Annotated in this window: 57 protein-coding genes (2 of these 57 cut by a window edge); 16 read left to right on the top strand and 41 right to left on the bottom strand. The window is 32.1% G+C overall.

The features are described 5' to 3' along the window. Both ABD077_RS19270 and ABD077_RS19275 read left to right on the top strand, forming a co-directional pair. Positions 1-284, top strand: partial view of a SusC/RagA family TonB-linked outer membrane protein gene (locus ABD077_RS19270; protein ID WP_343913875.1) — the final stretch only. The gene continues 2749 nt to the left of window position 1, outside the view; the window shows 284 of its 3033 coding nt (coding positions 2750-3033); the start codon falls outside the window, past its left edge; it ends in the stop codon at positions 282-284. A 26-nt stretch (positions 285-310) separates the two neighbouring features. After that, positions 311-1720, top strand: coding sequence for a RagB/SusD family nutrient uptake outer membrane protein (locus ABD077_RS19275; protein WP_343913876.1), 1410 nt, complete (start codon positions 311-313; stop codon positions 1718-1720). 1100 nt (positions 1721-2820) lie between these two features. On the opposite strand, the gene ABD077_RS19280 is transcribed toward ABD077_RS19275, so the two are convergent. The 12 genes from ABD077_RS19280 to ABD077_RS19335 form a co-directional block, all read right to left on the bottom strand. Next, the gene (locus tag ABD077_RS19280) at positions 2821-6261 is read right to left on the bottom strand and encodes a starch-binding protein (RefSeq protein WP_343913877.1); all 3441 of its coding nucleotides are present in this window, start codon (positions 6259-6261) and stop codon (positions 2821-2823) included. A gap of 268 nt (positions 6262-6529) precedes the next feature. Further along, a complete protein-coding gene (locus tag ABD077_RS19285; protein ID WP_343913878.1) occupies positions 6530-7159 on the bottom strand; it encodes a class I SAM-dependent methyltransferase in 630 nt (209 codons plus the stop codon). Between the two features lie 16 nt (positions 7160-7175). Further along, entirely contained in the window at positions 7176-9227 is a 2052-nt protein-coding gene (locus ABD077_RS19290) for a DUF349 domain-containing protein (RefSeq protein WP_343913879.1), read from the bottom strand. Positions 9228-9366: 139 nt separating this feature from the next. After that, the gene (locus tag ABD077_RS19295; protein ID WP_343913880.1) at positions 9367-10095 is read right to left on the bottom strand and encodes a shikimate dehydrogenase family protein; all 729 of its coding nucleotides are present in this window, start codon (positions 10093-10095) and stop codon (positions 9367-9369) included. Beyond that, complete coding sequence (locus tag ABD077_RS19300; protein WP_343913881.1) at positions 10092-11120, bottom strand: DUF368 domain-containing protein; 1029 nt, start codon at positions 11118-11120, stop codon at positions 10092-10094. Before ABD077_RS19300 ends, ABD077_RS19295 begins: the two co-directional genes overlap by 4 nt. 7 nt (positions 11121-11127) lie before the next feature. Continuing rightward, on the bottom strand, positions 11128-12093 hold the full coding sequence (locus ABD077_RS19305; RefSeq protein ID WP_343913882.1) for a DUF368 domain-containing protein: 966 nt from the start codon (positions 12091-12093) through the stop codon (positions 11128-11130). 120 nt (positions 12094-12213) lie between these two features. Continuing rightward, complete coding sequence (locus tag ABD077_RS19310; RefSeq protein ID WP_343913883.1) at positions 12214-13611, bottom strand: tetratricopeptide repeat protein; 1398 nt, start codon at positions 13609-13611, stop codon at positions 12214-12216. Positions 13612-14020: 409 nt separating this feature from the next. Beyond that, the gene (locus tag ABD077_RS19315; protein ID WP_343913884.1) at positions 14021-15211 is read right to left on the bottom strand and encodes an aspartate aminotransferase family protein; all 1191 of its coding nucleotides are present in this window, start codon (positions 15209-15211) and stop codon (positions 14021-14023) included. A gap of 86 nt (positions 15212-15297) precedes the next feature. After that, the gene (locus tag ABD077_RS19320) at positions 15298-17181 is read right to left on the bottom strand and encodes an OstA-like protein (protein WP_343913885.1); all 1884 of its coding nucleotides are present in this window, start codon (positions 17179-17181) and stop codon (positions 15298-15300) included. A gap of 163 nt (positions 17182-17344) precedes the next feature. Beyond that, complete coding sequence (locus ABD077_RS19325; protein WP_343913886.1) at positions 17345-17869, bottom strand: hypothetical protein; 525 nt, start codon at positions 17867-17869, stop codon at positions 17345-17347. Between the two features lie 104 nt (positions 17870-17973). Then, a complete protein-coding gene (gene fabV, locus ABD077_RS19330; RefSeq protein ID WP_343913887.1) occupies positions 17974-19167 on the bottom strand; it encodes an enoyl-ACP reductase FabV in 1194 nt (397 codons plus the stop codon). A 221-nt stretch (positions 19168-19388) separates the two neighbouring features. Continuing rightward, positions 19389-20006: a trimeric intracellular cation channel family protein gene (locus ABD077_RS19335; RefSeq protein ID WP_343913888.1), complete on the bottom strand. Its 618-nt coding sequence runs from the start codon at positions 20004-20006 to the stop codon at positions 19389-19391. A gap of 272 nt (positions 20007-20278) precedes the next feature. On the opposite strand from ABD077_RS19335, the gene trxB reads away from it, so the two are divergent. Continuing rightward, entirely contained in the window at positions 20279-21247 is a 969-nt protein-coding gene (trxB, locus tag ABD077_RS19340) for a thioredoxin-disulfide reductase (protein ID WP_343913889.1), read from the top strand. 140 nt (positions 21248-21387) lie between these two features. Beyond that, a complete protein-coding gene (locus ABD077_RS19345; RefSeq protein WP_343913890.1) occupies positions 21388-24150 on the top strand; it encodes a CHAT domain-containing protein in 2763 nt (920 codons plus the stop codon). A gap of 85 nt (positions 24151-24235) precedes the next feature. Here ABD077_RS19345 and ABD077_RS19350 read toward each other — a convergent pair whose 3' ends face one another. The 7 genes from ABD077_RS19350 to ABD077_RS19380 all read right to left on the bottom strand — a co-directional run bounded on the left by ABD077_RS19350 (position 24236) and on the right by ABD077_RS19380 (position 30174). Next, entirely contained in the window at positions 24236-25093 is an 858-nt protein-coding gene (locus ABD077_RS19350; RefSeq protein ID WP_343913891.1) for a GIN domain-containing protein, read from the bottom strand. A 216-nt stretch (positions 25094-25309) separates the two neighbouring features. Then, positions 25310-26092 (bottom strand): nuclear transport factor 2 family protein, encoded by a 783-nt coding sequence (locus ABD077_RS19355; RefSeq protein ID WP_343913892.1) that lies wholly within the window; start codon positions 26090-26092, stop codon positions 25310-25312. Between the two features lie 174 nt (positions 26093-26266). Then, on the bottom strand, positions 26267-26986 hold the full coding sequence (locus ABD077_RS19360; protein WP_343913893.1) for a head GIN domain-containing protein: 720 nt from the start codon (positions 26984-26986) through the stop codon (positions 26267-26269). Between the two features lie 48 nt (positions 26987-27034). Continuing rightward, complete coding sequence (locus tag ABD077_RS19365) at positions 27035-28789, bottom strand: PspC domain-containing protein (protein ID WP_343913894.1); 1755 nt, start codon at positions 28787-28789, stop codon at positions 27035-27037. After that, the gene (locus ABD077_RS19370; protein ID WP_027392197.1) at positions 28786-29127 is read right to left on the bottom strand and encodes a PadR family transcriptional regulator; all 342 of its coding nucleotides are present in this window, start codon (positions 29125-29127) and stop codon (positions 28786-28788) included. The genes ABD077_RS19365 and ABD077_RS19370 overlap by 4 nt, the downstream gene beginning before the upstream one ends. Before the next feature lie 54 nt (positions 29128-29181). Beyond that, complete coding sequence (locus tag ABD077_RS19375) at positions 29182-29715, bottom strand: hypothetical protein (protein WP_343913895.1); 534 nt, start codon at positions 29713-29715, stop codon at positions 29182-29184. Between the two features lie 6 nt (positions 29716-29721). Next, positions 29722-30174 (bottom strand): DUF4870 domain-containing protein, encoded by a 453-nt coding sequence (locus ABD077_RS19380; protein ID WP_343913896.1) that lies wholly within the window; start codon positions 30172-30174, stop codon positions 29722-29724. Positions 30175-30328: 154 nt separating this feature from the next. Here ABD077_RS19380 and ABD077_RS19385 point away from each other — a divergent pair, with 154 nt between their 5' ends. The 3 genes from ABD077_RS19385 (at position 30329) to ABD077_RS19395 (ending at position 32028) form a co-directional block, all read left to right on the top strand. Then, positions 30329-30784 (top strand): DUF4442 domain-containing protein, encoded by a 456-nt coding sequence (locus tag ABD077_RS19385; protein WP_343913897.1) that lies wholly within the window; start codon positions 30329-30331, stop codon positions 30782-30784. 114 nt (positions 30785-30898) lie between these two features. Continuing rightward, a complete protein-coding gene (locus ABD077_RS19390) occupies positions 30899-31699 on the top strand; it encodes a TIGR00266 family protein (RefSeq protein WP_343913898.1) in 801 nt (266 codons plus the stop codon). A gap of 131 nt (positions 31700-31830) precedes the next feature. Then, positions 31831-32028 carry a hypothetical protein gene (locus ABD077_RS19395; RefSeq protein WP_246615842.1) on the top strand — a complete coding sequence of 66 codons (198 nt, stop codon included), beginning with the start codon at positions 31831-31833 and terminating at the stop codon, positions 32026-32028. A gap of 16 nt (positions 32029-32044) precedes the next feature. On the opposite strand, the gene ABD077_RS19400 is transcribed toward ABD077_RS19395, so the two are convergent. Then, on the bottom strand, positions 32045-32995 hold the full coding sequence (locus ABD077_RS19400) for a LysR family transcriptional regulator (protein WP_343913899.1): 951 nt from the start codon (positions 32993-32995) through the stop codon (positions 32045-32047). A 165-nt stretch (positions 32996-33160) separates the two neighbouring features. Between ABD077_RS19400 and ABD077_RS19405 the strand changes: the two genes are divergently transcribed. After that, entirely contained in the window at positions 33161-33460 is a 300-nt protein-coding gene (locus tag ABD077_RS19405) for a hypothetical protein (protein WP_343913900.1), read from the top strand. A gap of 82 nt (positions 33461-33542) precedes the next feature. Here the strand turns inward: ABD077_RS19405 and ABD077_RS19410 are convergent, their stop codons facing one another. The 7 genes from ABD077_RS19410 to ABD077_RS19440 form a co-directional block, all read right to left on the bottom strand. Further along, positions 33543-33962, bottom strand: a complete 420-nt coding sequence (locus ABD077_RS19410) for a DUF2141 domain-containing protein (protein WP_343913901.1) — start codon at positions 33960-33962, stop codon at positions 33543-33545. A gap of 200 nt (positions 33963-34162) precedes the next feature. Then, a complete protein-coding gene (locus tag ABD077_RS19415; protein ID WP_343913902.1) occupies positions 34163-35497 on the bottom strand; it encodes a DUF58 domain-containing protein in 1335 nt (444 codons plus the stop codon). Then, positions 35497-36489: an AAA family ATPase gene (locus tag ABD077_RS19420; protein WP_343914176.1), complete on the bottom strand. Its 993-nt coding sequence runs from the start codon at positions 36487-36489 to the stop codon at positions 35497-35499. The genes ABD077_RS19415 and ABD077_RS19420 overlap by 1 nt, the downstream gene beginning before the upstream one ends. 4 nt (positions 36490-36493) lie before the next feature. Further along, positions 36494-37678, bottom strand: a complete 1185-nt coding sequence (locus ABD077_RS19425) for a DUF4350 domain-containing protein (protein ID WP_343913903.1) — start codon at positions 37676-37678, stop codon at positions 36494-36496. Continuing rightward, positions 37671-38393 (bottom strand): hypothetical protein, encoded by a 723-nt coding sequence (locus ABD077_RS19430; protein ID WP_343913904.1) that lies wholly within the window; start codon positions 38391-38393, stop codon positions 37671-37673. The genes ABD077_RS19425 and ABD077_RS19430 overlap by 8 nt, the downstream gene beginning before the upstream one ends. Then, a complete protein-coding gene (locus ABD077_RS19435; protein ID WP_343913905.1) occupies positions 38386-39309 on the bottom strand; it encodes a hypothetical protein in 924 nt (307 codons plus the stop codon). The genes ABD077_RS19430 and ABD077_RS19435 overlap by 8 nt, the downstream gene beginning before the upstream one ends. Beyond that, complete coding sequence (locus tag ABD077_RS19440) at positions 39290-40258, bottom strand: stage II sporulation protein M (protein ID WP_343913906.1); 969 nt, start codon at positions 40256-40258, stop codon at positions 39290-39292. The genes ABD077_RS19435 and ABD077_RS19440 overlap by 20 nt, the downstream gene beginning before the upstream one ends. 39 nt (positions 40259-40297) lie before the next feature. Between ABD077_RS19440 and ABD077_RS19445 the strand changes: the two genes are divergently transcribed. Next, complete coding sequence (locus tag ABD077_RS19445) at positions 40298-41023, top strand: RDD family protein (protein ID WP_343913907.1); 726 nt, start codon at positions 40298-40300, stop codon at positions 41021-41023. 13 nt (positions 41024-41036) lie between these two features. Here ABD077_RS19445 and ABD077_RS19450 read toward each other — a convergent pair whose 3' ends face one another. After that, positions 41037-41801, bottom strand: a complete 765-nt coding sequence (locus ABD077_RS19450) for a peptidylprolyl isomerase (protein ID WP_343913908.1) — start codon at positions 41799-41801, stop codon at positions 41037-41039. 38 nt (positions 41802-41839) lie between these two features. Between ABD077_RS19450 and ABD077_RS19455 the strand changes: the two genes are divergently transcribed. Next, complete coding sequence (locus tag ABD077_RS19455) at positions 41840-42439, top strand: NUDIX hydrolase (RefSeq protein ID WP_343913909.1); 600 nt, start codon at positions 41840-41842, stop codon at positions 42437-42439. Positions 42440-42607: 168 nt separating this feature from the next. Further along, positions 42608-43411: a lysophospholipid acyltransferase family protein gene (locus tag ABD077_RS19460; protein ID WP_299899645.1), complete on the top strand. Its 804-nt coding sequence runs from the start codon at positions 42608-42610 to the stop codon at positions 43409-43411. Between the two features lie 68 nt (positions 43412-43479). Here the strand turns inward: ABD077_RS19460 and ABD077_RS19465 are convergent, their stop codons facing one another. Both ABD077_RS19465 and ABD077_RS19470 read right to left on the bottom strand, forming a co-directional pair. Further along, the gene (locus ABD077_RS19465; RefSeq protein WP_343913910.1) at positions 43480-44244 is read right to left on the bottom strand and encodes a YARHG domain-containing protein; all 765 of its coding nucleotides are present in this window, start codon (positions 44242-44244) and stop codon (positions 43480-43482) included. 196 nt (positions 44245-44440) lie between these two features. After that, entirely contained in the window at positions 44441-44857 is a 417-nt protein-coding gene (locus tag ABD077_RS19470) for a hypothetical protein (RefSeq protein ID WP_343913911.1), read from the bottom strand. A 453-nt stretch (positions 44858-45310) separates the two neighbouring features. On the opposite strand from ABD077_RS19470, the gene ABD077_RS19475 reads away from it, so the two are divergent. Further along, a complete protein-coding gene (locus ABD077_RS19475; RefSeq protein ID WP_343913912.1) occupies positions 45311-46687 on the top strand; it encodes a lactonase family protein in 1377 nt (458 codons plus the stop codon). 100 nt (positions 46688-46787) lie between these two features. On the opposite strand, the gene ABD077_RS19480 is transcribed toward ABD077_RS19475, so the two are convergent. The 3 genes from ABD077_RS19480 to ABD077_RS19490 all read right to left on the bottom strand — a co-directional run bounded on the left by ABD077_RS19480 (position 46788) and on the right by ABD077_RS19490 (position 49097). After that, positions 46788-46973 (bottom strand): hypothetical protein, encoded by a 186-nt coding sequence (locus tag ABD077_RS19480; RefSeq protein WP_343913913.1) that lies wholly within the window; start codon positions 46971-46973, stop codon positions 46788-46790. A gap of 202 nt (positions 46974-47175) precedes the next feature. Beyond that, a complete protein-coding gene (locus ABD077_RS19485) occupies positions 47176-47334 on the bottom strand; it encodes a class I lanthipeptide (RefSeq protein ID WP_343913914.1) in 159 nt (52 codons plus the stop codon). Positions 47335-47480: 146 nt separating this feature from the next. Continuing rightward, complete coding sequence (locus ABD077_RS19490) at positions 47481-49097, bottom strand: helix-turn-helix domain-containing protein (protein WP_343913915.1); 1617 nt, start codon at positions 49095-49097, stop codon at positions 47481-47483. 154 nt (positions 49098-49251) lie between these two features. On the opposite strand from ABD077_RS19490, the gene ABD077_RS19495 reads away from it, so the two are divergent. Then, entirely contained in the window at positions 49252-51126 is a 1875-nt protein-coding gene (locus ABD077_RS19495) for a T9SS type B sorting domain-containing protein (protein ID WP_343913916.1), read from the top strand. 3 nt (positions 51127-51129) lie between these two features. Here the strand turns inward: ABD077_RS19495 and ABD077_RS19500 are convergent, their stop codons facing one another. The 8 genes from ABD077_RS19500 to ABD077_RS19535 form a co-directional block, all read right to left on the bottom strand. Next, positions 51130-51885 carry a LytR/AlgR family response regulator transcription factor gene (locus tag ABD077_RS19500; protein ID WP_343913917.1) on the bottom strand — a complete coding sequence of 252 codons (756 nt, stop codon included), beginning with the start codon at positions 51883-51885 and terminating at the stop codon, positions 51130-51132. Between the two features lie 196 nt (positions 51886-52081). After that, positions 52082-52387, bottom strand: coding sequence for a 2TM domain-containing protein (locus ABD077_RS19505; protein ID WP_219008315.1), 306 nt, complete (start codon positions 52385-52387; stop codon positions 52082-52084). A gap of 44 nt (positions 52388-52431) precedes the next feature. Continuing rightward, positions 52432-52743 carry a 2TM domain-containing protein gene (locus ABD077_RS19510; protein ID WP_343913918.1) on the bottom strand — a complete coding sequence of 104 codons (312 nt, stop codon included), beginning with the start codon at positions 52741-52743 and terminating at the stop codon, positions 52432-52434. Positions 52744-52763: 20 nt separating this feature from the next. Then, positions 52764-53078 carry a 2TM domain-containing protein gene (locus tag ABD077_RS19515; RefSeq protein WP_343913919.1) on the bottom strand — a complete coding sequence of 105 codons (315 nt, stop codon included), beginning with the start codon at positions 53076-53078 and terminating at the stop codon, positions 52764-52766. 10 nt (positions 53079-53088) lie between these two features. Continuing rightward, entirely contained in the window at positions 53089-53433 is a 345-nt protein-coding gene (locus tag ABD077_RS19520; RefSeq protein WP_343913920.1) for a 2TM domain-containing protein, read from the bottom strand. Further along, positions 53423-53767, bottom strand: coding sequence for a 2TM domain-containing protein (locus ABD077_RS19525; RefSeq protein ID WP_343913921.1), 345 nt, complete (start codon positions 53765-53767; stop codon positions 53423-53425). Before ABD077_RS19525 ends, ABD077_RS19520 begins: the two co-directional genes overlap by 11 nt. Beyond that, positions 53760-55112 (bottom strand): 2TM domain-containing protein, encoded by a 1353-nt coding sequence (locus tag ABD077_RS19530; protein ID WP_299607813.1) that lies wholly within the window; start codon positions 55110-55112, stop codon positions 53760-53762. The genes ABD077_RS19525 and ABD077_RS19530 overlap by 8 nt, the downstream gene beginning before the upstream one ends. 48 nt (positions 55113-55160) lie before the next feature. Next, positions 55161-55781 (bottom strand): tetratricopeptide repeat protein, encoded by a 621-nt coding sequence (locus ABD077_RS19535; protein ID WP_343913922.1) that lies wholly within the window; start codon positions 55779-55781, stop codon positions 55161-55163. 362 nt (positions 55782-56143) lie between these two features. Here ABD077_RS19535 and ABD077_RS19540 point away from each other — a divergent pair, with 362 nt between their 5' ends. From ABD077_RS19540 to ABD077_RS19550, 3 genes are all read left to right on the top strand, one after another. Continuing rightward, positions 56144-56380: a hypothetical protein gene (locus ABD077_RS19540; RefSeq protein ID WP_343913923.1), complete on the top strand. Its 237-nt coding sequence runs from the start codon at positions 56144-56146 to the stop codon at positions 56378-56380. A gap of 69 nt (positions 56381-56449) precedes the next feature. Next, positions 56450-57196: a GLPGLI family protein gene (locus ABD077_RS19545; RefSeq protein ID WP_343913924.1), complete on the top strand. Its 747-nt coding sequence runs from the start codon at positions 56450-56452 to the stop codon at positions 57194-57196. 128 nt (positions 57197-57324) lie between these two features. Further along, positions 57325-57671, top strand: partial view of a carboxypeptidase regulatory-like domain-containing protein gene (locus ABD077_RS19550; RefSeq protein ID WP_343913925.1) — the beginning only. 2230 nt of this gene lie beyond the right edge of the window; only the first 347 of its 2577 coding nucleotides appear in the window; its start codon is at positions 57325-57327; the stop codon falls past the right edge of the window.

Genomic DNA, 57671 nt, shown 5'->3' on the forward strand with positions numbered 1-57671 from the left:
TTAACCAAAATTCAACAGCGCAGTTAGAAGACGGATCTTTTGTTAGGTTAAAAAATGTTACTCTATCATATTCACTTTCAGATAGTTTGTTAGATAAGATTTTTGTTAATAAAGTGAGATTTTATGCCACGGCTACTAATTTGTTAACTTTTAAAAGTGATGGATTAGACGGGTATGATCCAGAAGTATCTAATGGTTCCGATGGTTTTGATGCTGCAGGTCAGGATTTCTTCACCTTACCTCAGGCATCAACATATACTTTTGGAATTAATCTGTCCTTTTAAACCGTTTAACGATATAATTTATACGTATGAAAACAAGAATAAATAAAAATAATAAATTTAGTTTACTGTTATTAGCTTTAATAGTAATACTAACTACTTCTTGCGAAGATAGAGTAGAGTTATTACCAGAGGATCTGACAGTTAGTGATGTTGTATTTTCGAATGGTCCATTAGCGTTAGGTGCTGTAACAGGTATTTATAATTTGTCGCAACAAGATGATGTATTAAATGGGACATTACAGTTTAGTACAGAATGGCAATCTGATAATGTAGAATTTATTGGAACATTCACAACATTTGGAGAGATTAGAGATTATGCTACTTTAGCAGCGAATACTTCAATTTTTGCAATGTGGGACGATAATTACGAAGTTATCGGAGCAGCAAACCTAGTAATTGATAATGTTCCTTTAGTTCAGGATGATAATTTCACAGATGCTCAGCGAGCACAAGCGATTGCAGAAGCCAGGTTTATGAGAGCATTGGTATATTTTAATATCTCAACTATTTTTGGACAACCATTGCAAGTAGGAGAAGGGGTAAACAATTTAAGTGTTCCTCTTGTAGTGTCTTCAGAGCTAGGTCAAGAGTTACCAAGAGCTACTTTAGGACAGGTGTACGATTTTGTCGAGACTGAATTGTTAGATATTATTTCAGATTTACCATCAGATACCAGGATATTAGCTAATCAAGGAGCTGTTAATGCATTGTTAGCAAGAAAGGCACTTTATGAAGAGCGTTGGAATGATGCCGCAAATTTTGCAAATGATATTATCAGTAGTTCTTTTTATAGTTTAGCCCCTGATTATACTTTTTACGACTCACCTGATTCACCAGAGCATATATTTACATTGGTTAATGACGCTGTTAATGGACAAGATTCCGGACAAGGTTTCTCTGGATTAAGTAATCCTGTTAATGGTGGTAGAGGTGATGTGCCTTTTTCTCAAAATTTATTGGATGCCTATGCAGAAGAACCAGGAGATTTACGATTTGATAATTTAACACAAACAGGACCTGGAGCAGAAGGTGCTGATAGAATATTTACAAGTAAATTTCCAGAAGATGTTAATAATTCCGATGATGCACCTGTATTAAGAGTGACCGAAATGTATCTTACTAGAGCGGAAGCAAATTTTAGAGGAGGAACAGCTATAGGAGCTACACCGTTAGAAGATATAAATGCTTTAAGAAGCAGAGCTGGATTGCCTGATTTAACAAGTGTTACTTTAGAAATTATCTTAAACGAACGTAGAAAAGAATTGGCATTTGAAGGACAAAGAAGAATGGATCTTTTGAGAAATAACTTGAGTTTAAGAAGACCTGGACAACCTAATGAAGCATTATCTGCTCCGGGAATGGATAGAACAATATATCCAATACCACAAGGAATTAGAGATTTGTCTCCTTTCTTGGATCAGAATCCTGGTTACTAATTTAAAATTGTGATAGGAATTTAATAAGAAGTGTTTTATTAGAATTACTTTTCATTAATTACTCTAAAAGGTCATTGTCGGTATACACCTTCAATGGCCTTTTTTATTCATTTAAATACGCTATCTGTTATATTTTAAAAGATTAAATATCTTAATTTAATTTATTAAGATCTTACTATAGAGGTTTTAGGATATCTTGTATTAGAATATAAAATATTATCGATTCGGTTTTAAAAAATAAGTTTCGTGTATTGTTAGTTTTAAAATGTAACCGTAATCATCGCTTTAAAATCTGTTATAAAAAGAGATGAATTAACATGTCACAATTTTCTGTAATGCTACTTATGTTAAGACTCGTGGATGTGCCTTTTTTGGGTAAGATTTTAACGTACTGGTAAAAGGTAATCTTTGTCGGCAAGGTAAATGTTTATAGGCTTTACCTAATTTTTTTTTCGCTATAACTTCCTTTACCTAGTAATCATATATAGGCAAGAGAATTACCGATAAAGGTCGTGTAGTTTATTCTTATCGGTGATGTATTATTGGGTTAGCCTTCAATATACTCTTGCCTTGCTTTTTAATTTATCATAGTATAAAGTTTTAAAAAAGCGTGTGATAAAAATATCTTCTAGAGATAGAAGATATTTCTTAAAAAATGTAATTAAGTCTCTAGAACGATCAAATACTATAATCTCAGATGCAATCAACTTTACACGCTATGAACTATAATCCTAAAAGATGATTAGTATTTTAAAGATTTACATAGCATTATATAAAAAGATAATAATGGGTGATTGATCCATTAAATTATAATAATTCTTTAGTAATGCTAATTTCAAAAAGAGAAAGGGATGCTAAACCTAATTTGGTGCAAAATCTAGGATATGGAAGTTAATTGTTGAGTTTTTATACTTTTTTAAAACTGCCTAGGAATGAACATTGAAATTATCTTCATCAGTAGAGTGGTACGTAAAAATGATTTTTCAAAATAATTTTCTAGGTAGTTTTTAATGTAGGATTTGCTTAATTTATCATATAAAAACCCTTACTCATAGCTATATAACTTAAGTAAGGGCTTTTGTTTAGTAAATGAACACTTCCTAGCGTTTAATTACCTTTTTAGTTAAAGATTTACCATCCATAGTAATTTTACAAAAGTAAATACCACTGGCTAATGGTGTTTTACCAAGTTCATATTGATGAATTCCTTCATTTATTTTACCATTGATAATGGTTTGTGACGCACCGTATACGTTTATTAATTCAATTTTTACGAGACTGGTTGATTGTCTAACTTGTAGTTGAAGTACAGATGTTTCTTCAAGAGGATTTGGAAATACTTTTACATCTTCTACGGATAGTTTGTCATTAGTATTGTTTAATCTTAAGTTATCCGGATTTTGATCATACCAAGTTCCATTATAGTACCACCCATTCTGACACCTATTAAGATCAGGTGTTTGTGATGCTCCATTATTACTAAATATTAAATTAGAACAAGAAGTATTAGATAAGGTATAGCTATACCAACCATTAGAGTCCAAAGTCATAGCTTCACCAGGCCAAGATGTTGTTATGCCAGATGGCGTAGCATTCCAAAAATAGATTGTTGGTGATGTAAAAGAATCTGATTTAAAATACAAGGTAAGATCTTGATTCTCTTCAGGATTACTATCGTACCAAATGCCGTTATAATACCATCCATCTCCACATCTTTGAAGATCTTCTGTTTGTGATGCGCCATTATTGCTAAATATAATATTAGAACAACTTATATTGTCAAAAGTAAAAGAATACCAGTCGTTACCAATAGGAGTCATTACTACTCCAGGCCAAGGTACATTACTTGCTGTTGGAGTAGTGTTCCAATAGTATATAGAAGGGTTTGTTAAATTACCTTTGTAATATATGGTCATCGAATCAGTAGTTCCGTCTGTAAATGTGAAAGAATTGCTTGCTATTGTAGAAGTTAATCCTTCCGAATCATATGCAATTGCTTTTATGGTAGTATCAGATGTAATGGATATAGGGTTCGTATAACGAGTTGAGGATGATGAAGGATCATTACCATTTAATGTATAATAAATTTCAATTCCTGCAGAAGAATTGTCTGTAGCACTTAATGTAATGTTTACAGTTTCTCCGATGTTAAAAGTTCCACCGTTTGGAGATATAGATACCACTGGAGGGGTATTAACATCAACTCTAGGATCAGTATCATACCATACTCCATCATCGTACCATCCATCTCTATCTCTTGTTAGGTCATCAGTTTTAGCACCGCCATTATCATTAAATAGTAAATTAGTACTCTGAACGCCTTCAAAAATATATTCATACCATTCAGAATTGTCTATTTGATTCATTTGAGGACCTGGCCAATTACTAGTTGGTAATACATCTGGTGATTCATTCCAATAATGAACATTAGCCTGAGACCAAGAAGATGGTTTCTTAAAATATACATGTAATCCTTCAATAGGACCAATTCTATAATTTTTTGTTAGAATATCTGAAGCTACTCCATCTCTATCGTAGGCGATAGCTTTGATAGTGGTAGATTCTATGATCGTAAATGCACTGTTATATAAAGTACTCGAACTATTTGGAGTAGATCCATCCAACGTATAATAAATAGCGTATGGGGCACCAGCTCCTCCAACACCATCCATAGTAATTTGAATAGGATCTTCGGAGTTGGTAGTATTTGGATTCATTATAACTACAGGATTACTTGGTCCATTAACGCAATTCTCGAAGAAACCACCACCGCAGCCTCCAATGAGTCCAGGTCCATTAAGTACGTAGATCCCAGCGGATCCTGAGGTTACGGTAAAATTTAATACTCCGTTTTGTGCAAAAATTTCTCTTCCAGTAACAGCATCTCTATATACACCATTAGTCATTCCGGAGATGTTAAAAGAAGCATTTCCATCTTTTGCTAGTCCTACAGCAACTTCACTATTTTGATGTACTCTGCGATACGATACCGCATTTCCTGGAGCTTCTTTCCAATCCCAACTTCCTTTTTGGAGTGCTGGAACAGCTTTTCTAATAGCATTTAACTTTCTTATATGTTGGTATATTTTATGGCTAGGAGCTTGGTCTATTACATCTCCGTAGTAGGCTCTACCAGTTTTATCAATTGATTGTTCGATACCTGCAGCATTATGAATATCATTAAATTCTCCAGCTTTAAATCTCATTTCAGTTCCATAGTAGACTACCGGAATTCCTCGCCATGTAAACATAAAGTTCATACATGCGGCTAAATTTTCATCAGTACCGCCATATCTTCTATTCCAATCATTATTAGGACCAAAATCATGATTGTCTAACCATGTTATCAAAGTCGAGGGATCACTATATAAATGGTCATAACGTGCTGCTGCTTTCACTGTTGGGAAAGACTGTCCTTCTTCAAAAGTTCCGTGAAATGTCGCTTCACCAAAGAAATCAATTACAGCAAGATCTAAAGGTTCTGAATTGTTTACTGCACCTCTCCAAGTATAATAATGAGGATTGATTTCATCAACAGGATGTAACTCGTGCCTTAGTTGCGCAACTTCTCCAAAAATAAAGAGATCAGGGTTAATAGCCTTAAAAGCATCGTAGAAATAAATGATATCTTCTTTACTCATATGCTTAACTGTATCCCAACGAAATGCATCAACTCCCATATTAATAAATGTAGCATAAGCATTTACAAGATAATCTCTAACTAATTGACTTCCTGTGTTTAAATCCGGTGTATCTCCTGCTAAAGCTCTGTTGTGTAAATTTTCTATATCATCAAAACCTTGTGCAAATCCATTCCCTGAATGATGATACCAATCTGGATCCGAAGTGTCTACATAGCTTTCTTTGCTAGGAAAATTAAAGGCAGAAAGATCTTGATTGTAAGGAGGTGGCATTTCTGCAAGGTTTGCACGACTCCAAATTAATCCATCTTCTGGATTTGGTGTTAAACCATCATACTCCCAATTAGGGTTGTCTGGCGCGTACCACGGTTTGGTGGGATCTGTATTGTACTTTATTTCAGCTACATCTTTAATCCCAAAACGACCTGCATGATTGGTAACAACATCTAATACAATCTTCATATCACGCGCATGAACTTCATTTATCAAATCCTGAAACGTAGCTCCAGGAGATTCTAAACGGGGATCAACCTTTGTAAAATCCCAAGCATGATAACCATGATAATCCAAAGGACTTCTATTATGTACAATAGGAGTAATCCAAATAGCTGTGAAACCAAGATCCTTGATATAGTCTAGTTTTTGAATTAATCCTTTAAAATCACCTTTCCACGTTACATCATTAGGATCTGTAATGGTGGGGTTGATATTCGGGTCTGGATTGTAGGAGGACCATTCTGTAGGTACATTGTTATTAGGGTCACCATCAAAAAAACGAGTGGTTAAGAGGAAGTAAATAGTTTCTTCTCTAAAATCAGTTTGGGCATTTACAAAAAATGAATTGAGTGATAAACTCCATAGACAAATAATGCCTAAGAGTTTAGGTAGTGAGTTTTTCATAAGTTTTAGTGTTTGAATTGTGTCTTGTGTAATAATCTTCTTTTAAAAGAAATAGTGTTTAAATTGTCATATAGTTATAAAGTTTCAAGTATTATTGCGTTAGTAATATTATTTTATCGATAAAAATGATAATTATGCAATTTAGGGAATAAATAAGTACTAATAGAAGTAGTTGATTACTCAAACGTTTTCGTGTTGATAAGATTTGTAATAAGAGTATTGTAGAAGGTATAATATTTGAGTTTTGTTAGATATAAAACAAAATACCTTATCGTCTAAAACAAATCAGCTTGTCAGAAATAATTAGTTTGCTAAAATTAAATTTAGACTTTATGCATTGCAATGTCTTTTCTGTGTAAAAGAAAACGTGAGTAGGGTCGTTTTTATACCACCAAGAATTAAAATTAATGGATGAATTATAAAGATAAGTTTTACAATATAAGGTGCCATTTTCTTTAAGTAAGGAATGTAGTAGAGCAAATTCCTTATTTGGATGATGAAAATGTTCCATTACTTCGCAGCAAGCAATATAATCATAGGTTTGTATTAATGCATTGGGATTGGGATCGAAAAAGGGATCATACGTAGTAACATCATATCCTTGTTTTCGGAGCATTGTAGTTATGACCGGTCCTGTTCCACTACCAAAATCTAAACCTTTTTGTTGTGGTGTATAGTTTCTTGCGATAGCATTAACAATAGGAGATACGAAGTTCTGATATCCAGGATCGGTTACATCATTATTATGAATTTCATAACGTTCTTTTTCTTGCGTATCTGTTAGGTAAAAAGAAAAATCTAATGATATCCCATTACAGTTAATGCATTGATAATATATGCGCTCTTGTATTTCAGTAAATTTCCGGGTTTCTGAACCACAAAGAGCGCAATTGATCATTAAATCTATAACTTAATTAAAGTTCTTTGATTTTTTTGAGTTTATTTTTCCAAACGTTTAGACTTTCCTTATGTTTTTCAATGTTTTTTCTCACATCAATCACAAGGGGGTTGGAGTCATCTGCATTTTTGAAAAACTGTAAATTATTTTCTAGTTGTCGAATTTCATTATGAACCTCCTCTATTTTTTTACGAATAAAGTTTTGTTCATTGCGTAGTGCTCTATCATCTGATTGGTTGGCTAAAGAATTTAATTTATTCTCATATTTAATCATTTCCGTTTCTTGACGACTTAGATTTAATTGCTCAAAAAATCCGTCCAACACTTTATGATAATCCGACTCTATATTTCTTTTTTTATAAGGTACTCTCCCTAAACTTTTCCACATTTTTATATTATCCTTAATGGTATCTAAATCGTTTTTAGGATCACCAGATAACTTTAGTTCTTTGAGAGCTTCAATATGTGCTAGCTTTTTCTCGTAAGAAACTAATTCTTCCTTATTTGCCTCATTTTTCTCTGCATGGATTCTATCAAAATAAAAGTTGCATGCATCCTTAAATCTTTTCCAGATACGGTCACTGTCTTTTCTAGGCACATGACCGATCTTTTTCCAGTCGGCTTGGATTTTTTTCATTAACGGGGTAGTAACAGAAAAGTCATCACTATCCTTATTATCTTCAGCAATTTTGATCAATTCCATCTTTTTGTTTAGATTCTCGAATTGATCTTTTTTAAGACCTTTATAAAAGGCATTTTTATTTCTGTTAAAATCTCGAACCGCACTTTTAAACTGACTCCAGGTTTCTTCGTTAGCACTTAATGGAACTTTTCCTGCTTTAAAGAAATCTTCTCTTAATGCTTCTATTTCCTTAATTTTTTGTTGCCATCCATTGTGATTTTTAGGATGGTCAGAAGAAACTTCGACTATTTTAGTAATGATTCCTTGCTTTACCAATAAATTCTGTTCATAAACCTTATCCTGAACTTTGAAAAATTCTTGTCGGTTTTCATGAATTTGTTTGGTAAGAGCACTAAATTTTTCCCAGATAGGTTCTCTATATTCTTTAGCAACAGGACCTAAATCTTCCTTCCACATTTTATGAAGAATTTGTAATTCTCTAAAAGCTCGATTTACATCTGTTTCTTGTGCAAGTTCTGTGGCACGCTCGATAATTTTTAGTTTCTGTTCTAGATTATGCTTGAAATCAAGATCCCTAAAGTCTCTATTGAGATGAAGGAAATCATAAAAGTTTTCGGTATGGTGATGATACGTATTCCAAACGGTGTTGTATTTATCTCTTGGAATCGGTCCTGCATTGTGCCACCTTTCTTTAATTTCCTTAAAGTGATTATAAGTAGAATTAATATTTTCTTCTACGTTTAATAGTCCTTTAAGCTCTTCAATAATATCTAATCTCTTTTGAAGATTTACCTGAAGGTCTTTTTTTAGATTTTGGTAGTAAGCGTTTCTTTTTTCTTTATAATCAAAATAAACAGAATTGAATTCTTTTTTAAGAGGAGTAGAGTAGTAAAAATCAATAATGTTACCACCCTCAGCTAAGAACTCATCTTTTTTCTGTTCTACTTCTTCATTAAATTTAGCGTTAAATTCAGTTTTAATCTCTTCTACATGCTCTTTTATAGCTTGAATCTTCTCATTTTTTATAAGATGCCTTAATTCTGAGATAAGCTGATCTTTAGTCATGGCATGATAATCTTTCTTTTCAATATCATGACGTTCTAATTTTGCCTCATCTTCGCTATCCTTAGCAACTGCCTCATCCATTTCATTTTGAATAGCGTCATCGGAAGATTCTGCAGGAACCTCTTCCTTAGGAATTTCTGCTACCACTTCTTCTTTTTCTGAAGATGATGGTTCTTCTGTCGTAACTTCGTTATTAGAAGCTTCTTCTACTTCTGCACCATCATTTGGCGCATTTTCTTCTACTACAGGTGTAACAGATTCAGATTCTTTGGTAGTAGGATTCTCTATGCTTTCAATAGGAGATTCAGCCTTTTTTTCTTCATTTCCATCTGCCTGAGGCAGGTTATCGTGTGTGGACATCGTATTAATGTTTTTGTTTATCGGAGATTAACGATTGTCTAAGATACTAACATCTTATATAAACTCAAAGCAAATACTTTGTTTTAGGAATTACATTTGTAGGAAAAGTATATTATTTATTAGGAAGTAATATCAAAAATTATGAATTCCAGATTTCCCAAGATCTTTCTGCTTGTAGTACAAGCATTCGTAGACCATTAATAGTTTTGGCACCTTTTTCCTTACCTTTTCTCATAAAGGTTGTTTCTTCTGGATTATAGATAAGATCGTATAAAATATGATTTTCGCCTAGATGCTCAAACGGGATATCTGGATGATTTTGAACTTTAGGGTGTGTGCCTAAAGGAGTACAGTTGATGATTAATTTAAAATCTCTGATAATATCTTCATCCAAATCGTTATAACTAAGTTCTTTAAAATCTGGATTTCTAGATACAAAAGTATACTTAATATCTAGTTTTTCTAGCGCATAGGCAATTGCTTTTGAGGCGCCGCCGGTTCCAAGAATGAGTGCTTTTTTTACTTTTGGGGTAAGTAGTGGTTTTAGTGATTCAGTAAAACCATAATAATCACTATTGTATCCTGTAAGCTTTCCATTATTTTCAAACTTGATAACATTAACAGCTCCGATTTCTTTTGCTATTGGATCCAAAGTATCTAAATATGGAATCACTTCTTCTTTATAAGGAATAGTGACATTCATGCCATGGATTTCCTTATTTTGGAGTACCTCTTTAAGCTCTTCAATAGATTTAAGATCAAAGTTTATGTAATGATGTGGTAGATTTTCTTTTTCGAATCTAGTGGAAAAATAATTTCTGGAAAAGGAGTAGCCTATATCTCTTCCTAATAATCCATATGTACTCATATTGGTTTGGTTTTTACAGTTTTTTCTCCATACCATTCTAGCCATAGCACAATTCCTATACCCACGAGAATAAAAAAGAAAGCAATGTATGTAGACATGATTGAAAAATCTGGTAGATATCGATCGTAGTTATCAAGTATTGGATTGCCTTGTGCATCTATTAAAATTTGACCTACTTCATCTTTTTTATACATTTTATATTTCCATGGCCAAACTACTCCTAATGAGCCTGTAATAAAACCAATAATCGATGCAAAAGTGGCATTTTTATAATGTTTTAATACGTATCCTAAAAAATGTGATAACGTTACTAATCCGGTAATAGAACCAAGACTAAAAACCACGAGAACTTTTAATAATCGGATTCTATTTTCATTTTCTGTAAAAGATAAATCCCATCGTATAAGATCTGCTATGGTATCGTATAAAGCATTTACAGAATCTACGAGTAGTAGTACATAGTTTCCAAATAAGATAAGAATAAAAGAACCTGACAAACCAGGCAAGGTCATACCAGAAACACCAACAATTCCACAGAAAAACACAAAAAATAAGTTGTCATTCTCTTTTGCAGGCTCTAATAGACTAATGCTAATCCCCACAATTGTACCAATAATGATAAAACAAATATTGCGTCTATTCCAGTCATCAAAGTCTTTTACGATATAATAGATAGATCCGATAATCATCCCAAAAAAGGCGGACCAAACGTATAACTCGTAATGAATGATTAAATAATCCAATATTTTAGATACACTAAAATAGCTAATGAGCATTCCCAAGATCAGCAATGCTAAAAACCTACCATTAATATATCTCCAGAAGCTGGAAAATCTAAAGTTGATAAATAATTTGAATGCTTTGAGATTTATTTTCTGCAAAGAGTATATGAATTCTTCATAAAAACCAGCAACAAAAGCAACTACTCCTCCAGATACACCAGGTACTTTGTTAGCAGCTCCCATAGCCAACCCCTTGATGACTAAAAAAAACTTATCGCTAAACGTTCTGGTGTTTTGGGCCATGAATTATTTACTTTTCCTTTTTTGTTGCAAGTCGCTCTAATATAAGAATTAAAAGAAAACCAATAGTAACAAAAATAAGCACCCACATTACTCTAGGATCTCCTTCATAACTTGCTGGTAGAATACTTTTTTCTATAAAAGGTACTTCTATGCCTTCAGAGTTTGTTCTCCATGAGAGTACTTCTTTCCAAGGCCAAAGTTTATTTAAAGAACCGATCATAAAACCAGTTAGTAATGCTAAAGTGATATTTTTATGATTGTCGAACATCCAATTGAGAACTTTAGAGAATAGTTTTAAACCGGCTACAGCTCCAATTCCAATTATTACGATTTTATAAAAAGATTCCCATAGCAAACTAACATTAAAGGTCGTGAGTCCTTCTCGAAACTGATTCAAGATTCCGATAAAAGTTTCATAAGCTCCTAGAATCAATAAAATAAATGCGCCCGAAACTCCAGGTAAGATCATAGCAATTATAGCAATGAACCCGCAAAACAATAAGTACCAAAGACTTTCTGGAGAAGCCATAGGTTCTGCAATTGTAATAAAATAGGAGATTACAGCAGCTAATACAATACTAATAAGGACTTTTGGGCTCCATGCAGTAATCTGTTTTCCTATGTAAAGGATACTTGCGAGTACTAATCCGAAAAAAAAGGACCACAATAATAAGGGTTCATTATGTAATAGCCATTTAATTATTTTGACAAGAGATAGAATACTAATGGCAATTCCAACAAATAATGCTACTAGAAAAGAAAGATTGTATTTTTTCCAAGTATCTTTTAATCCATCTTTTTTCCAGTCTTTAAAAAATGCAATATTAAGATTGTTTATCGTAGAAATTAATTCTTCATAAATGCCAGATATAAAGGCGATGGTACCTCCAGAAACTCCAGGAACAACATCAGCGGCTCCCATAGCAATTCCTTTTAGTGAAACTAATAGGTAGTCTTTAAGACTTCGTTGCATTTTTTGTGCTTTTACAATGGTTATACAAACAAAAGTATGTATTTTTTGTTGTAAAACATGCGGTTATCTAAGGAAATTGAAAGACTCAATTTTATTGTAAAATAAACAATAAATTAGGTGTTATATTTTGTATTCTGAAATAATATTTTGAACTAAAGAAAGGTTGAAAACCGATTCAAACAGCTCTTCTAAAACAATCGTATATTCCTGATCTAATTCCAAACCTTTTCTAAGATGGAATTCCCCTTTGCTATATTCTTGTTGTTCATAGTATAATCCAGCTAATCGATATTGAATCTCAGCATTTTCAGGATAAAACTCTATAGCTTGATTCATGTTTTGAATCGCAGCATCTGATTCACCAATATATTTTAGTATATCAGATCTATTAAGCCAAGTTTCTAACTCGTAATTACCCAGTTCTAACGCTTTTCTATATCCACGTTCTGCTTCTTCGAAAAATGCCAGACGATTATTAATCTTAGCATAACGTTTCCAATAAAGCACATTTTCTGCATCGATACTAATCGCTTTATTCGTGTAATAAAGTGCTTTTTGATAATTGCGCTTTCTCATGTAAAAATCAGTAATTGCAATCCACCCTTTATCTAATAACGGATCTTCATGTACCGTTTTAGAGAAATGTTGAATTGCTAAATCATCGCTTCCAAGTTTTTCAAAACATTTTCCTATTCTTAATAAAGCAAATGAAGTTGGATCATCTAGTTCTAAGGTGATACGATAATTTTCTATTGCCTGTTCATATCTCTTTAGCTTTTCTAATACTTTTCCTTTTTCTAAGTATGCACCGATAAAGTATTCATCACTAATGATAGCAAAATCAAAAGCAGCTAATGCTTTTTCATATTCTTTGATGTCAAAATATTGCTTACCTACCTGATGCCAGGCTACTTCGCAATATGGGTTTTTATCCAAGAACATATTAAGATACGTGATAGCTTCTTCATGTTGTTCCAAGAAATCAAAACAGTAAATAATGTTATACAAAGCCGAGTAATCTTGATCATCTGCCTCTAAGCATCTCATGAAGTTTACTTTCGCATTTTCGAAATCATCCATAAACAGATATTCCATTCCTATGAGGGAATAAACATCTGCCTCGTCTCCGGTATATTGTAATGCAGTAGTTAATAGCTCAATTGCTTTTATATGATCATTTTGTTTAGAAAGGATGTTAGCTTTCTGAATATAAATTTCTTCGTTTTCAGGCTCTAAAGCATGAAGCTGCGCTAAAAGATGATCTGCTTTATCCAAACGATCTTCGAAAACTAAAACCTCTACTTGTAGTAGCTTTAAGTTAACAGAAGATGGATGTTGTGAAAGCCCTAAAGAAATAGCTTTTTTCGCTTTAGCAATTTTCCCATTTTCTAAATAATGATGGATTATTGATTCAAACTCATCAGAATCAAAAAATTTCACATCATTAGATCTCAGCATAGACTCGTAACGACTAATTGAGAAATTGTTGTCTTCGAATTCTTCGTGGTTAAATTTCATCCGCTTGTGTTATTTAATAATATCAGATGTCATTCGCATGATTATATCTCTATTATAGAAACGTAATATATGCTCATTTCATACACGTTGATTAAAGATGCCCAATAAATCATAATCGTATTACAAACTTTTTTTGTCTTCCCCAACAAATAAGAGTAATACAAAATACTTTACATAATTTATTGTTAGCATTATTGATTTCCTCTGTATTAAAATTACGAATGAAATGTCATCATACTACTTCAGAAATCAATTGTTTTTAACAAACTAATTAACAAAATGTGTACCATTTAAAAATGAATGGTTTAACATGTCCATTAAAAAAAGCCAGATGTTCTATCGAATTGTGTTTTTGGTGAGATAGTCCTTTAAATATAAGGAATTTAAATGAATTTAGTATAGAATATAATTAGTTTTTTGGATATTCAATATTATCTAATACCTCTAGGATAATTTGGCATCCTTCCTTTATTTCTTCTTTAGAAATAGTCAATGGAGGTGTTATTCTCACTGCTTTTGGTTCAAAAAGTAACCAAAATAATATCAAACCATTGTCTTGGCATTTTAACACGATTTCATTAGCAATATCAGGAGTAATAGTAATTAAAGCTAGCATCAATCCTACACCTCTAATTTCTGTTATTAAAGGATGTACTAATAAAGATCTAATTAATTTTTCTTTTTCCAGAGTTTCTGACATTAAGTCACTTTGTGAGATTTCTTCTAAAGTTGCCAAAGCGGCAGCTGCAATAACCGGATTACCTCCAAAAGTTGTAATATGTCCTAGTTTGGGATTATCTTGTAACTGATTCATCATTTCTGAAGAAGCCGTAAAAGCTCCAATCGGTAATCCGCCACCCATACCTTTACCCATTACTACAATATCTGGAGTCATATCGTAATTCTGAAACCCGAATAACTTGCCCGTTCTACCAAATCCAGGTTGGATTTCATCAAGAATTAACAAGGCTCCAACTTCTTCACAGCGTTTTTTTACTTTTCTTAAATAGTCATTTTTAGGAATAATAAATCCAGCACCACCCTGAATTGTTTCCAAAATAACTCCTGCTGTTTTATTGGTGATTTGTTTTAGATCATCCTCATCATTAAAGGAAATGAAGGATACATCTGGAATTAGTGGCCGAAAGGCTTGTTTCCTTTCTTCATACCCCATCACACTCATAGACCCCATTGTGTTACCATGATAGGCAAGCTTAGCAGCAATGATTTGACTTCTTCCTGTAACTCTTCTTGCTAGTTTTAAAGAACCTTCTATTGCTTCAGTACCAGAGTTAGTTAAATAAGTTTTCTCCAAAGGATCTGGTAGGAGAGAAGCTAAGAGTTTCGTAAGTGTTACGGCAGGTTGTTGGATATATTCTCCATAAACCATAACGTGCAAGTATTTATCTAGTTGCTCTTTTATGGCATTTACCACTTTTAGGTGTCTATGGCCTAGACTACAAGCAGAAACACCTGCAACGAAGTCCAAATATTTTGTTCCATTAGTGGCAAAAATATAACTTCCCTCTGCATGAGATATTTCCATCGCTAATGGATGCGGAGTTGTCTGAGCTTGATATGTAAAAAAATCTTCTTTCACCTAGGTAAAGGTAATCCAAACTAATGGGAGTTTAAATATCTTATGAGGTAAATCATACTAGTGAGTTTTACCCCAAAAAGAAGGAGTTACTTTTCTCTGTTAACAGTGTCTGTTTTTTTCGTGTTTTTAAGCGTTGTTACTGTGATGCTATCTCTTTCTTTTGCAGTACGATTTAGGTTTGGATCTACAATGCTTAGCTTTTTAGACTTCTTTTTAGAAGAGGTAGAATCTTTTTTCTTAAGGTTATTCAATTCCTCATTGATTTTTTCTTCCGTAGATTTATCAAGCTCTTCATTTGTTTCTTTGAGTTCCGCATCTTCTAGTCGCTGTTCTAATAAACGGGAACCTTCGGACTTGTTTTCTTCCAATCGTTTTAAGGTTTCCTCATCAAAGAAATCTTCGTCTTCTACGGGTAATGGAATTCCGGTGATCTTTGTTAATTTTGGAGGAGATTCTCCTCTAACAAGATCCTTTTTGCTAAGTATCTGTTCATCACCACGCCATACAAAACCTGATAATTCTCTTGCATTTTCTGGTAGATCGATTTCTCTGTATAAAGTGCCATCAATATTTTGATAATAATAGACATCAACAATTTCTCTTTGCTCGAGTAGCAGTTTTATAGAACTGGATAATACTTTATTAATACCAATCAATTTTAATTCACCTTCACTTTCCCTTTGATAAAAAATTGTCTCGGTATTTTTATCAATATCGACTTGGTATATCTCATTATCTTTAAAAAGGCCATAGAGCGTTTGCCCTTTAACCTGATTGTAACCAGCTTTCAGAGTATCTTCTTGAACAAGAAATGCATTTTGATATACAACAAGAGAATCTAATTTCTCAGTTTCAGTATTAGAAATGATTTTGATTGTATCTCCTGTCATCTGATTTCTCTGAGACCATATAATGGGCCTGCCAACCATTTTGGTATAACCTGTAGTTTGGTCTACATTAATAGAATCACTCTTTCCACTCATATTACTTTTGAAAATTCGAACATCATAAAAGCCATTCATAATTCTATGTTCAGGTTTTCCTGTAACCATAAGTGTGTCACTATGGATATAAATAGAGTCTTTTTCTTGTAATGTAGCTGCTAAAGCCCTTTTGGTAATAAAAACCGAATCTTTGTCTTTAAAAACTTCTGCATAATGACCCGTGATAACAGAATTATTAGCTGTATCTAAAACCTTGATATTATTAGTAGCAGATGCAAACTGTATAGCACTGTTATAAAAGATACTATCTCCAAATACAGTACGATTGTCATAATCAATTCGTGCATTTTTTATCGCATAGCCTGTTTTTACTTTAGTATCATAAAAACCACGTTCACAATATAACGTACTTTCTTTTCCTTTTACGGTAGAAGGACCATATAAATACGCATGTCCATTTTCGGTGTAATAATCTAATCGATCCGAATCGACCGTGTTTTCTGGATTTACAATTTTCACTTGGGTATTAAATGAATATTGTTTTCTATCCATGAAGTACCTCCCGATTTTACTGGTTAGCGTATTAGAAGAATCCTTTACCGTTCCACCACTTCGGTAATATGCCTGTTGACGAAGTCTGTCAAAAAATAGTGTGTCTGTATTTAAAGTATTCGAAGGAGTCTCTAAAAAAACGTTTTCTCTGGCATAAGCGAATTTACTATTACCATTATATTCTGCATACGCACTCGTCATGGTTAGGGTGTCACCTTGCTTCATTTTTACATTCCCAAAAGCTCTCACAAATTTGTCTTCTCCATAATGAACAGCTTGATCACACCAAATTTCAATTCCTTCATGTTCGATAAATACCTGTTTATTCACCTTCGCTAAAATTGTGGCTCCCGGAAAACGCTCTTCATTTTTAATGGTACGGTCTGATTGAACCTTAATTTTCTTGCTCTCCTGAGAGAAGGTAATGGTAGAAAACAGCAGTGTAAAAACTATATAGAAAAATGTATTTTTCAAGTATCTCTGATTTGTCTGCAAAATAACGAAATTTGTATGTAATGATTGTACGTCTTCCGTTATAAATACTTTTCAAATGTTGTTTTGTTGCATTTTTACTATTTAATTACGAGGTGTTAGTATAAGTATATTCCTCGTAGTTTTGGTTCCATGGAATTAAAGACTATAATCCCAAAGCTTTGAGCATTTTGTGCGCTCTTCCAGAAACTGATTTTCTGGTATCTGAAGTCAACCGTTCTAATTGAGGAATGATCCATAATTTTAGATTTTCATCTTTTTTAGACCATTTGGTTAGCGTATTCATGGTCTGATTCAATACAATCCAATCATTATGATTAGCAAGGTTATTTTTCATGATTTCCTTTGCTTTTTTGATTTGTCCATTACTCATATCTTTCTCTAGCATTTCGAACAATTGAGACAAAGTCCATTGTGTAGAAGCTTGATCAATTTTGGAAATCTCTGATAAAAATCTATCTATATATGGAATCAGTAAAGGTTTATTAACCTTACAAACTCTTTTCATGGCGTTAGAAGTTCTTAACCTAACAATTTCGTCATTACTGAAATAACAATTGAATAGTTCGTTAAAAAGTTTGTTTTCAACTAACACTTCTTCCACAACTTCAACAGTATTACCTAAAGAATTTGGGTGCCCACCTGTTAATCTTTCTTCAAAGTTTGTCATAAATATTATGGATACAAATCAATTTATTTATAAAAATAGATAAAATTAATTTCCAGTTTAGCTTTTAGGATAATAATAAGCTATTATGACAGTTCTCTTAAAACTTAGTTCTGCAAACCAGGAATTTCCACGATTTCATTCACATCTTCATCGTAATTCACTCCTTCTACTTTAAAACCAAAAAGGTTGAAGAAATCAGTGTTATAACCTTCGAGATCACCAATGCTGCCTAAGGTCTCCGTGGTTGCATTGTCCCATAAATCCTTTATTTGAGCTTGAATATCTTCTCTCATTTCCCAGTCGTCAACTCTTATTCTACCTTCCTTATCAGTATTTGGTTGCTCTGTAGTGTATAATCTTTCTGAGAATAGTCTTTCCATTTGCTCTATACAACCTTCATGAACATTATTTTCTTTCATGATTTTGTATAGCAATGAAATATATAATGGGATTACCGGAATAGCTGAACTTGCCTGCGTAACTAAAGCCTTATTTACGGAAACGTATGCTTTACCATTAATACTTTTAAGACTATCCGAAATTTTAAAAGCAGTAGCCTCTAAATCATCTTTGGCACGACCAATAGTTCCTTTTCTATATACTGGTTCTGTAAGTTTTGGTCCAATATAAGAATATGCTACGGTAGTGGCATTTGGAGCTAATAGATTTTCTTTTTGTAAAGCATCTATCCAAAAATACCAATCTTCTCCACCCATGACAGCGATAGTATTGGCTACATCTTCCTCTGTTGCGGGATCAATAGATATTTGTGATATATCACCTGTATGAAAATCTACGGTCTTGTTTGTATAAACACCGCCAATTGGTTTTAGAACCGATTTATGTTTTATACCTGTTTTGGGATGTAATCTTACAGGAGAGGCAAGACTATAGATAACAAGATCAATTTGTCCAAGATCTTTTTTAATAAGCTCTATTGTTTGTTTTTTGATGTCATCAGAAAAAGCATCTCCATTAATGCTCTTCGCGTATAAACCTGCTTGATGTGCTTGCGTTTCAAAAGCAGCACTATTGTACCATCCTGGAGAAGCTGGTCTATTGGGCTTGGGAGGTTTTTCTAAAAATACTCCGATTGTTGCGGCATTAGAGCCAAAAGCACTGGTAATTCTGGAAGCTAAACCAAAACCTGTAGAAGCACCAATGACTAAAACATTTTTTGGACCTTCTATGGGATCTTTTGATTTGACATAATTTATTTGGTTTAGGACATTTTTTTCACATCCTTTTGGGTGTGCCGTTAAGCAGATAAATCCGCGAGTTCTTGGTTCTATGATCATTGTGCAATTTCTTTTCCGATGTTACGAACATAGCCCAAAAAGTACCTATTTCCAAAGAAATAATGGGATATTAGTATTTTTTTAAAATAAGATAAATTTAATCATGAAATCTACAAAAGTTTTCTAAAAAGAATATTATTTCTAATTCAGTTCTAATCACTTTCAATAAAAAGGTAAAACGCTTAGTTTTAGATAGTGAGTTTTTATGACAAAAATTATTGTTACTTTTTGGTAATAACTGTAAATAAAGGTAACGATATTCGATATTTTACAACGATTAAACGGATGACAATAATTAAGAGTGTTGTGCTTATGTAAATAATGTTCATAGGTGTATTCAGTTGATATAATACCATAAAACAAATTCCTCCAGCTATCGATGCAGTTGCATATATTTCTTTTCTAAAAATAACAGGTATCTCATTACATAAGATATCTCTAATAACGCCTCCAAAACATCCTGTCATGGCTCCCAGAGCAACCGAGACTATCGGAGCAAGCTCTGTTTGTATTCCTTTTTCTACTCCAATAATTGTAAAAATTCCTAATCCGATAGTGTCAAATAAAAAAAGAGATTTTTTAAGATAATCCAATTTATTTCTAAAGATGATAGATAGGATAGTAACGCCACTAATTAGATAAAGGTTTAGTGTATTTTGCATCCAGGAAACAGGTGTTGCACCGATCAATACATCTCTTAGTGTTCCGCCTCCAATAGAAGTTACAAAGGCAATAATAAATATTCCAAAAAGATCAAATTTTCGGTTCATTGCACTCAAAGCTCCTGAAATAGCAAATGCGATGGTTCCTAAGATGTCTAAAATATCAAAAAAAGTCATCCTTTTTAATTTTGATTAAATGTAGGGTATCTAATCTTAATTATGATTTTTTATGTTGATAATTATGGTTTTTCTTTAAGATTATTTGTTTTAATTTTTATTTTAATTTTAAAATTAATTGAGAGTCAATCACTTATTTAAAGATGTTGCATAAAAAGCTCAAATAAATGATCTATTTAAGATGTCTATAAGTGGATAACAATTCTTAATAACTTTAGTGTAAGGTTTCTCTTCAAATTGCTACTTTTACATCAGTAATTAAAGTGAAGATTATGTCAGATACTATAGAAAGAATAAAATGCCTTATTATAGGTTCAGGGCCTGCAGGTTATACTGCGGCTATATATGCAGCAAGAGCAGATCTTAAACCGGTTATGTATACGGGTATGGAGCCTGGTGGTCAATTAACTACTACTACAGAAGTTGACAACTTTCCTGGTTATCCAGAAGGAATTGATGGTCCAACTATGATGGTGCAGTTACAACAACAAGCAGAGCGTTTTGGAACTGAGGTTCGTATAGGAATGGTAACCGCTGTAGAATTTAGTACAGAGGTTGGAGGAATTCATAAAGTTACTGTAGATAATACAAAAGAAATAGAAGCAGAAGCAGTTATTATTTCTACAGGTGCTACGGCTAAATATCTAGGATTACCAAGTGAACAAAAGCTTAGAGGTGGAGGAGTATCAGCTTGTGCGGTTTGTGATGGATTCTTTTATAAAGGACAAGATGTTGCGATTGTTGGAGCAGGAGATACTGCAGCAGAAGAAGCAACGTATTTAGCGAACATATGTTCTAGTGTAACGATGCTAGTACGTAAAGATTATATGAGAGCTTCTAAGGCGATGCAACACAGAGTAAATAGTACGCCAAATTTGAAGGTGCTTTATAATACAGAAGTAGATGAGGTTTTAGGAGATCAGGTAGTAGAAGGTCTACGAATGGTTAATAACCAAACAGGAGAAAAGTCTGAAATTTCTATTACGGGTCTTTTTATAGCTATTGGGCATAAACCTAATACAGATATTTTTAAAGGTCAGATTGATATGGATGATACCGGATACATCATTACCGAAGGTAAATCAACAAAAACAAATATTCCTGGTGTGTTTGCTTCTGGCGATGTGCAAGATAAAGAGTATAGACAAGCTGTTACTGCAGCAGGAACTGGTTGTATGGCAGCCTTAGACGCAGAAAGATATCTAGCCACAGTTGAAACTAGTGAAGAGGTTTCTGCTTAAAGTTTAGAAGAATTAATTAAATCATGAAAAGCTATCTTAATTAAGGTAGCTTTTTTTATTACCTAAAATTAAGATATTAACAAACTGGTAATTTACATGAGGGATTAAATAATTATCTTAGTTAAAATGATTGGGCTCATATGAAAATAAGTTGTTATAAATATTTTTTGTTCCTTACCATTCTATTAGGAAATATTAATCTTTTTTTTGGTCAACAAATATCAACAACATTAGATTCCATACATCGTCTTGATGGAAGTGATAATGAAAAAATGCATTTATATGATTCACTTTTTGATCATTATAAAGAGATAAAAAATTATACACAATTGGGTTCTGATGCCTATCAACTAACAAGATGGTTATCAGAAAGTCAAAAAAAGGATAAAGCAATTGAGATTGGGAGAATGTCTCTAGAGGCTAGAAAAATTGCAGACCCTTATGATCCTAAGTTATTAAGAGCGAGTTATGGTTTATTGGGAGGATTATATACGGAAAATCAGAATTACGAAGCGGCTATTGAATTATATTTAAAGACTTTAGAGATAGAAGCAGAGGGTTTGTCTGATGAGTATGCATATGTAAGATTAAGTGGTTTATATAAAAAAGTTAAGGATTATTATAAAGCCATTGAGTATTTAAACAAAAGTTTTGCTTCCTACGATAACAAAACAGTCCAAAGGCAAAAGGTATGGTATCATAAAGATATGGCACGGTTGCTAGGATATATAGATGAAAAAAAACATTTTAACGTAATCGAAAATCATCTATTAATAGCAGATTCACTTAATAAGGATCAAAAAATAGAACCAATTTCTGATGGATTTCTGATAAAAACTGATTTAGCTAGATTATATCTTTATGGTGCTTATAGAGATTTAAATAAGTCTAAATTATATTTTCAACAAGCTTTAAAGTATGTTGAAGCATTGGATAAAAATGAAATGTATAAGGAAAGTGCTTATCAAGCATCATATCATAATATGGGGTTTTTATACATGGAGATGGATAGTTTGGATTTGGCAGAAAAATTTTATTTGAAAGCTTTAGAATATGAAACTAAATTTTCAAACAAAAAAAAATATCTAGGTTTAGCGCTATTGGAAGAAAAAAGAAAGAACTATAGTGCTTCTCAAGAATATTTTCAAAAAACAATATCCAATGCTTTAGGATATGATAATACAAAGCCCATTGATTCTATCACTCCAGAAGAATTGAAAGATTCAAAGTATACAGATGATATTCTTAGTTTACTCTTTATGAGAACAGGAACTTATTTTAAAGAATTAGAAGAAAATAAAAACATACTAACATATAATTCTATATTTAATACCGTAGAAATGTATAATATTTTGATAGATAATGCTATTGAAAAAGCGTTTTCATTTGAGACTAAACTGTCCTATAAGAATATGGAGTCAAGTATAAATATAGCGGGGTTAGAAGCTGCTTATCAACTTGATGATTTGGAAAGAGCATTTCATTTTATGGAAAAAAATAAAGCTCTTTTGTTGATGCAAGATATTGGAAAAGAAAGAATGATGTTTTCAAATGATGTTATGTTAACATACAAAGAAATGCAATCCGATATCAAAAAATTACAAAATAAAGAAGTTATTGCTTGGGGAGCATCAAAAGATTCTTTAACAGTCAAGATAAATAATTTAGAAGAAAAGCTTATTAGTTATAAAGATTCTGTAGAACAAGTATACCCTGATCGTTCTTTTAGAAATAAAGTACCCGACATTTTATGTATAGAAGATGTAAAAGTCGAACAAGATGAAATGATTTTACAATATGTAATATCAGAAAAAAATGTGGGAGTACCTCCTTGTGGATATACGATGGCTATATCTAATACAGGAAAAAAGTTATTTAAACTGAATAATATTACATTATTATTGAATCGGATTACCAAATTTCGAAATTTACTAAGCCTCCCATTTAGAACGGCTGAACAAGTTTTAGAATATAATACATTGGCATATGAATTATACAAGCAGTTATTTCCTAAAGAAATAAGGGATGAGTTGATACTTAAGAAGGTTAGAATCATTCCAGATCATATGTTAGGAAAAATACCTTTCGAAGCGTTAATTATCGATCCAGAATTAAATACCTATCTCATAGAAGAGGTCGAAGTTTCTTACGATTATTCATTGTCATTTTCTGAAAAAAATCGAAATAGGAAGCGTGTAGCTGAAGAAGATTTTTTTGGAATTGCTCCAGTTAATTTTGAAGAAGGACTAACATTATTGAAAAATAGTAGTAAAGAAATCAAAGTAGCTAGTGATTTTTATGGCGGTAATGTATTGCTGGATAAAGAAGCAACAAAAGAAAATTATGTAGCCAATGCCAGTAAGTATCGTATTTTACACTTGGCAACTCATGCTAGTGCTGAAGATTTGGATACGATTTTACCTTGGGTTGCATTTTACAAAGGGAAACTTACATATTTGGAGTTAGGTTCTATAAAAAATAATGCTGATTTGGTGATTCTAAGTGCTTGTAATACTTCATTGGGTAATTTTAAAAGAGGAGAAGGAACATTAAGTCTTGCTCGTGGATTTTTTAGGTCTGGTGCTAAATCAGTAATAGCCTCCCTGTGGAGCACTAATGATAAAGCTGTTTCAGTTATTACTAGTGATTTTTATGAAAATTTAAGTAAAGGGCAGACTAAGTCAGAAGCATTAAGAAATGCTAAGTTAAATTACTTACATACAAGAAAGGATGCAGAAGCTTCCCCATATTACTGGGCTTCTTTGATTTTGATAGGAGATAATGGGGTTCTACTACCCACAACTTCTTATGAATGGTTATGGTATCTAAGTATAAGTATTGTTTTTGTGTTTTTTTGCCTCTATGCGAATAAAAAGATAAACTTTAAAAGAGGTGAAAAATGAAGTTATAAACAGATAATTACCTTTAAATATCGTCCCAATAACAAAAAAGCCTGATAGGTTTTAAAATTTATCAGGCTCTTTTTATCTATAACTTCAATAGACCTGGGCTATAATCTATTTTTTTCTTGTACAAAGTGGCTTCATTAGCAAATTGAGTTATTTTTATAGCAGGCTCCCCCAAAAGATAAATTTCAGATTCGTCTTTGGCTTCTATAGTAATTTCTTGATTGGTTACTACATAACAATCACTGGAACCCTCTGCGATAAGCGATGTTTTTTCCGAAGTTAACTTTTCTCCATAAAAATCTGCATTACCATCTGCTCTTAGCAGCATAGATGTTGTTTTCCCTTCTAATTTTGTATATCCTTTTTGATATAGATCTACTTTTAGGCTATCCGTTTCTACAATTCCTTTTAGTTCTGCATCTTCATTTACTTGGTAAAAAGCCTCATTTGTTTTTACGTGTAATTCTACATTTGATTTACCATTAGAAACACTGGTAGTTTGATCTGCTTCAATACTAAGGAATACTTCAGTATCATCATTAGATTCGATTCTAATTATAGGAGTTTTAATAAGAGCAGTTGATTTAAGGTGTACTTTATTATAAGATATTATTTTCTTTAAATCCTGAGCATATCCAATTTTAATATTAAGTGCTTTGGAGCGCTTTATTCTTTTGTCTGATTTAATTGTTAAAACGCTATCTTCTACACTTATATTAATGACTTCTTGTAGGTTACTGTCTGCTTCAATGCTAATCAGATTATCACTATCTTCCTGAATTGTGACTTCGAAATTGTCATAAAGTTGTATGGTATGGAAGGCGTCTACAGGCTTTTGCTCTGTCACAACAATTTTATTCCCTTTTATTTTTTCTTTCTGAGCATGTATATTTCCTAAGCTAATAATAAATAATGCAATAAGCATCCAAGTTCTCATAGTGTGAAAGTTTTTATTTTTAAACTTTAATTTTTTCATTTCAGTATAATTAATTTGCTAAAACTATCTGTGCAAATCAAATTTGTACCATAAAGATAATTTTACAAAAGGACATATTCCAAAAGGTGTACCAAAAAAATAACCTCTATAGGATTAGAGGTCATTTTTATCTGTAAAGAGCAGAATGGACAGGTTGAGGTTTAAGTATAATATTAGTTAATTCAATTTCTTGGCTTCTTCTACTATTTTACCGTTTTCACGTACGATCATCTTCGACACCATCTTATTTTCTTTTACAAACTCAAAGGTAAGAGGACTCTGCTTATGAAAAAATAAAGTTTCGGATTGTGGATACACAATGGATTGCATTTTACCCGCGTTAATTTCTAATAAATTGTCTTTTTTGGTGATAACTACGGTTCCTGTTTGTGGAGCTTGATAAGTGCCTAAATATTGCTCTAATATTTTGTCTGATAGTAAGATTTCTTTCTTATCTGTATTCTGCGGAGCTGGTTGATGGTCATAACTCAATACTCTGGTCATTACCCATTGATCATTTTTATGTTGCCATACGTGTGTGAATTTTGCAATTTGGGTTAATTGTTCTTCTTTACCTTTTTCTGTAACATAAAATAGGTGTTCGCCACTAATAATAGCTCCGTAGTTATTAAGTGGATATACTGCTACAGTTCCTTCTACTACTTCTCTTCGAACTCTTGGGCCTGCTGGATTACACAATCCATTTTCTACAGTAGACATCATTTTTTGAAGGCCTTTAGTAAGTCCGCCTTTATCATGGTAGAATTCGAAATCTTCTCTAAAAAAAGTTCTGAATTTTTCGATATTACAGGTGTTATAAGATTCCCAGAACTCTGAATCTAGTTTTAGAATTGTTTGGGTTAGATCGTTTTTTGGTGTTGGTTGTTGTGCTTGGATATGAAAGTTCGCAAATAATAGTAGGCAAACCAATAGGGTGAAATAGTTTGATTGTGATTTCATTTTGTTTTTTGATTGATTGTGTTGTGAAAAAAATAAACCACCTGAAAAGCGTAAAATATCTAAATAACTTGTCTGTCAACAGTGGATGCTTTTCCGGTGGTTCGTATTTTTGGTTGGTGTGGTTGGTGTGGTTGGTATGGTTGGTTAGTTTATATTTATTGGTTAGGCTTTATATTAATTTCTTCTTACATTTCCTCCAGAATTATCATTTTCAGACACTTTCTCAGGATTACCATAGTATACAACATCAGCACCGCTTGTTGCTTTTCCTGTAAACTCATCTTTAGCATGAATTTTGATCATAGCTCCACTCGTAGCTTTAGCATCAGATACCAAACTTAATAGGTCATTAGCTCTGATATTAGCACCACTTGTGGCACTTGCTTTATGGTTGTTTACTTTTCCTGTAAGATCCATCATGGCTCCACTAGTTACTGATGTGGTAAGGGTTTCTGCTTTTACTTTTAACTCAATATTTGCTCCGCTGGTTCCACTAATTGCTAAGTCTTTTTGGACAACAGGTCCTTGAGAAGTTACTCTAGAACCACTAGTTGCAGAGATTTTACCTAATTTGTCATAAGAAACATAAACAGTTTTCTCATCTGCCTGATAGATGTTTTTATCCGAAGTAATATAAAGAGTTTCACCTTCTACATAAACATCTATGTGTTGATGCAGATTTTCATTAGCTTCTATAATTACTTTTCTATCTTTTTGGCTTGTTAAAACTACGTCTAAACCTCGACTTGATTTTATCGTATCAAAGTTTTCGTTAATGGTCTTTTCTTTTCTGATTACTTCGCCTTCTCCTCTAATTCCGTCAAAAGCTATATTGCAAGAGCAACATAAGGCAGTAACACATAAAGCAACGATGATTTTTGCTATTGTTGTCATAATGATGATTGATTAATTTATTAAACTGTTCGTTTTTTGATTATTATTTTAGTTATCGGTTTGAATTTTTATTCCGTTCTCGTCTATTTTAATATCAACTTCTTCACTTTTGATTTGTACCCCATCCTCATCGATTTTAAGGTTGGCATTTTCATCTTCAGAGTTGATGTTGATTTTTACACTGTCATTATCATCTTCATCTTCCCATTCGTTGTATTGCCATTCGTCTTTTGGACAGTCCTGACAAGTGAGCTTACCATCTATTAATTTTAAATATTTTTCTTCTTTCCCATCTACGGTTAAGTAATCATTGTATTTCCAAGAATTATTAAATCCTGATGTGTTTTGATCAACAAATACAGTCATTCCTTCTGGGATAGAAATTATAATTTCGATTTCCTGATCATTGTACTTTTGTGCATAATCGGTAATAGCATATCCATCTAGTAATAAGGTATTTCCTTTGATATCGTAATTATATTTTAATGCAGCAGCTCTTTCTTTTGCTACATCATAGCTACTACCTTCTGCATTTTTTCTAATTTCCAATTTAGGAATAGAATCTTCTCTATTTTCTTTTAAGAATATTTCTATATCCTGAATAACAATTACTTTATTATCATTCTCATCTCGTTTGATTTTAAAATTATTTCTATGGTACAAACCTCTCACATATCTATCATTCCCGACCATCTTAATGTTTAAAGTATCTGTTGGTTGTAAATAAAGGTTTCTAGAATCTTCGATCACTTCGGCATCATAAGCTTCTTGAGTAGCTTGGCGAATTCCTACTATAGTTAATCCAATTACTGAAAAAATCCAAACTGCCAATAATCCTAATTTTGCTGGTGTTCCTATAGATTTTAAGTTGTTTATTACAATTTTTAAACCTAAGATGAATAGGAAGAAAAATGGAATTCCAACAGCAAATAACGTCAGTATAGATACTAACCAAATTGGAACATTAGGACGATTAACCACATCAATATATTCTGTAAATGGCGTTTCGATAAAACCGAATGTACCTACCGTAAATAAACTAATGAACAAACTAATTAAAGTGATACCAGCTACCAGAATTAGAAGTACTCCAATAAACTTTACGAATATTTTTAATATTACTAATAAAACATCTCCAAGTGCTTCAAAGAAGCTCGTAGATCCACTTTTTACTTTATCACTATATTTTTGGTAATCGACATCCTTTACTTTATCTGCAACATCATTAAACCCTTCTTTAATTTTTTTTTCAATATTACTGATGTTTACAGCTTCACCTTTCATTGCCAAATAATCTGCTGTGCTTATTGCTTCTGGAACAAAAATCCAAAATGCGATATAGATAAGAACAAAAGCTCCACTAGAAAAGATGGTGAATAAAATCCATGCTATTCTTAACCAAACAGGATCAATCCCTAGATAATGTCCTAATCCAGAACTTACGCCACCTACATAAGAATTAGAGGTATCTCTAAATAATTGTTTGGATTTTGTTGGTCTCTGGTAAGATGTTTTAGGCTCGTCTTCAAAGATTTCTTCATCTAGTCTATAATCTTCGGGTTGTCCCATTACTTCGATTACTTCATCGACTTCTTTGATGCCGATTACTTGTCTTTCGTCTTTTATTTTTTCACTGAAAAGTTCAGCTATTCTAGCTTCGATATCAGCAATAATCTCATCCCTTCCTTGAGAGTCAGTAAATGAACGTTTTATCGCCTGAATATAGCGCTGCAGCTTTAAGTAAGCGTCTTCATCTATATGAAAAAATATGCCTGCTAAATTTATATTAACTGTTTTGTTCATTTTTGTTTCTTTTTTTGTTTAGTAACAATGGTTACTGCATTTTGTAATTCGTCCCAAGTGGTATTTAGTTCTTTTAGGAATAGTTTTCCTGTTTCTGTAAGTCCGTAATATTTACGAGGTGGTCCCGATGTAGACTCTTCCCAGCGATAGCTTAGTAATCCGGCGTTCTTTAACCTAGTTAATAAAGGGTATATTGTGCCTTCTACAACGAGCATCTTTGCATCCTTAAGTGTTTCTAAAATCTCCGCTACATAAGCATCATCGTCCTTAAGAATTGAAAGTATGCAATATTCCAGAACACCTTTACGCATTTGCGCTTTTGTGTTTTCGATCTTCATAAAACTGAATTTTTAAAAAGTTAAACTGTTCATTTTTTGATTAATGATTGATGGTTATTTAAGTATATATTGATCTGAAAATACAACTCCTGCTATAAAGAGAGTGGATAAAAAATAATTGATTAGGTTAAATTTTAAATTGTATTTCTGCTCTTTTGATGTTTTCACTAATAATATAAATAATGTAAATCCTACTGTTAATGGTAATATCCAATATCCGAGTCCTAACCAGGCACTAATTCTAGCTTCATCATTAGGATTAAAAATAGATATAATCATTGCTAGTATTCTAGAGTAAAATGCAAAGAATAAAAATGGATACCAGTATTTATTGTTTGTTTTTCTTATAAAATAGAAAATGACAAATGCTTGAATAATAGTAAACATTGGTCCGGCAGCACTTACCAATTGTTGATGCCAACCATACTGGTATTCTCCTTCTAACAAGAATGCTGAATTAAGAGTCATTCCCATTTCATATCCTAAGAGTTTTCCAGTGATGAAGTGAGCTAACTCATGAAAAAAGAAGGAGGATACCACTGCTACGGCAGTAATTAGAATATATTTTATGTTGATTGATGAATTCATTCTAATTTACTTTATAAATCTTATGGTTAGTGGATACCTATATATTTCTCCCTTATTACCTTTTAGAGCAGCTGATATGATAAAAATAATTTCTAAGAAAAAACCGATCAGTGCAATTACTCCAACGAAAGAAGCACCTATTAACGTTCTAAATCCTCCATCTGTGGAAAAGTTGATATCAAAACCATTGTGGTTGAAAATATCGAATAAGGTGGCATCTCCAAAAATGTTAAAAATGAAAAACGGAAAAGAAATCATTCCTAATATGATCGTATACAAAAGTACACTTAACTGAAAGTTGATAGCTTCCTTGCCGTGCTCATTGATGAAGTCAGATTTTTCCTTATTCGTAGTCCAAAGTAGGATAGGAACAATAAAATTTCCAAAAGGAATAAAGTATTTACTGAATACTCCAAGGTGCATAAAAGTTGCGATGTTATTATGGTTATTAGTTGACATTTTTAAAAGTATATAATAGTTTCTTATGCAAATATATATCTAAAAGAAGGTATTATGCAAAACATAGTACCATAATTTAACATAAATTTAAGATTTAAGAATGTTTTGTATGTCCATTCTTTTTCAATATTTTAGAAGACTTAAAATGTATCTTATGAAGATGACACCAGGAAAAATCAACACCTTCACAATGTTTAAGTTACCTTCTGCTTGGCTATGTGGAGTACGTGTAAAAAAGATTAATGAATCTAGTTGTACAGTTAGTGTTAAACACCGATGGATGAATCAAAATCCATTTAATTCCATGTTTTGGGCTGTTCAGGGTATGGCTGCGGAGATGAGTACAGGAGCGATGGTTTCTGGTCAGATATATCAGAGCGGTAAGAAAATATCCATGCTTGTAGCTACTAATAATGCTACATTTACTAAAAAGGCTACAGGAAGAATAACTTTTGTTTGTAACGATGGGGATTTGATTAAGGAAGCTATTAAGAAAACAATCGAAACAGGAGAAGGGCAGACCATATGGATGAAATCTGTAGGAACGAATAAAGATGGTGTAGAAGTTTCCACCTTTAATTTTGAATGGACGATAAAACTGAAAAGTTAATTCTCTTTCTTGAGAATGATTTTATTGATTTACCAAAAATAGTTTGTAACGTTTTTGAGTAATCATGAACTTATATATAGAGATATTCATTAATCAATAAAATAAATAATAAACATGACAGCACACGAAATTGACTACACTATTTATGGTGAAGAGATGCAATATGTAGAAATAGAATTAGATCCCCAAGAAGGTGTAATTGCAGAAGCAGGGAGCTTTATGATGATGGATGATGGGATAAAGATGGATACCATTTTTGGAGATGGTTCCCAAAAGGATCAAGGAGTGATGGGAAAGATTTTCGGAGCAGGGAAAAGATTACTTACAGGAGAGAGTTTGTTTATGACTGCCTTTTATAATGAGGTAGTAGGAAAGAAGCGTGTTAGTTTTGCGTCTCCTTATCCAGGAAAAATTATTCCAATAGATCTTACTGAGTATGGTGGAAAGTTTGTTTGCCAAAAAGATGCATTCTTATGCGCTGCAAAAGGAGTTTCTGTAGGGATAGAGTTCTCTAGAAAGTTAGGAAGAGGTTTGTTTGGAGGAGAAGGTTTTATCATGCAAAAACTAGAAGGTGATGGAATGGCATTTGTGCATGCAGGAGGAACAACTGCAAAAAAGGTATTACAACCAGGAGAAAAACTAAAAATTGATACAGGTTGTATTATAGGATTTTCCAAAGGAGTAAATTATGATATCGAACTAGTGGGTGGTATAAAAAATACCATTTTTGGTGGCGAAGGATTGTATTTTGCTACCTTAACTGGACCAGGAGTAGTCTATATACAGTCTTTACCATTTAGTCGATTAGCTAATCGGGTATTGGCAGTAGCTCCAAGAGCAGGAGGTAAAAGTAGGGGAGAAGGCAGTATTCTCGGAGGTTTAGGAGATTTGCTAGATGGCGATAATAGTTTTTAATTAAGTTAAATAAGGGTTAAAAGACGGTTTTTTGGTTTTATTTGACTATATTAGACTTAACAACTTTAAAAATGTAAGTATAATCCTACAATTACTTGTATTAAACTAATAACTTAATCCCTTATTAATTTATGGCGAGAGCGATGTTTGATTACACAAAAACTGTACTTAAAAAAGTTAGTTTTGATGTTAATCTATTTACAAAAGAAGTAATTAAAGCACTAAACAGATTACTTCCCCACGAGATTGAAGAATTAAAACTTTGGATTCAATCTTTAGCAGTAAATAAACCAGAGTTAGAACCTTGTTTAATTTATTTAAAATCATAAAGAAAAAAGCGACTTTTTAGTCGCTTTTTATTTTTGCTATAGGGCTTATAATTTCTACGTTTTGAAACGTAATTGCTCCTTTTACTACACCCGCTATGGTAGTATGCAATGCCTCGATAATTTGCATTTTCAATTCACTTTTATGATATATGAGACTTACTTCTCTTGCTGGTGAAGGTTCATTAAAGAAATGTAGATTACTTTTTTCTTTTTCATTAATATCTAAAGTATGTAAATAAGGAAGTAGTGTCATGCCCAATCCTTCATTAGATAGTTTTACTAATGTTTCGAAACTTCCACTTTCTAATTGAAAATGGTCTTCATCATAGCTTTTTTGTGTTTTACAAAGATTTACAATACCATCTCTGAAGCAGTGTCCATCTTCTAACAGTAGCATGTCGTCTATATCTAAATCAGTAACATCTATTTTTTTCTTTTGATTTAATCTATGACTTGGAGGGATATAGCCAACAAAGGGTTCGTAGTATAGTACACGCTCTTTTATATTCTCATTTTGTAATGGTGTTGCGGCAATTGCCGCATCCAAATGTCCATCGTGTAATCTTTCTATAATTGCCTCTGTAGTAAGCTCTTCAATTTTTAATTTTACCTTAGGATATTTCTTAATGAAATTATGTAAGAACATTGGGAGTAATGTTGGCATTACAGTTGGAATGACTCCTAATTTAAATTCGCCTCCAATATATCCTTTTTGTTGATCTACAATATCTTGTATACGTTCACTCTCATTAACAATATTTCTTGCTTGTTGAACCAATTTTTTACCTACTTCTGTTAATTCGATAGGTTTTTTACTTCTGTCAAAAATTAAAATAGCCAATTCTTCTTCCAATTTTTGGATTTGCATACTTAAAGTTGGCTGCGTTACAAAGGTTTTTTCTGCTGCTTTTGTGAAGTTTTGATGCTCAGCAACAGCTAATACATATCGTAGTTGTGTAATGGTCATGGTGTTAATTTAGGTTGACAAAAATAGAAAAGGTATCGATAAAACTTATTAAGAATATGCTAAAAATTTATTTTTTCTATTGAATTTTTTCTTTAAAAATGTTTACCTATTTCTTTTTGTATACACTAAACATTGAAAAAACTTTACTAATAAAAAAGATAAGTGATGAAATCAATTACAAAAAAAACATTAATACTAGGATTAGGACTATTTACATTTTTCACTTCTTGTTCTGAAGAGGATGTTATTGAAGATCTAACAGGAGGATGTGTGCCTTTAGCTGCGGTAGAAAACTATAGTGCCGCATTAGAACGATATTCTAATGATCCCACTGCAGAAAATTGTGAAGCTTTTAAAGCTGCTTCCATTGCCTATTTAAATGAATTAGATAGATGTCCGTTGGTAGAAGACGCAGACTTAGAAGAAGCATTACAAGATGCTAGTGAACTTGATTGTGAAGGGTAATATATTATAGAATTTACAAAGGGTTTTACTTTAATTAAAGTAAAACCCTTTTTTTGATTGATGTATATTGTTTTTCGGACAATTAGAATCTGATTTCTAGTTCTAAATCTTCATTGCCAACTTCGAATTTAGCATCGCTCCATAATGGTGGCCCAAAACTCATATTGTTATTGGATATACCGTAACTTTCTTTTGGCATACCATTTTCTTCAAAATCCATTCTTTCATTACTATTAGCATCATGTACACAAGAGATTCCATATTCTCCAGGAGTAATATTGGTAAAAGTAATTTTAGCAATTCCATCTTTAATTTCACCTTTTGCTGATTGAATAGGAGCAGCTTTCATGAAAGTAGCTTCGTTATACAATCCAAATAGTACTGCACCATCAGAACTAGATACATTAGGAACAGTAACTGTGATAGTTATGCCTTGGGTGTCTTGAGCATTTATTACAAAGTTGATAGCTGTCATGGTTAAAAATAATACAAGAGTTTTCATAAGAGTTTAGTTTTTTGATTTTTATTATTCTGTTTTGATGATTCAAAAGTCTAAAAATCATAGTACTCTTTATAAAGTATCTAACTCAACTGTAGAATTTAGCTGATGAAATGTAGTATGGTATGAGAGTAGCGAATGGAATAAGTTTTTCCGATTACTTAATAATCATAAAGATAACAAGTTGGAGTACGAATAGATGATTACAATAAACCTCTTGCTTTAATTTCTAGATATTTGTTTATAGTGTTGACTGTAAGATCCTCTGGAGCGGTAAGTATAGAGTGAATACCATGTTTGCTCAGTTCGTTGACAATCATCTTCTTCTCGTAAACAAATTTTTCGGCAATAGTTTTTTCAAAGATTTGTCTTGTAGAATGAGCTGGTTCATCTAGAAAAGATTTCAGTTCTGTGTTTTTGAAGAAAATAACAACTAACAGATGATTTTTAGCAATGGCTTGTAAATACGGTAGTTGTCTATTTAGTCCATCTAAAGTTTCGAAATTAGTATATAATAATAAGAGACTTCTTTGATTAATATTTCTCTTTATATCTGTATATAGTCTGGCATAATCCGACTCCGAGAAATCGGTATTAATATTATACAAAGTCTCCAGAATTGTATTCATTTGACCTTTTCTTCTTTGAGCAGCAACTATGTTTTTTACATTTCTTGAAAAGGTAAACATTCCGGCTTTATCTTGCTTTTTTATAGCAATGTTAGAAATTACCAATGTAGCATTTATGGCATAGTCTAGTAAACTCAATCCATTAAATGGCATTTTCATAACACGACCCGCATCGATTACCGAGTATATTGGTTGAGATTTTTCATCTTGGTATTGGTTTACCATTAGATGATTTCGTTTCGCCGTAGCCTTCCAGTTGATGTTACGAATATCATCTCCTGTAACATATTCTTTGATTTGTTCAAACTCTAAAGTATTACCAATTCTTCTGATCTTTTTTAAACCATATAATTTTAGCTTATTGGTAAATGCTATGAATTCATATTTTTTAAGTTGTAAAAATGAAGGGTAGTTAGGTACCATTTCTTCATTAGAGAATGTTTGCTTGCGCTCTATTAGTCCTATTGGCGAACTAGTAAATATATTAAGGTTTCCAAAATGGTATTCTCCTCTTTCTACAGGTTTTAACTCATAATTAAACTGTTTTTCCTGAGATGTTTTAAGAGTAGATGCTATTTCAAAATTTCGTTCTTGAAACTGAATTGGAATTTCATCTATAATTCTTATGCCAATTCTAAAACGATAGCTATTAGAAACTCGAATATGGATAGGATTTTGATCTCCATTAGATAACTTTTCAGGAAGGATTCTTGCAGCTTTGGCTCCGATTTTATTTCTATACAATAATAAAATATCGAAAAAAGTAATAACTAGTAAGGTGTATATTAAAAGTTTAGCTACCCCAAAAAGATTTTCGTAGAAATAAGAAACAATAAAAAGTGCCGTAATTGAAAAAAATACGGTAAAGAATAATTTTTTAAAATATAAACTTTTTAAAAAGGCTTTCACTAACGAGGAATTTCTATGGTTTCGATAATTTGTAATACTACTTTTTCCGTTGTAAACCCTTCCATTTCCCTTTCAGGAGTTAATATAATTCTATGTCTTAATACAGAAGGAGCTACTTTTTTAATATCATCTGGTGTAACAAAATCTCTTCCATTAATAGCTGCATGCGCTTTAGAGGCATTCATAATCGCGATTGATGCACGTGGAGATGCTCCTAGATATAAATTTCCATTATCTCTAGTATTGCTAATAATAGAAGCGATATAGGTCAAAAGATTTTTTTCGATAATCACACTCTTAATGATTCCTTGATATTCTGCAATTTGACTTGCTGTTAAAATCGATTGAATAATATCAGTAGGAATTTCATTTTTTCTTTGATCGTGTCCTTCTAGGATACTGATCTCTTCTTCCATCGATGGGTAGCCTACATTTATTTTGAATAAAAAACGATCCAATTGAGCTTCTGGTAATGCATAAGTTCCTTCTTGTTCGATGGGATTTTGAGTTGCAAATACAAGAAATGGCGCTTTCATTTGATTCTTAATACCATCTATGGTAATTTGTCTCTCTGCCATTACCTCAAAAAGTGCTGCTTGTGTTTTTGCAGGAGCACGATTGATTTCATCAATTAGAATAATATTGGAGAATATAGGTCCCTTTTTAAATTCAAATTCTGAAGTCTTCACATTAAAAATAGAGGTGCCTAGAATATCACTTGGCATTAAATCAGGTGTAAATTGTATTCTACTAAAATCCACAGCCATTGTTTTGGCAAGAAGTTTTGCGGTTACTGTTTTAGCTACACCAGGAACTCCTTCTATTAATGAATGGCCATTAGCTAATATGGAGATAATTAATAATTCGATCATTTCTTGTTGACCAATAATGACCTTACCTAATTCTTCTTTTATCTTTTGTACAGATTCCTGCAAGTCTTTTAGATCAATTCTATTATTGAATTCTAAAGGGTTTTCTGTCGTTTCTTCCATAGTATTATAATCTAAATTCTTCAATTTTTTTGTTTAACTCAACGACGTCTCCTTCATTATGAAGTGTTCTATTGCGTAAACTATTAATATAATCAATTAGTTCTTTTGTTTCGTCTTTAGACTTATTACTTTTAATAGCAAGTCTATGAATAAAGTCGTTATCTAATTTATTGGTATCGATATAAAATTTACTCCTTATTTTTTCCAAAAAATAAGTGATTTTCTGAGCTATTATATTGCTATAATCTTTATGTTGAAAGTATAAATCTCCTATAGTTTTGGTAAATTCTACAGAGGTGTTCTCTAAAGGTTTAATAACAGGGATAATCCTTTGTTCTCTCTTTCCTCTAAAAAGGATGAAAATCAAAACCCCAAGGATCAGTAAATAGTATGCCCACCGCAAGGGTACTTGGTTTAATACAAATCTCATAGGAGATTCGATGACTTTTCTTCCTGATTTAATATAATCATCCCAGTAAAAGGTTTTTGTTTCTAAAAATGAAATAAGCGCTGCTGTATAATGTGCGTTATCCGTTAGCATGTAATAATTAGAAAATGCTTCGGGCAATGTGCTCAAATATAACTTACCATTACCTTCAGAAATCTCAATGAAATTAATTTGATCCAAAGGTTCTAGATCGTTTTTATAATAGCCTAAAGCCTTCGTTTTTAGTGTGTCAAAACTTTCAAAAACAGTTTTGTAAATTTTCTTTTTAAATTTTATGGAATCACTGTTTTTAAAGCTATTAGAAAAAAGACTTGGTGTAATCTCTACCTCGGTCAATTGGTAATCTATGTTGGTTTCTATGTTAAGCGAATCTTTAAACACCTTTCCGAAGCTGGTTCCTGCTAAAAAGACTTTATTTCCAGACCTAACAAATTCTATTAACTTTTCATAAGATCTTTTATCCAGATTAATATCAGAATTTACAAATAGATACGCTGAATTCTCTTGATAAGAGTCGTTCGATAAGAAATCGTAGGGATTTTTGTTGATTAAATTTACTTCACTCTGTTCATTGTAGGTTTTTAATTCTTCAAAAGCAATATAACATCCAAATGGAATTTTATCGCTTGATATGTAGCTCGAGTTCCAATTTATAGGTTTTGGTCGCGCGACCTCAATGATTATAATGGTTAAAAAAGCTAACCCAAATAATATTAATATGTTTCTAGATTTTTTATCCAATTTTCTCTATGTTACCTTTTATTTGATCAAAAGATATTTTTGCATTATCATACTTTTCTTGATTTAAATCAAATTTTCCATACCAGATATATTCATACAAGTAGGAAACCTTTTTAAAAAGTAATCTTAATTGTTCATTTTTAATTTCATTCTGATAATCACTATTCGTTTTTTCAAAATGATAATCGATTAACTTTTTTACCGATAATTCTTGTAAAGTTTTCATATACATATATCTTATCGCTAATCGGTAATCATTTATAGATAGTGCATCTTGTATTAGTTTATCTAAATCTATTTTTTCAATATGTTCCTCTGAAAAATGTATAGGTGCAACTACATTATTTTTTTTGCCAAAAAATGAAGCTACTTCCTTGCCTGCAAGAACTCTAATCAAGATGTAAATAACAATAACTATTAAAACCAAATAAATGAGGTTCTTTAGTATTTCTGCTAATTCAGGACTTATCTCTATACCAAAGATATCTTGTAAGCCATTAAAGAACCAATTAATGATTCTTGCCAAAATATTTTCAGCCTCTCCTTCGGCTGTTGTGTAGTCAAAGTCTTCATCAGAGTACCTTTCTGGAATATCTTCTTTAAATTCATGAATAGGAATTTCGGATGTATCTATAGACACACTAAGAGAATCCGTTTGAGCATATGCGAGATTTACAAATAATGAGATGAATATGTATAGAATAATTTTATTCACTTGCACCAATTTGATCAATCTTTTGTCTTGTATTTATATTATATTTTTCTTCATGAAGGGAATAATATAAAATACCATTTATAAACTGCGAAAGTGATTGTGAATAGGCAATTACCACAAAAAATATACACAATCCAAAAGTATAAATAACCTTTGCTAAAACAGATTCACCGATCGCAGTATCTATACTAACAGCATGGTAAGTATAAACACCAACGATAATTCCTGGGATCATTAAAATCAAAAGAAGAAGCAATCCTACAAGGATACCTAAAATAAAATTGGCACCTACAGTTTTCCAGAAATTACTTTTAATTAAATCCCAGCCTTCTCCAAAAGCATCAATTGGGCTTTTATTTTCATTTAGCATCACCATAAAAGAAATACCGAACCATGCTGTTAATGCAAAACCAATAACATTTTGAACAAGAAACCCAATCAGTGGAATAAAAGATAATACTAAGGAGATAATCATATAGATAACATAAATTACTGCAAGTAGGATGATAAAAATTAATATACGTCCTATATTATTTCCAATAATACTCCAAACTTGTTTTTTGTCTGCTATTACCTGTTTTTGTTCATCATATTTTATCATATAAGAAGAAGCTAAACTATAATTAAGGGCAGCGATAATAATAAAAACAAGACAAAACAAAATGAGACCAAACCCAACTAACATAGCAGATTCATCCTCGCTGCCATTACCAAAACCGGTTTCTACATTATACATACCTATGAAACCAGTTACCATTAGATAACTGATTCCTAAAAGAAGGAAAATAAAAATACCATTATAGCTTATGAAAACATTCGTAAAACTCTTTAGATTAAGTTTAAAAAACTCAAAGTATGTGTTTATAATGTCTCCAAAATCTCTACTTTCTTTTAACTCAATGTAATTCTCTTTCATAAATTTTATTTAGATACCTAGGATATACTATATAGTAGAATATAATCAATGCTAATGAGCTGAATATAATTGTCATTGCCAACCAAACAGGCATATTTGAATATCTGGTAATAAATCCTTCTATAAAACCAGCAATAATAAAAAAGGGAATAGTACTTACCACTATTTTTAAACCATCTTTTGCACCTTTCATAAAAGATACTCTTCTTGAAAATGTTTTAGGGAACAATATGCTATTTCCCATAACAATCCCGGCACATCCTGCAATAACAATTACCGAAATTTCTATTGTACCATGGAGCCATACAGATTTGGAGGCCTCAAATAAAAGTCCTTTTGTATAGAAAAAGGTCATAAACGCACCAAGCATGATACCATTACTAAATAATACGTAGACAGTTCCTAAAGAGGTAATTACCCCAAAAGCATATGCTATAAAAGCTACCCTAATATTATTTATGGTAATTCCCAAAAATGATCCAACCATACTACCACTTTTATATATTCCCGTGGGATCGCCTTTTTCTATATTATTTAGAGTTTCATTTACATATGCATCGCCAAGAATAAGTCTTAGAAAAGAAGAATCGTTAATAGCAGAAATCACACCAATACAGCAGGCTATAGAAAAAACTAAAAATGTGAATAACAGTGTTTTTTGATGCTGATAAAAGAAAAGGGGGAATTCCGTCTTCCAAAATTCCACAATCCTATTTTTACTTTCTTTTTTATTTATGTAGATTTTTTGATGTGCTTGAGAAGCTAAAGAATTTAAGTATAATAGTGTTTTGCTATCAGGGTAATATGTCTGTGCATATGACAAATCATTTGTTAAATGAACATAATACTCAGCAAGTTGATCTGGGCTAATCCTTAAATTTTGTGTAATAGCTTTTTCAAAAGCGATCCATTTTTCTTTATTTTGCTTTACAAAAGCTGCTTCCCGCATTGATCAATTTTTTACTCAAATATAATTAGTTAAATATAAATGGCAAATATAGCAATCAATACAACACAAAATGTAAACTTAGATTATAAAACTGCGGGAATTGGGGAAAGAATGCTTGCTTTTTTAATCGATTTTGCAATATTTTGGCTTTATCTATTTATTGTCAATTATATTACATCACTAATTGGTACTGCTTTTTCTGATAATTGGACCGTATTCGGAATTCAATCTTTATTGTTTTTACCTGTTTCTTTTTATTCATTGTATATGAATATTATTTTTAATGGTAGGACTGTAGGTAAAATGTTATTGAAAATAAGAGTTGTAAGAGTAGATGGGTTGCCTGTACATTGGAGTAATTATTTGGTGAGATGGATGCTTAGACTAGTTGATATTTGGATTTTTCTTTCATCCGTAGGTGTACTTAGTATTATATTTTCTAATAAGCATCAACGACTTGGAGATGCTGCTGCGGGTACTATTGTGATTCGTACTAAACAAAAAGTAAAAATTTCACACACCATTCTCGAAGATCTTAATGAAGATTATGAACCTAAGTTTCTAAATGTAACTCAGCTTACAGATAAAGATGTAAGATTGATCAAAGAAACATATCGTATTGCAGTTAGATCTAATGACTATCAGACACTCACAGCTTTACGAAACAAGGTAGAAGATGTACTTCAGGTGAAATCAGAATTGTATGATCGCCAGTTTTTAGATATTGTCTTAAAGGATTATAATTATTTTACTCAGAAATTATAGATTCTTTAGTGAATTATCGAATCACTTCTGCTTTTATAAAAATGTTTTCCTTTGGCCATTCACTTCCGTCTACTGGCACATTAGAAATTTTATCAGCTACGTTCATTCCTTTTACCACTTTACCAAAAATGGTATGTTCTCCATCTAAGTGATGTGCACCTAGCTTGGCAATTACGATAAAGAATTCATAAGGTGTAGAACGATTGGAAGGATTGTCGACCCATTGTTTAGAAAGGGCAACCGATCCACGATTATGAGTTAGTCCTTTAATAGGTTCCTGAGGTAGAGTGTAATCACCAATCTCATGACGTTTTTGCGCCATTTGTTTTCGATCACTATTTCCTCCTTGTATTACAAACCCCTTAGCAACTCGATAAAAAAATGTCTCGTCGAAATATTTTTCTTTCACCAGGTATATGAAATTTGCACGATGAATAGGAGATTCTTTATAAAGTTGTATATCAATATTCCCGAATTTGGTTTTTACACGAACTAAGGTTTCTGGGTTATTTTTACCATATTCTAATAAGAATTCTTTCATATTCTCATTAGAAAGTTTGAAAGGTTCTTCTTCTTTTTTTTTCGTTACGTTTAAAGTCTTGGAGTCGTTTTTAGCTGTAGTATCCTTGGGTTTTTGTTGTTCAACCTCTTTGGAAGAAGTCTCTTTTTGATTTTTGAGTACATTCTCTTTAGTTTTTTTAGAATGTGTATCTTCACAACTGCAGAAAATTAAAGAAATAATACAACTACCTATTAAAATTACTTTGGTAAATGACATTCGAAACATTTAAAAGTTTGATTCCAAAAATACAGAAAATGTCAGTACCTGGAGAATCTTCTCATTTTATAATGGCTCCTGAAATTCGAAAGCAAGAACTGTATAAAATTAAAATTGAAGAAAGAAATCCTAGGAATGCTGCTGTTCTAATGCTTTTTTATCCAAAAGACCATCAGACCTATCTGGCCTTAATACTTCGTCCGACATATGAGGGAGTACATTCTGGGCAAGTAGCATTGCCTGGCGGTAAAGTTGAAGAATCAGATCATAGCTATGAATCTGCAGCATTGCGAGAAACCTGGGAAGAAATTGGAGTACCTTCTAATATTATCGAAGTACTAAAATCATTGACTAAAGTGTACATTCCACCTTCAAATTTTTGGGTACATCCGTTTCTAGGATATACCCAGTCATTACCCAATTTTGTGCCTCAGGAAGAAGAAGTGGCCAAAGTTATAGAAGTATCGCTGTCACAATTACTGGATGATCAGTATGTGATTTCTAAAAAATTATCAACTTCCTATGCAGAAAATATCGAAGTACCTTCCTTTGAATTAAATGGTTACGTAGTTTGGGGTGCAACAGCAATGATGCTTAGTGAACTTAAAATGCTCTTAAAATCTGCTATAGAACACTGATTTTGTATATTTGGCACCTGATTTCTTCTGAATATTTAGAAGAATTTAACTGAAATTATATCTATTATATGATTAATTGTAATTAGTTTTAATTGTAACTAATTAAAAATCAAGAGCTGTTTGTGTACAGATGATTAAATGATAGATATTAGGTAAATAAAATTTTTTATGGGATTATTTAAAAGAAATCCTTTTGGTCATATATTATTTTTAAAAACCTGGCTTATTAGAATCATGGGAGCTATGACGCATAGACGTTATAGAGGTTTTAATGAATTACAGATAGAAGGAAGCGAAATTTTTAAAGATCTTCCTGATAATAATGTTCTTTTCGTATCTAATCATCAAACATATTTTGCTGATGTAGTGGCGATGTTTCATGTTTTTAATGCTAGCTTAAGTGGTCGTACGGATTCTATTAAAAATATAGGATACTTATGGAAACCTAAGTTAAATCTGTATTACGTTGCCGCTAAGGAAACTATGAATGCAGGTTTACTAGCAAGAATTTTGGCGTATGCTGGAGCTATAACCGTAGAAAGAACCTGGAGAGAGAAAGGTAAAGACATCAATCGACAGGTGAAAATGAGTGATATTACCAATATTAAAAGAGCACTTGAAGATGGTTGGGTGATTACATTTCCGCAGGGAACTACCAAACCCTTTAAACCTATTAGAAAAGGAACAGCTCATATTATTAGACAATATAAACCTATTGTAATTCCTATAGTGATTGATGGATTTAGAAGGTCTTTTGATAAGAAAGGTATTAGAATCAAGAAACGAGGTATTCTACAATCGATGGTAATTAAAGAACCATTACAAATTGATTATGAAAACGATTCTATAGATGATATTGTTGGTAAACTAGAATTTGCGATAGAGCAACATCCGTCTTTTCTAAAAGTAATTCCAAAAGAAGAAATTGAGGCAGAAGAAGAATTAAATAAAAAGCGACAGTGGGAGTATTAGAACAAAAATAGTAAGTAGTTTGTTTTATCATTATTCTTTACGTGTAAACCGAATAATAAAAAAAAATATTATCCTGCAACGACAACTTTATGAAATTTATAAGAGCAATTATTTTCTACAGTAAACTCTATGATAATAGATTGTTCTGAAATCTGATCCTCTTCTCCTTTTTCTTTATATAAAGAACAGTTATTTATCTGGATAGAGATCCACTTATTTTCATCATCATATCTCAGAAAAATTTCATCTTCGCATTCATCATCTTTTATATGGTCTAAATCCCAGTTTCTGTGTAAATAGTATGTTTTAGAAAAGACATATCCATCCTCATCAGTTTTCAAATCATTAATATCTATACTCTTTAAAAAATTCTTTAACTCCTTTTTAAATATTCTATATCTACCCAAAAAGTCAAAATCACTTTTTGCTAATTCAGGTTTTAATTTTTTAATGGTCTTTTTAAGACAATTTGATGATTTAGCGGTTTTTTGAGTAGCGTTCGAAGTATATTGTTTTTCTACTTTTTTGATAAGTTCAATATTTTGTTTCTCAATATCAGTAAGTTTGATTTCTTTTTGTTCATTTGGTTTGTACCAATTCTTCTTCAAAAAATAATCATTTAGAATAGCATCTTTAAAAACATAACCTTTTCTTGCAAATATTTCATTTCTTAAAAGCCTTAATTCCGTTGCCGTTTTTCCTTCTAATTGTTCTGTAGTTATTAAGCTTTTTGTAATATCTCCTGTAAACTTTGTTGAATCTTTTGTATTGTTTTCTTGTTGTTGACAACAACAAAGAAATAGCATGATGATATACAGAAGTGACTTTCTCATGGTGTAATTATAGCTTAACGTTGGTATGGACAAAATATGATATTGTTTTTAATTTTGGTCCAATTTTTTTAGCAAAAAAACAATTTTATAAGTCCATGATATGTGTCAAATTAACATCAAATAACGATAGCATCTTAATTCTAAAGAAGAATTAAGATGCTATTCGTTTAAGTTTAGTGTTTTATACTTTTAAGTTTTAAAGAGTAAGGTCTACATCCCCAGAAACTAGATTTATGTGACAACAATCTGAGCTTATAACATAGTTGCTTCTAATAACTTCTTGATTGTCGATAAATCCTCTAAATTGAATTTCTTGTTGTAAGTTCACTCCAATGCTTCCATCTTCTACCAAAGGATATCTCCCTTGTCTTATACTTTCTTCAAGTTCCTCAGGAAGCAATGAAACGGTAATATTTTCATTAGTATCAAGATTGATAACTTCAAATGAATCTAGTTCTACAGGATCTTGATTTTCATCGGTAATAGTTACCGAAATTCGTATGAGTACTAAGGTACAGGCTACATCATCACATACATCTTCGTCACAGGACATCTGAGAAGTTGCCAATAGAAGCGATAGTGCTATGGCAATTAATTTAAATGGTTTGTTCATTGTTTTTTTGCTTTTTTATTAGATGTGAAAAATTATTATTGGTTGCGTAAGCGCTAAGTTTCTGTTAGCTAGCTAACATTTCCCCAGAAATACGTTTGTTAAAGCCTTCTATGTAAAGTGTTAATGTTCTTATAAAGTCAGCTGTTTTGGGTTTACTACTGAAATATTGTTAAATGACATATAAAAATTTGTTTTTCAGTTGTTTAGTAGTGGTTAGGGATTTTAAACACTTTTGCTGAAGGATAATTGTTGTCTGTTAAGATTGTAAGTAAGCAAAAATCAAAGCGTACCAAATTATAGTCAAGAATTTTAAAGAGTAACATACTTCCTTTCTTGATGTTTACATCATATTCGGCCGAATAGAAAGTAGATAAAAAGAATATGTTTTGAAATTTATTAAAACAATATTCAACACGTAACGTAAACATAGACTTAAACACAAAAAAGAATAAAATGAAAAATCTAAAATTAAGCTTATATGCGCTTTTGGCCGTAACCCTAATAGCTACTTCTTGTAATGACGATGATGATGTGATCTCAGATGGAGGAGGAGAGCCTGATGCGTTTGTTGGAGCTGTATATGCAATGACAAATGGAAATGGGCAGATTTCTGGAATTGTGCAGGGAGCGAATACTATTGTTTCTTATGGAAGAAATGCAGATGGGACCTTAACACCAATTGGTCCTGTATCTACTGGTGGAAATGGAGGAGATTTTGATGGAGGGGAAGGATTGGATCCATTAATTTCTGCATATGCACTTACAAAAACCGATGATAATGAAAACTTACTGGCCGTGAATGCCGGTAGTAATACCATCACATCATTTAATATTCAAGATGATTTCTCTTTAGAAATGGCTGGTACCCCGCAGCCCACTGGAGCAGAAGGTCCTAATAGTATTGCTTATACAGCTAGTAATGCAGATGGCGTAAAAGGAATTGTGTATGTATCTAATATCTCTAGAACAGAGTTTTTGGGCGAAGGAGAACCAGGACAACAAGGAACAGTAACTGGATTCTGGTTGTTAGAAGATGGAACTTTATCCCCGATTGCAGGTTCTACCAGAAATTTAGCAAACAGACCTTCTGCTGTTCAGTTTTCACCAGATGGTAATTGGTTAGTAGTAGCATCTATAAATTCTGGAGCAGCAGCATTAGCTTCTGGAAACGAAGATGAACTTGTGATATATGCTGTGAATAATGATGGTACCTTATCCGCTAATCAAGTAGCAGGAGCAACCTCAACACTTAGAGATAATGTAGAAGGTAGAAATCTACCATCAGCCATAGGATTTCAGATTGTTGGTAATAACTATGTAGTAGTAACAGAAGCTAGAGAATTTCAACCAGACGGAACTCCACCAGCATTCCCTGCTTTGCAAGATGGATCCGTATCTACTTGGCAAATTCAGGGTGATGGAAGCTTAAGTCCTATTAGTCTGGATGTGAGATCTGGAGAAGGAAATACCGGAAGAACTGCTTGTTGGTTAGATTTTACGGCAGATGGAAGTACTTTCTTTGTTTCTAATGCTATAGAAGCAGGATTGGCATCTTTTAGTTTTAATAACGGAGTAGTAACCTTATTGGATCAGGTAGCTGCGCAAGGAGTAGGAGCCACAGGTAATACTACAGATCCTGCTGCTGCATTCGGAACTACCGAAGGATGGATTGATATGTGGATTAGCGATGATGGCCAATACTTATACCAATTATATGGACTAGACGGTACTATCGGAATTTATAGAGTTAATGGACAATCCTTAGAGTTCATTGGTGAAGCATCCGGAAACTTACCAGACACCAATACACAAGGTATTGTGGCGATATAAAAATTAAATTGTTTGTTTTAGTAATTATTATTTTTCCTAAAACCCCAAAAGATGAGTCGTCTTTTGGGGTTTTTATTGAATTGATAAACCAAATGAGTTATTACATAATCTGGCAATATCCCCAATGACAGAAGAATTCTTCATACTCGAATCCTGGGATTCCGTTTAAGGAACTACAATCAGAATGACTACGACATTGCATACCTGTGTTACCTCCATTAATCGTTTTTTGTTCTTCTTTTTTTAGTGTTGTTACTCCTGTAGTGTTTAAAAGATTTTTAAGCATGATTATATGTTTTAAATACCTACTCTGTTGCTAAGGTTTTCGGTTACCCCTTGTTAAAATATAGCCAGAAAGCTATTTTTGTTCTGATACCAAAGTAATAGTAGATCAACCGCTAAAAAAAACAAGTATTGGCTATTTTAAACAAAATAGCCATAAAAAAACCTGCAAATTTTGCAGGTTTTTTTGAGGTTGAAATATATTCTTATTTTCTATCAAAGCAATAACCATATATTTCACCGTCATCCGGTTGTTCGCTGGTCATGACACTAGTTCCTCCTTCAATAGTTCTCATGGTATCAATGTTAATCCTTGCTATCGTTAGTTTTTTTAGGGTGATCTTTTGTGTCTTTCTTTTTTTCATAATAAGAATTGTTTGATTGTTAGTAAAACATCTCTTTCTTTTCGAGACATTCTCATCCAGAAATAAATGTATTTCGGTAGAAATATATTTGGTTTTCAGGAGCTATGGTAGTCTTATATGGCTAAATTGTTTAAAATAGCGATCATTTATACCTTGATTTCTGAAGCTGTTTCTTGTTTGTTTAAACTCTTGATATAGAAGGATGGATTGATCCCTGTTTTAGCTTTAAAATGTTTTACCAAAGAGTAACTACTTTTATACCCAATCTCCGTGGCTATGGATTGTATGGCATAGGATCTGAATTTTGTATCTTCTTGTAATCTCTTTAAAACATAGTTGATTCTAAGATCATTGATATACTCCGTAAAACTTTTTTCTTTGTATTGATTGATGGTTTGTGATAAATAGGTGGTATTTGTTTTTAGCTTCTTTGCCATAGTTCGCAAATTGCAATCTGATTTTAGAAAATATTCCTGAGTCTCTAATTTTTCTATTCCTTTGATAATTTCTTTGATCTTTTGATCATCAATAAAAATCTCTTTTTTGGTGAGTCCCTTTACTACTGTTTGCTTGTTTATAGATTCTAATTGATTGATTTCTTGCATTAAGTTTTGAAATACAACATTATTGGATTTTTGCTTTTTGATATAACCGTATGTAAGGATTATTAGTGCTAAAGAAATTATAAACAAAAAAATAAACAATCTGGTTTTTGCTTGTCGCTGATCATTTTCGAGATCTGTTATTTTTTGTTCTAATTGGTTAGTTTCTTTTTCATGAATGATATCTATTGTTTGATCCTTATCTTTTTGATAGGCTTCATTAAGTTCCATATATTTATTTTGCCAAAAACTTCCTTTTTCGTAATCCTTTTTTTCGTTGTAACAATTAGCTAAAAGTAAATGTGCTCTTATCGCAGGAGGTTTAAAGAAATCTGTTTCTTCGAAATTATTGATGCCATCTTCTAGTATAGGAATTGCTTTATCATATAATCCTTGCTCATAATAACAACTAGCTGTATAGTAGGTGGTGTTTATAATAGGAAATGCTTTGTTACTAATTTCTTGAGTAGTTAATATATCTTTAGCTTTTAATAAATAATCTAGAGAAGCATTGTATTGTTTTTTATGATAGTACACCATTCCTTTTTTGATATACAAATCCAGAATAGCTTCTTTATATGAAAGTTCTTTACTGATTTCTAATGCTTTTTCTACATAAAATAGGGTAGAATCATATTCTTCTCTAGCCAAATACACTTCACTGCTAAGTACAAGAATACTTACATGTGCACCTTTTCGATACATATTTGTTTTTGGAATGATTTCAAGAGAACGAAGCGCAATGTTTAATGCTTTTTCCGACCTATTCATTCTTCTTAAAATAACAATAAGTCCAGCATTAGCTTTTACTTCTAACTCTTCATGCTCTGTAAATTCAGCAAATTCTAATCCTTTTGTATACTCCTGCAGTGCATCCTTATTTTTACCATTTCTTAAGTGTATATGTCCTTTTAATGTATGTATAATAGATACTAAAGAATCATTTTTGAGTTCTTTGCTGATTTTTAAAGCCTGATCATAGAATTGCATACCTACATCATAATCTTCAGAACTATATAAATCAAATCCTTTGTCAACTAAAGAAAAGGCTTCTTGCAATTCATTGTTTTCTTGAGAAAAAATAGAGGTAGTACAACTAAAAAATACAACTATGATACAAAAGAAATATCTGGTGTTAATGAATGGGTATAGAGTAATCATTGAGATGGTTTATGAATATTGTAAAAGTGGATGTGATGTTGTTCCCTTTTAAAATTTGCAACGTTATCTACTTTCTATTGCAAAATACTTAAAAATTTAAAGTTTGTACTGGGATACCAGTTGTCTATTTACGGTAATAGTCTATATTCGGATTATGAAGCTATCTCATTGCACTTTTTGTGTTCTGTTATTACTATTATTTTCTAGGTTTACCGTCGAGGCCCAATTGGGCTTTTGTAATGGAAATTCTGGTGACCCAATTTTTAATGAAACTTTTGGAACAGGAACGAACATTGGCCCAGCTTTACCTCCTGGTAGTACTACGTATAGATATATAAATACGGCACCAGATGATGGTGCTTATACGATTTCTAGTTTTACTGGATATTTTGATTGGCATGATACCGATGATCACACACCCGGAGATACCAATGGAAAATGTTTTATTGTAAATGCTGATTTTACAGCAGGAGAATTTTTTAGAAGACTAGTAACAGGATTATGCGAGAATACTTCTTATGAGTTTTCGGCTTGGCTTTTAAATTTATTACCGTCTAGTGGATGTGGCGGAAATGGGATTCCAGTGAATGTGAATTTTCAGATATGGGATATCACTAGTACTAATTTACTAGCATCAGGTAATACCGATGATATTTTTTCTACAGAAGATCCAAATTGGGAACAATATGGTTTAGTATTCCAAACGTTACCTGGCCAAACTTCTGTTGTATTAAGAATGAGTAATAATGGAGATGGTGGTTGCGGAAATGATTTAGCCATCGATGATATTGTTTTTAGAACATGTGGAGACTTTATCGATGTTACGGATACGCAAAATAATTCTAGTATTAATGTATGCGAAAGTGATGCTCCAATTTCGGTAACTTTAACTGCAACTCCTGATTTTTCTATTTATACATCTCATGCGTATCAATGGCAAGAAAGTTCTGATAATGTTAATTGGACTGATATCTCAGGAGAAACGAATGAGATATTTACGACTCCAGCGTTAACAACTACCACTTATTATAGAGCAAAAGTTGCAGAAGATGCCATAAATCTCGCTAATCCATTATGTATTGCGTTATCAGAAACATATGAAGTAAATATAATAACACAGCCTATTGCTCCTGTGAGTAATGGAAATGTTATTAATTGTGATAATGAAAATCAAGGAGTTTCTGTAAATGTTCCAAATGGAATTACCGTAAACTGGTATGATAGTGCAGTAGGCGGAAATCTTTTACAATCCAATACTACAACATATATTACCGATCTAGCTGGTACTTACTATGCCGAGGCTATTTCTGAACTGGGCTCTTGTATATCTAATACTCGAACTGCCGTTAGCTTGGATTTTTTTGAATCTCCAGAAGTAACAGATGAAGAAACTTCATTTTGTTCAGGAGGAAGTGTGGTATTGGATGCTGGAATTACTAATGTAACGTATTTATGGAATACTGGTGAAACAACTTCTAATATTACTGTAAATGTTGAAGACACCTATACTGTAACAGTTACAGATAGCAACATGTGTTCTAGTGTGAAGACTATTGTAGTTACAGAAAGTGAAGCTCCTGTCATTGAGGCTATTACATCTATTGGAGATACTATTACTATTATAACTGCCAATACTGGTGAATTTGAGTATTCTGTGGATGGAATCAATTACCAAAGTAGTAATGTCTTTACTAATTTAGAAGGTGGTTTGTACGAAGTAATGGTTAGGGAAATAAATGGATGTGGTACGGATTCTGAAGAGTACATATTACTAGTATACCCGGAATTTTTCACACCTAATAACGATGGTGTTAATGAGTTATGGCAGATAGAAGGAATACAACAATTTCCTACGGCTTCTATTTATATCTACGATCGCTATGGTAAACTATTAAAACAATTACTTCCTGATAGTACAGGTTGGAATGGTACTTATCTAGGTAGACAAATGCCTTCTTCCGAATATTGGTTCCGAGCAGATTTACGGGACAGGTCTAGTGTTACTGGACATTTTTCTTTGATTAGGTAATACTTACTCTAACCAATCTTTAAAATCCTTTACACGCTCTCTAGCTACTATGATTTCTTGTTCACTAAAGTGATGTAACTTTATTTGTAATCTAGAATTTGTATAAGAGATGATATCATTTATTGCATTGATATTGATATAAAACTTTCGGTTCACCCTGTAAAACTGTTTTGGATTTAGCTCATCTTCTAATGACTCTAAAGTAGTATCGATTAAATAATTTCGATTTTCTTTGGTGTGTAGATAAGTGCCTTTATTTTCAGAATAGAAACATTCTATATCTTCTACAGAAAATATTTTAAGATGCTGACCTACACGAGCTGTAAATCGTTTCTTATATTCTCTATCCATAGGATTAATCAATAATTTTTTGATATCCTCGAAATCTACTTGTAGAGAAGGAGTACTAGGTAATTGTTCTTTGTATTTTTTGACTGCTGATTCTAACTCTTCATCATCAATAGGTTTCAGCAAATAATCAATACTATTTAATTTAAAGGCTTTTAAGGCATATTCATCATAGGCAGTCGTAAAAATAATAGAGCTCTTGATAGTAATAGAATCAAAAATCTCGAACGATAGCCCATCACTTAACTGAATATCCAGAAAAATAAGATCAGGATGTGGGTTATTACTAAACCATTCTATAGATTCACTTACAGAATGTAACATAGTATCAACTTTAATATCCAAATCATCAAGCATACGACTTAGTCTTCTTGCCGCGGGTTTTTCGTCTTCTATTATGAGTACGTTCATATTTTGTTTAGATTGTTAGGTTGTTAGGTTGTTAGATTTTTAGAATGTACGATGAATTAGATTATTGTTTTTTTATGTGATTTAGCCTTTATGTTTGTAAAAGCTGATTAACTATATTTATGGTAATATAGCAAAAAAGATCAGGTTACATGTGCTAATCTCACACTCCAGTAATCCAACAATCTAATCATCTAGCTTATTCCCAAAGTTGCTTTTCTCTATCTTCTTCATCCATATACTTTCGTATTCTTCGCTCTTCCCAATCTTTATCAAACATAGGATTGATTCTATAAGCTTTTACCGCATGAAATGCTAAGCCGATTCCCCAACCAAATGCAGCCCATAAAAACCAAGCGTACCGCCATTCATTTTGATAATAATTTAATCCTGCTAAAAATCCTATAATAATGATATATGAAAATAGGTTGTTATAAAATTTCTTTAGCTCGTCTACGCGCTCTTTTGCACGTTCGTATCTTTTTTGTTCTTCAAAATCTTTCATTGGTTACTGTTTTGTTAGTTATTGTATTATTTTACATCGAATGATCATACATCTAGTGTATCATCTTCGTCCATAAGCTCTTTTATTTTCCTTTGTTCCCAGCTTTTTCCAAAAACAAAATTGCGTTTAAAGACCCTCAGTCCATGAAATAGCAATCCTATTCCCCAAAAAAATGGAGTAGCATACAAATGCCATTGCCCCCAATTTTTAAATCCCTGACTGCTAAAGTTGGTGTTGATAAAAAGAATGATGATATTGATAACAATATAAAAAGTAAGGTGTGTATAGAAACCTCTTTCATCATCAACTCTTTTTTTAGCTTCTTTATATCTCTTATCTTCTTCTATTGGTTTCATGACGAATAGTATCATGATTTTTATAGAAAATTATTAAACTTTTCTTTATCCAAAATCTCCTTGATTTTTCTTTCTTCCCATTGTTTGCTAAATATTATGTTAGGGTTGAAAACCTTTACCCAATGAAAGAACAAACCAATACCCCAGAAAAACGGAGTGATATATAAATTCCAGTTAAAGAAGTTACTAAAACCATTATCTAAAAAATCAGCATTGATAAATAACAAGAAGACATTGACGATTACATAAGCGGTAAAATGGCTATAGAAACCTTTTTCTGCTTCAACTCGTTTTTTTGCGTTTAAATATTTCTGTCTTTTTTCTAAATTTTCCATGATTCTTTTTTTATTGGTTAGTATCGTTCATTAGTTCTTTGATCTTTTTTTCTTCCCATTTCTTACTAAATAAAGAAAGGGTAAATGAATTTTTCGTCAATTTTCTATCTCTAAATACCCATAACCCATGTGCAAGTAAGAATACTCCCCATAATACTGGAGAACTGATCAAATTAATCACTAAATATCCATCATATATATACTCTTGAAATTGTAAAATTACCGCTGTAATAATTACGTTAATTACCAAGTAAACACCCAAATGTGTATAAAATATGCGCTCTTCTTTTACTCGTTTTTTAGCGTACTCATATCTTTTATTTAATTCTGATGTTTCCATGATGTTACAATTCATTGTTTTTATTCATAAACTCTTCAATCTTTTTTTCTTCCCATTCTTTGCTAAAAATAGAGCGATTAAAAAGCTTTCCTAATCCATTTTTATGTCTAAATGTCCATAATCCATGTCCTAATAATCCTATTCCCCATAACACTGGAGTACTTACTACATTCCACGGCAGGAAGTCGTTGTATCTTTCACTATTCACATAATCGCCTATTTGTATCTTAAAAATAAAAATGATAATATTCATTACTACATATACTGTGGCGTGTGTATAGAATCCTCTTTCTTCGGCTACGCGTTTTTTTGCGCGATTGTAGGCTTTTCTTTTATCCATCTTATTCATAATCTCCTCTTTTAGATTCTTCCATATACTTTCTGATTTTCTTTTTTTCCCAATCTTTACCAAATATTGGGTGATGATCAAATGCTTCTGCATAATGGAAGATTAATCCTAATCCCCAACCTGCCATTGGAAAAATAAACCAAGGAAGACCAAAACCAGTGGTTTTATAATTAATGAATATCAAGAACGGAATTACGATGCAGTAAGCGACCAAACTTCCGTAGAATTCTTTCATTTTCTTTACTCGATCTTTAGCTCTTTTATATTTTAGGTCTTTTGCGATTGCTATATTTTGTGATGTTGTCATATCGATTGATGTTATTTTTTTAGTTAATATCGGGAGCTTTGCAATGAAAGCTGTCTCAGTCTTGAATACAGAAAACTCTCTTTTGGTAAGTAATCCATATCGTTGCTGTACATTTCCTAAACCTACACCGCTGCTTTGTTTGATAACTTCTTTGGTTTGTAAGTTGTTTTCTACAATTAGAAAACCATCATCTTCATAAATTTTGATATGTAGTGGTTTATCTGGCATTACTACATTATGTTTAATGGTATTTTCTAATAAAATCTGCAAAGACAGGGGAACTACTTTGGCCTCGGGATTAGAAGCTTTTTCAGGCATTTCAAAAATAATGCTGTCTTCAAACCTAAGCTTTAACAAGGTCATATATGTTTTTGCAAATTTTAGTTCTTCATCTACGGTTACTAATTCTTTATCTTTTTGTTCTAATACATATCGATATACTTTAGATAACGATGTGGTAAACTTTTGAGCCATTCTTGGATTTTCATCAATTAATGATGTCAAAACATTTAAGCTGTTAAACAAAAAGTGAGGATCTAATTGATTTTTTAGAGCGTCAAATCTTGCTGATGCAGTACCAGCTATTATTTTTTGTTCGGTTACCTTTTTTTCTTGTAAGGCTTTATAAAAGTAAATGGTATGAAAGAACAACGAAATAATTGCTGTGATCAATAGTGGGAATACATAATCTCCAAAAGATTGATCTGCTAAAAACTCATTAGTGGTTTGTCTTTGTAGCACTACAACACTTGCAATAAACTCACAGATAAAGTATCCTAACATGGTTACTACTATAGAGCCGCCAGCACCAATTAATATTCGTTGTATCCCTTTATTTTTCCATTCGAATTTATAATTGATATATCTAAAATATAATACGTTGATATACGTAAGAAAGAAACTATATAAGAAGTTGATAATCCAGTATTGTATGCTTAAGAATCTATCAATTTTAAAACCGTTAGCGAATAAGTTAACGATAGTTATTGCGATAGATACTCCGAATGCAATGATCAGTACTCTTCTTAAATCCTTCATAGTATAATTTTGGTATTATATCGAATCGATGAACAAGTCTGCTAAGCCTTATTCGCAGTTTTGTTGTATCCTTTTTATCTGATCTTTTCCCCAATCTGGATAAAAAGGTGTTGTGTTCGATTCTTTTTCAAAGTACAAGATAGCTTTTTCTATTTCAGGACAAAAGGCCTTTGGATCCTTACCCCAGAATTTAGCAGCTCCCATTTGCCACTCTGCATGATATAAGGTTGCTCTTGGGTTTTCGGGCTCTATTTTTTTTGCTCTTTGATATAATTCTTCGACTTTAGGCGAATGTGTCATTCCATATTTTGTTCCATCATACACTACATATGCTGTATTTAGCATTGCTTCTAGAATTAAAATTTCAGCATTGTCTTTGGAAAAGGTCTTAGCTTCATTCAAATAATTCTGAGCTTTCTTTAAACGGGATTCAATTTCCTCAGCGTCTTTAGTATTAAATGTTTTTATAATATGTATTTGCGCTGCATAATAAAAAGGTAACCAATTGTCTTTTTCTGCTCTGCCGATTCGTTCGAATAGATTTGCCGCCTCGTCATTTTTTTGATTGCCCCAAAGTTCAAAAGCTTTTCCCATTCCTTTTTCGTATGCTTGTTGTGCATTTGATGTTAGTACTATAAAAAATGAAGCTATAAGGATAATTGTTTTCATAATTTGTTGTTGTTTTAGTTTTACTTAGTTATTGTTGTCAGTCTGAGCCTGTCGAAGACAAGAGTTTTCTTTTTTTATAATTTCACTTCGACAAGCTCAGCGTGACAATTGTTTTAGTTTTACACTGTAAATATCCCTCAACATCAGAAAATTTGGAATTAAATCATACCGAACTGTAGTTTATAATGGATGAATTGTAGTAGAAAACTTTTCTCATCTTATTTTTAAATAAATGTGGCAAAGAACTTGTTAAGAAGATATAATAAGTTAAATAAAATTTTACGGTAAAGCCGTAATTGATCACCGGTAAAAACCGTATGTTTGCAATCGTTAAATAATTGTTAATTTTAAAAACTTTAAAAATGAAAAAAGTTTTATTGGCTGCGGCCTTAATTGGGGGAACATTTTTCTCTGCTAATGCAGAAGGGAATGAGATTGCTAATGATGATTTACCAGGATGCGTAACTACTAGAGAAATAGTAGAGGTACATACTGTGTATTTTCCAAACGGAAATAGTGCAACTGAATATGTTTACGGAAATGTAACAAGATGTACCAGTGCTGTTGTTACTGGAGTTGCAGTAAAGGTTATAAAGTAATTTATTCTTTTTGAACACAGGGTGGAACAACAATTTCCACCCTGTTGTTAAATTTAATTAAACACCAAAATGAAAAAAAACATATTGATTTTATTTTTATTCATCACATCATCCATGATATCTCAAGAGCTTTCGATTGTGTATGAGGAGAAAATAAATAATCCTAATCAATCATTTACTGATGATTGGTATTTAGATTACGATTCTGGAAAATCACTTTATTATCCAAAAGATGAAATAAAGGATTATGAAGAACCGCAAACTATAGAGGTAGAAGGAGAAAAATATAATATAACTGCTAAAATTTTTAGAAATTTTGATATTGTTTATTTCAATCAGATAGATGATATCCAGATATCACAATTACATGCATCTGGTGAGGATTATGTAGTTAGTGAAGAGTTAAAAAGATATTCTTGGGAAATATTAGATCAAGCTAAAAAAATAGATAGTTATAATTGTAGATTAGCAACTAGAATTGATGAGTATGGATATGAAGTTAAAGCTTGGTATACGGAGGATATCCCATTATCCACAGGTCCAGCTGGTTATCATGGTCTTCCAGGTTTGATTTTGGAGTTAGAATATGGTTTTAAGCATGTAACTGTAAAGACAATTTCCTTCGAAGCAAAGTCAAAAATAGTTAAGCCTAACAAAGGGACTAAAATGACTAGAGAAGAATATAATGCTTTAAGAGGTATTTTGATGCCTAAAAATAGTAGCGAAACTACTGTGGAACAAGAAGGGAATACTACAATTACGACTACTGTTATACATGAAGTGAAAACAACTAGTGCTCCTAAAAAAAAGAATTAATTTAATTAAAGTAAAATTAGATTAAGATTTTTGAAGATTATATAAGCTCCAAAATTTATAAATTGAGAATATCAATATTTATCATTTTTATTTGTTTTTTTTTCAATCTTTCTCACAGTCAGATTTCGTTGAGAGGATTCGTTAAAGATACCTCCGAGGTTCCATTATCATTTGCGACAATACAATTGATAGACTCCGTTGGAACAAAGATTTATGCATTTACCACCACTAAAAGTGATGGTTCATATGATATTGAATTAAAGACAAAGGGAAGATACAGAATTAAAGCAAGCTATTTAGGTTATGAGGCTCAAACAAAAAAAATAGTTGTGGATAAAGATATAAATTCCATAGATTTTGTTTTGCAACCACAGGCAGATGAACTTAAAGAGGTTGTTATTAAGTATGACCCTAAAGTCGCAACAGTAAAAAAGGATACAATAATATATAACCTAAAAAAGTTGACTAATGGTCA

It is taken from the genome of Aquimarina litoralis (genome assembly GCF_039523995.1).
GTDB classification, from domain to species: Bacteria; Bacteroidota; Bacteroidia; order Flavobacteriales; family Flavobacteriaceae; genus Aquimarina; species Aquimarina litoralis.

Coding starts and splice junctions, on each gene's coding strand:
- ABD077_RS19525 (WP_343913921.1), bottom strand. CDS start 53,767: ATGAATAAGATGGATAAAAGAAAAGCCTACAATCGCGCAAAAAAACGC.
- ABD077_RS19365 (WP_343913894.1), bottom strand. CDS start 28,789: ATGAACAAAACAGTTAATATAAATTTAGCAGGCATATTTTTTCATATA.
- ABD077_RS19300 (WP_343913881.1), bottom strand. CDS start 11,120: ATGGCCCAAAACACCAGAACGTTTAGCGATAAGTTTTTTTTAGTCATC.
- ABD077_RS19505 (WP_219008315.1), bottom strand. CDS start 52,387: ATGAAAGATTTTGAAGAACAAAAAAGATACGAACGTGCAAAAGAGCGC.
- ABD077_RS19535 (WP_343913922.1), bottom strand. CDS start 55,781: ATGAAAACAATTATCCTTATAGCTTCATTTTTTATAGTACTAACATCA.
- ABD077_RS19355 (WP_343913892.1), bottom strand. CDS start 26,092: ATGAAATCACAATCAAACTATTTCACCCTATTGGTTTGCCTACTATTA.
- ABD077_RS19490 (WP_343913915.1), bottom strand. CDS start 49,097: ATGATTACTCTATACCCATTCATTAACACCAGATATTTCTTTTGTATC.
- ABD077_RS19275 (WP_343913876.1), top strand. CDS start 311: ATGAAAACAAGAATAAATAAAAATAATAAATTTAGTTTACTGTTATTA.
- ABD077_RS19410 (WP_343913901.1), bottom strand. CDS start 33,962: ATGAAAACTCTTGTATTATTTTTAACCATGACAGCTATCAACTTTGTA.
- ABD077_RS19435 (WP_343913905.1), bottom strand. CDS start 39,309: ATGAAAGAGAATTACATTGAGTTAAAAGAAAGTAGAGATTTTGGAGAC.
- ABD077_RS19420 (WP_343914176.1), bottom strand. CDS start 36,489: ATGGAAGAAACGACAGAAAACCCTTTAGAATTCAATAATAGAATTGAT.
- ABD077_RS19405 (WP_343913900.1), top strand. CDS start 33,161: ATGAAATCAATTACAAAAAAAACATTAATACTAGGATTAGGACTATTT.
- ABD077_RS19385 (WP_343913897.1), top strand. CDS start 30,329: ATGAAGATGACACCAGGAAAAATCAACACCTTCACAATGTTTAAGTTA.
- ABD077_RS19520 (WP_343913920.1), bottom strand. CDS start 53,433: ATGAATTGTAACATCATGGAAACATCAGAATTAAATAAAAGATATGAG.
- ABD077_RS19280 (WP_343913877.1), bottom strand. CDS start 6,261: ATGAAAAACTCACTACCTAAACTCTTAGGCATTATTTGTCTATGGAGT.
- ABD077_RS19390 (WP_343913898.1), top strand. CDS start 30,899: ATGACAGCACACGAAATTGACTACACTATTTATGGTGAAGAGATGCAA.
- ABD077_RS19480 (WP_343913913.1), bottom strand. CDS start 46,973: ATGCTTAAAAATCTTTTAAACACTACAGGAGTAACAACACTAAAAAAA.
- ABD077_RS19375 (WP_343913895.1), bottom strand. CDS start 29,715: ATGAATTCATCAATCAACATAAAATATATTCTAATTACTGCCGTAGCA.
- ABD077_RS19350 (WP_343913891.1), bottom strand. CDS start 25,093: ATGAGAACTTGGATGCTTATTGCATTATTTATTATTAGCTTAGGAAAT.
- ABD077_RS19345 (WP_343913890.1), top strand. CDS start 21,388: ATGAAAATAAGTTGTTATAAATATTTTTTGTTCCTTACCATTCTATTA.
- ABD077_RS19395 (WP_246615842.1), top strand. CDS start 31,831: ATGGCGAGAGCGATGTTTGATTACACAAAAACTGTACTTAAAAAAGTT.
- ABD077_RS19370 (WP_027392197.1), bottom strand. CDS start 29,127: ATGAAGATCGAAAACACAAAAGCGCAAATGCGTAAAGGTGTTCTGGAA.
- trxB (WP_343913889.1), top strand. CDS start 20,279: ATGTCAGATACTATAGAAAGAATAAAATGCCTTATTATAGGTTCAGGG.
- ABD077_RS19290 (WP_343913879.1), bottom strand. CDS start 9,227: ATGTCCACACACGATAACCTGCCTCAGGCAGATGGAAATGAAGAAAAA.
- ABD077_RS19445 (WP_343913907.1), top strand. CDS start 40,298: ATGGCAAATATAGCAATCAATACAACACAAAATGTAAACTTAGATTAT.
- ABD077_RS19305 (WP_343913882.1), bottom strand. CDS start 12,093: ATGCAACGAAGTCTTAAAGACTACCTATTAGTTTCACTAAAAGGAATT.
- ABD077_RS19450 (WP_343913908.1), bottom strand. CDS start 41,801: ATGTCATTTACCAAAGTAATTTTAATAGGTAGTTGTATTATTTCTTTA.
- ABD077_RS19325 (WP_343913886.1), bottom strand. CDS start 17,869: ATGACAAACTTTGAAGAAAGATTAACAGGTGGGCACCCAAATTCTTTA.
- ABD077_RS19360 (WP_343913893.1), bottom strand. CDS start 26,986: ATGACAACAATAGCAAAAATCATCGTTGCTTTATGTGTTACTGCCTTA.
- ABD077_RS19470 (WP_343913911.1), bottom strand. CDS start 44,857: ATGAACAAACCATTTAAATTAATTGCCATAGCACTATCGCTTCTATTG.
- ABD077_RS19540 (WP_343913923.1), top strand. CDS start 56,144: ATGAAAAAAGTTTTATTGGCTGCGGCCTTAATTGGGGGAACATTTTTC.
- ABD077_RS19475 (WP_343913912.1), top strand. CDS start 45,311: ATGAAAAATCTAAAATTAAGCTTATATGCGCTTTTGGCCGTAACCCTA.
- ABD077_RS19335 (WP_343913888.1), bottom strand. CDS start 20,006: ATGACTTTTTTTGATATTTTAGACATCTTAGGAACCATCGCATTTGCT.
- ABD077_RS19380 (WP_343913896.1), bottom strand. CDS start 30,174: ATGTCAACTAATAACCATAATAACATCGCAACTTTTATGCACCTTGGA.
- ABD077_RS19455 (WP_343913909.1), top strand. CDS start 41,840: ATGTCAGTACCTGGAGAATCTTCTCATTTTATAATGGCTCCTGAAATT.
- ABD077_RS19310 (WP_343913883.1), bottom strand. CDS start 13,611: ATGAAATTTAACCACGAAGAATTCGAAGACAACAATTTCTCAATTAGT.
- ABD077_RS19400 (WP_343913899.1), bottom strand. CDS start 32,995: ATGACCATTACACAACTACGATATGTATTAGCTGTTGCTGAGCATCAA.
- ABD077_RS19460 (WP_299899645.1), top strand. CDS start 42,608: ATGGGATTATTTAAAAGAAATCCTTTTGGTCATATATTATTTTTAAAA.
- ABD077_RS19510 (WP_343913918.1), bottom strand. CDS start 52,743: ATGAAACCAATAGAAGAAGATAAGAGATATAAAGAAGCTAAAAAAAGA.
- ABD077_RS19515 (WP_343913919.1), bottom strand. CDS start 53,078: ATGGAAAATTTAGAAAAAAGACAGAAATATTTAAACGCAAAAAAACGA.
- fabV (WP_343913887.1), bottom strand. CDS start 19,167: ATGATCATAGAACCAAGAACTCGCGGATTTATCTGCTTAACGGCACAC.
- ABD077_RS19485 (WP_343913914.1), bottom strand. CDS start 47,334: ATGAAAAAAAGAAAGACACAAAAGATCACCCTAAAAAAACTAACGATA.
- ABD077_RS19440 (WP_343913906.1), bottom strand. CDS start 40,258: ATGCGGGAAGCAGCTTTTGTAAAGCAAAATAAAGAAAAATGGATCGCT.
- ABD077_RS19545 (WP_343913924.1), top strand. CDS start 56,450: ATGAAAAAAAACATATTGATTTTATTTTTATTCATCACATCATCCATG.
- ABD077_RS19285 (WP_343913878.1), bottom strand. CDS start 7,159: ATGATCAATTGCGCTCTTTGTGGTTCAGAAACCCGGAAATTTACTGAA.
- ABD077_RS19495 (WP_343913916.1), top strand. CDS start 49,252: ATGAAGCTATCTCATTGCACTTTTTGTGTTCTGTTATTACTATTATTT.
- ABD077_RS19530 (WP_299607813.1), bottom strand. CDS start 55,112: ATGAAGGATTTAAGAAGAGTACTGATCATTGCATTCGGAGTATCTATC.
- ABD077_RS19500 (WP_343913917.1), bottom strand. CDS start 51,885: ATGAACGTACTCATAATAGAAGACGAAAAACCCGCGGCAAGAAGACTA.
- ABD077_RS19295 (WP_343913880.1), bottom strand. CDS start 10,095: ATGAGTACATATGGATTATTAGGAAGAGATATAGGCTACTCCTTTTCC.
- ABD077_RS19465 (WP_343913910.1), bottom strand. CDS start 44,244: ATGAGAAAGTCACTTCTGTATATCATCATGCTATTTCTTTGTTGTTGT.